Source organism: Chryseobacterium sp. CS2K3, from assembly GCF_059515185.1.
Window position 1 is genome coordinate 57,672 of record NZ_JCAKRW010000001.1, and the last position, 56,174, is coordinate 113,845.

Annotated in this window: 68 protein-coding genes (1 of these 68 only partly in view); 18 read left to right on the plus strand and 50 right to left on the minus strand. The window is 35.5% G+C overall.

The genetic code is table 11. The features are described from left to right. The 28 genes from AC5YGG_RS00255 to AC5YGG_RS00390 form a co-directional block, all read right to left on the minus strand. A protein-coding gene (locus AC5YGG_RS00255; protein ID WP_027371705.1) for a DNA-directed RNA polymerase subunit alpha crosses the window boundary here: on the minus strand, positions 1-421 show its start. It extends 575 nt beyond the left edge of the window; 421 of the gene's 996 nt are visible here — the first part of the coding sequence; it begins with the start codon at positions 419-421; the stop codon falls past the left edge of the window. Between the two features lie 33 nt (positions 422-454). After that, positions 455-1,063 (minus strand): 30S ribosomal protein S4, encoded by a 609-nt coding sequence (gene rpsD / locus AC5YGG_RS00260; RefSeq protein ID WP_045491111.1) that lies wholly within the window; start codon positions 1,061-1,063, stop codon positions 455-457. 19 nt (positions 1,064-1,082) lie between these two features. Then, positions 1,083-1,472, minus strand: coding sequence for a 30S ribosomal protein S11 (gene rpsK, locus AC5YGG_RS00265; RefSeq protein ID WP_034694697.1), 390 nt, complete (start codon positions 1,470-1,472; stop codon positions 1,083-1,085). Positions 1,473-1,484: 12 nt separating this feature from the next. After that, positions 1,485-1,862, minus strand: a complete 378-nt coding sequence (gene rpsM, locus AC5YGG_RS00270; RefSeq protein WP_002983260.1) for a 30S ribosomal protein S13 — start codon at positions 1,860-1,862, stop codon at positions 1,485-1,487. A 9-nt stretch (positions 1,863-1,871) separates the two neighbouring features. After that, entirely contained in the window at positions 1,872-1,988 is a 117-nt protein-coding gene (rpmJ, locus tag AC5YGG_RS00275) for a 50S ribosomal protein L36 (RefSeq protein WP_007839480.1), read from the minus strand. Between the two features lie 62 nt (positions 1,989-2,050). After that, a complete protein-coding gene (infA, locus tag AC5YGG_RS00280) occupies positions 2,051-2,266 on the minus strand; it encodes a translation initiation factor IF-1 (RefSeq protein WP_034684855.1) in 216 nt (71 codons plus the stop codon). Positions 2,267-2,269: 3 nt separating this feature from the next. Next, a complete protein-coding gene (secY, locus tag AC5YGG_RS00285; RefSeq protein WP_065395924.1) occupies positions 2,270-3,649 on the minus strand; it encodes a preprotein translocase subunit SecY in 1,380 nt (459 codons plus the stop codon). A gap of 9 nt (positions 3,650-3,658) precedes the next feature. Beyond that, complete coding sequence (gene rplO / locus AC5YGG_RS00290) at positions 3,659-4,108, minus strand: 50S ribosomal protein L15 (protein WP_103246800.1); 450 nt, start codon at positions 4,106-4,108, stop codon at positions 3,659-3,661. Positions 4,109-4,129: 21 nt separating this feature from the next. Then, positions 4,130-4,306, minus strand: coding sequence for a 50S ribosomal protein L30 (rpmD, locus tag AC5YGG_RS00295; protein ID WP_027371710.1), 177 nt, complete (start codon positions 4,304-4,306; stop codon positions 4,130-4,132). A 10-nt stretch (positions 4,307-4,316) separates the two neighbouring features. Next, positions 4,317-4,838, minus strand: a complete 522-nt coding sequence (rpsE, locus tag AC5YGG_RS00300) for a 30S ribosomal protein S5 (RefSeq protein WP_042721505.1) — start codon at positions 4,836-4,838, stop codon at positions 4,317-4,319. A gap of 19 nt (positions 4,839-4,857) precedes the next feature. Continuing rightward, on the minus strand, positions 4,858-5,211 hold the full coding sequence (rplR, locus tag AC5YGG_RS00305; protein WP_496142449.1) for a 50S ribosomal protein L18: 354 nt from the start codon (positions 5,209-5,211) through the stop codon (positions 4,858-4,860). A gap of 15 nt (positions 5,212-5,226) precedes the next feature. Further along, entirely contained in the window at positions 5,227-5,772 is a 546-nt protein-coding gene (gene rplF, locus AC5YGG_RS00310; RefSeq protein ID WP_438559708.1) for a 50S ribosomal protein L6, read from the minus strand. A gap of 17 nt (positions 5,773-5,789) precedes the next feature. Further along, the gene (gene rpsH, locus AC5YGG_RS00315; protein ID WP_002983236.1) at positions 5,790-6,188 is read right to left on the minus strand and encodes a 30S ribosomal protein S8; all 399 of its coding nucleotides are present in this window, start codon (positions 6,186-6,188) and stop codon (positions 5,790-5,792) included. 146 nt (positions 6,189-6,334) lie between these two features. Continuing rightward, positions 6,335-6,604 carry a 30S ribosomal protein S14 gene (gene rpsN / locus AC5YGG_RS00320; RefSeq protein WP_002983233.1) on the minus strand — a complete coding sequence of 90 codons (270 nt, stop codon included), beginning with the start codon at positions 6,602-6,604 and terminating at the stop codon, positions 6,335-6,337. A 3-nt stretch (positions 6,605-6,607) separates the two neighbouring features. Continuing rightward, positions 6,608-7,159, minus strand: coding sequence for a 50S ribosomal protein L5 (rplE, locus tag AC5YGG_RS00325; RefSeq protein WP_034694682.1), 552 nt, complete (start codon positions 7,157-7,159; stop codon positions 6,608-6,610). 13 nt (positions 7,160-7,172) lie between these two features. After that, complete coding sequence (rplX, locus tag AC5YGG_RS00330; protein WP_496142450.1) at positions 7,173-7,499, minus strand: 50S ribosomal protein L24; 327 nt, start codon at positions 7,497-7,499, stop codon at positions 7,173-7,175. A gap of 20 nt (positions 7,500-7,519) precedes the next feature. After that, positions 7,520-7,888: a 50S ribosomal protein L14 gene (gene rplN, locus AC5YGG_RS00335; protein ID WP_002983226.1), complete on the minus strand. Its 369-nt coding sequence runs from the start codon at positions 7,886-7,888 to the stop codon at positions 7,520-7,522. A 2-nt stretch (positions 7,889-7,890) separates the two neighbouring features. Further along, the gene (rpsQ, locus tag AC5YGG_RS00340; protein ID WP_027387210.1) at positions 7,891-8,145 is read right to left on the minus strand and encodes a 30S ribosomal protein S17; all 255 of its coding nucleotides are present in this window, start codon (positions 8,143-8,145) and stop codon (positions 7,891-7,893) included. Between the two features lie 12 nt (positions 8,146-8,157). After that, positions 8,158-8,343 (minus strand): 50S ribosomal protein L29, encoded by a 186-nt coding sequence (rpmC, locus tag AC5YGG_RS00345; RefSeq protein ID WP_027381309.1) that lies wholly within the window; start codon positions 8,341-8,343, stop codon positions 8,158-8,160. Positions 8,344-8,355: 12 nt separating this feature from the next. After that, positions 8,356-8,781: a 50S ribosomal protein L16 gene (gene rplP / locus AC5YGG_RS00350; protein ID WP_002983219.1), complete on the minus strand. Its 426-nt coding sequence runs from the start codon at positions 8,779-8,781 to the stop codon at positions 8,356-8,358. Positions 8,782-8,879: 98 nt separating this feature from the next. Then, on the minus strand, positions 8,880-9,629 hold the full coding sequence (gene rpsC / locus AC5YGG_RS00355) for a 30S ribosomal protein S3 (protein ID WP_034694675.1): 750 nt from the start codon (positions 9,627-9,629) through the stop codon (positions 8,880-8,882). Between the two features lie 7 nt (positions 9,630-9,636). Beyond that, positions 9,637-10,035 (minus strand): 50S ribosomal protein L22, encoded by a 399-nt coding sequence (rplV, locus tag AC5YGG_RS00360; RefSeq protein WP_029297778.1) that lies wholly within the window; start codon positions 10,033-10,035, stop codon positions 9,637-9,639. Between the two features lie 2 nt (positions 10,036-10,037). Next, the gene (rpsS, locus tag AC5YGG_RS00365; protein WP_002983209.1) at positions 10,038-10,316 is read right to left on the minus strand and encodes a 30S ribosomal protein S19; all 279 of its coding nucleotides are present in this window, start codon (positions 10,314-10,316) and stop codon (positions 10,038-10,040) included. Between the two features lie 2 nt (positions 10,317-10,318). Beyond that, entirely contained in the window at positions 10,319-11,140 is an 822-nt protein-coding gene (rplB, locus tag AC5YGG_RS00370) for a 50S ribosomal protein L2 (protein ID WP_002983208.1), read from the minus strand. Positions 11,141-11,162: 22 nt separating this feature from the next. Beyond that, on the minus strand, positions 11,163-11,453 hold the full coding sequence (gene rplW / locus AC5YGG_RS00375; RefSeq protein ID WP_045491154.1) for a 50S ribosomal protein L23: 291 nt from the start codon (positions 11,451-11,453) through the stop codon (positions 11,163-11,165). 3 nt (positions 11,454-11,456) lie between these two features. After that, positions 11,457-12,086 (minus strand): 50S ribosomal protein L4, encoded by a 630-nt coding sequence (gene rplD, locus AC5YGG_RS00380; protein WP_105683332.1) that lies wholly within the window; start codon positions 12,084-12,086, stop codon positions 11,457-11,459. Next, positions 12,077-12,703, minus strand: a complete 627-nt coding sequence (rplC, locus tag AC5YGG_RS00385) for a 50S ribosomal protein L3 (RefSeq protein ID WP_115973408.1) — start codon at positions 12,701-12,703, stop codon at positions 12,077-12,079. The genes rplD and rplC overlap by 10 nt, the downstream gene beginning before the upstream one ends. Before the next feature lie 439 nt (positions 12,704-13,142). Next, complete coding sequence (locus AC5YGG_RS00390) at positions 13,143-13,904, minus strand: DeoR/GlpR family DNA-binding transcription regulator (RefSeq protein ID WP_496142451.1); 762 nt, start codon at positions 13,902-13,904, stop codon at positions 13,143-13,145. A 116-nt stretch (positions 13,905-14,020) separates the two neighbouring features. On the opposite strand from AC5YGG_RS00390, the gene AC5YGG_RS00395 reads away from it, so the two are divergent. The 6 genes from AC5YGG_RS00395 (at position 14,021) to AC5YGG_RS00420 (ending at position 22,653) form a co-directional block, all read left to right on the plus strand. After that, positions 14,021-15,619 carry a glycerol-3-phosphate dehydrogenase/oxidase gene (locus tag AC5YGG_RS00395; protein ID WP_496142452.1) on the plus strand — a complete coding sequence of 533 codons (1,599 nt, stop codon included), beginning with the start codon at positions 14,021-14,023 and terminating at the stop codon, positions 15,617-15,619. A 10-nt stretch (positions 15,620-15,629) separates the two neighbouring features. Further along, entirely contained in the window at positions 15,630-17,126 is a 1,497-nt protein-coding gene (gene glpK / locus AC5YGG_RS00400; RefSeq protein ID WP_496142453.1) for a glycerol kinase GlpK, read from the plus strand. A gap of 23 nt (positions 17,127-17,149) precedes the next feature. Continuing rightward, entirely contained in the window at positions 17,150-17,881 is a 732-nt protein-coding gene (locus tag AC5YGG_RS00405; protein ID WP_496142454.1) for an MIP/aquaporin family protein, read from the plus strand. Between the two features lie 8 nt (positions 17,882-17,889). After that, positions 17,890-18,696: a hypothetical protein gene (locus AC5YGG_RS00410; RefSeq protein ID WP_496142455.1), complete on the plus strand. Its 807-nt coding sequence runs from the start codon at positions 17,890-17,892 to the stop codon at positions 18,694-18,696. A 140-nt stretch (positions 18,697-18,836) separates the two neighbouring features. Next, complete coding sequence (locus tag AC5YGG_RS00415; RefSeq protein WP_496142456.1) at positions 18,837-19,808, plus strand: hypothetical protein; 972 nt, start codon at positions 18,837-18,839, stop codon at positions 19,806-19,808. 100 nt (positions 19,809-19,908) lie between these two features. Next, on the plus strand, positions 19,909-22,653 hold the full coding sequence (locus AC5YGG_RS00420) for a hypothetical protein (protein ID WP_496142457.1): 2,745 nt from the start codon (positions 19,909-19,911) through the stop codon (positions 22,651-22,653). Positions 22,654-22,682: 29 nt separating this feature from the next. Here the strand turns inward: AC5YGG_RS00420 and AC5YGG_RS00425 are convergent, their stop codons facing one another. The 12 genes from AC5YGG_RS00425 to AC5YGG_RS00480 all read right to left on the minus strand — a co-directional run bounded on the left by AC5YGG_RS00425 (position 22,683) and on the right by AC5YGG_RS00480 (position 35,200). After that, a complete protein-coding gene (locus AC5YGG_RS00425; protein ID WP_496142458.1) occupies positions 22,683-23,186 on the minus strand; it encodes a low affinity iron permease family protein in 504 nt (167 codons plus the stop codon). A gap of 150 nt (positions 23,187-23,336) precedes the next feature. Next, a complete protein-coding gene (locus tag AC5YGG_RS00430; protein ID WP_496142459.1) occupies positions 23,337-24,533 on the minus strand; it encodes a PepSY-associated TM helix domain-containing protein in 1,197 nt (398 codons plus the stop codon). A gap of 155 nt (positions 24,534-24,688) precedes the next feature. After that, positions 24,689-25,306 (minus strand): hypothetical protein, encoded by a 618-nt coding sequence (locus AC5YGG_RS00435; protein WP_496142460.1) that lies wholly within the window; start codon positions 25,304-25,306, stop codon positions 24,689-24,691. Between the two features lie 18 nt (positions 25,307-25,324). After that, the gene (locus AC5YGG_RS00440) at positions 25,325-27,493 is read right to left on the minus strand and encodes a TonB-dependent siderophore receptor (protein ID WP_496142461.1); all 2,169 of its coding nucleotides are present in this window, start codon (positions 27,491-27,493) and stop codon (positions 25,325-25,327) included. A gap of 242 nt (positions 27,494-27,735) precedes the next feature. Continuing rightward, positions 27,736-29,130: a leucine-rich repeat domain-containing protein gene (locus tag AC5YGG_RS00445; protein ID WP_496142462.1), complete on the minus strand. Its 1,395-nt coding sequence runs from the start codon at positions 29,128-29,130 to the stop codon at positions 27,736-27,738. Between the two features lie 88 nt (positions 29,131-29,218). Further along, positions 29,219-29,422, minus strand: a complete 204-nt coding sequence (locus AC5YGG_RS00450; RefSeq protein WP_496142463.1) for a hypothetical protein — start codon at positions 29,420-29,422, stop codon at positions 29,219-29,221. Between the two features lie 26 nt (positions 29,423-29,448). Further along, positions 29,449-30,015, minus strand: coding sequence for a GLPGLI family protein (locus tag AC5YGG_RS00455; RefSeq protein WP_496142464.1), 567 nt, complete (start codon positions 30,013-30,015; stop codon positions 29,449-29,451). Between the two features lie 123 nt (positions 30,016-30,138). After that, entirely contained in the window at positions 30,139-30,444 is a 306-nt protein-coding gene (rpsJ, locus tag AC5YGG_RS00460; RefSeq protein WP_002661363.1) for a 30S ribosomal protein S10, read from the minus strand. Positions 30,445-30,460: 16 nt separating this feature from the next. Beyond that, positions 30,461-32,578: an elongation factor G gene (gene fusA / locus AC5YGG_RS00465; RefSeq protein ID WP_496142465.1), complete on the minus strand. Its 2,118-nt coding sequence runs from the start codon at positions 32,576-32,578 to the stop codon at positions 30,461-30,463. A 6-nt stretch (positions 32,579-32,584) separates the two neighbouring features. Then, positions 32,585-33,061, minus strand: coding sequence for a 30S ribosomal protein S7 (gene rpsG, locus AC5YGG_RS00470; RefSeq protein ID WP_027371737.1), 477 nt, complete (start codon positions 33,059-33,061; stop codon positions 32,585-32,587). A 23-nt stretch (positions 33,062-33,084) separates the two neighbouring features. Next, a complete protein-coding gene (rpsL, locus tag AC5YGG_RS00475) occupies positions 33,085-33,498 on the minus strand; it encodes a 30S ribosomal protein S12 (RefSeq protein WP_002983146.1) in 414 nt (137 codons plus the stop codon). Positions 33,499-33,607: 109 nt separating this feature from the next. Continuing rightward, positions 33,608-35,200 carry a DUF8728 domain-containing protein gene (locus tag AC5YGG_RS00480; protein WP_496142466.1) on the minus strand — a complete coding sequence of 531 codons (1,593 nt, stop codon included), beginning with the start codon at positions 35,198-35,200 and terminating at the stop codon, positions 33,608-33,610. 283 nt (positions 35,201-35,483) lie between these two features. On the opposite strand from AC5YGG_RS00480, the gene AC5YGG_RS00485 reads away from it, so the two are divergent. The 3 genes from AC5YGG_RS00485 to AC5YGG_RS00495 all read left to right on the plus strand — a co-directional run bounded on the left by AC5YGG_RS00485 (position 35,484) and on the right by AC5YGG_RS00495 (position 37,708). Continuing rightward, positions 35,484-35,960 carry a Dps family protein gene (locus tag AC5YGG_RS00485; RefSeq protein WP_496142467.1) on the plus strand — a complete coding sequence of 159 codons (477 nt, stop codon included), beginning with the start codon at positions 35,484-35,486 and terminating at the stop codon, positions 35,958-35,960. Between the two features lie 96 nt (positions 35,961-36,056). Further along, a complete protein-coding gene (gene pncB / locus AC5YGG_RS00490) occupies positions 36,057-37,235 on the plus strand; it encodes a nicotinate phosphoribosyltransferase (protein WP_496142468.1) in 1,179 nt (392 codons plus the stop codon). A gap of 5 nt (positions 37,236-37,240) precedes the next feature. After that, on the plus strand, positions 37,241-37,708 hold the full coding sequence (locus tag AC5YGG_RS00495; protein ID WP_496142469.1) for a YciI family protein: 468 nt from the start codon (positions 37,241-37,243) through the stop codon (positions 37,706-37,708). A gap of 51 nt (positions 37,709-37,759) precedes the next feature. Here the strand turns inward: AC5YGG_RS00495 and AC5YGG_RS00500 are convergent, their stop codons facing one another. Continuing rightward, positions 37,760-37,933 carry a hypothetical protein gene (locus tag AC5YGG_RS00500; RefSeq protein ID WP_496142470.1) on the minus strand — a complete coding sequence of 58 codons (174 nt, stop codon included), beginning with the start codon at positions 37,931-37,933 and terminating at the stop codon, positions 37,760-37,762. 260 nt (positions 37,934-38,193) lie between these two features. Here AC5YGG_RS00500 and AC5YGG_RS00505 point away from each other — a divergent pair, with 260 nt between their 5' ends. Further along, positions 38,194-38,430, plus strand: a complete 237-nt coding sequence (locus tag AC5YGG_RS00505) for a hypothetical protein (protein ID WP_496142471.1) — start codon at positions 38,194-38,196, stop codon at positions 38,428-38,430. Positions 38,431-38,498: 68 nt separating this feature from the next. After that, positions 38,499-39,254: a DUF5995 family protein gene (locus AC5YGG_RS00510; RefSeq protein WP_496142472.1), complete on the plus strand. Its 756-nt coding sequence runs from the start codon at positions 38,499-38,501 to the stop codon at positions 39,252-39,254. Between the two features lie 67 nt (positions 39,255-39,321). Here the strand turns inward: AC5YGG_RS00510 and AC5YGG_RS00515 are convergent, their stop codons facing one another. The 5 genes from AC5YGG_RS00515 to AC5YGG_RS00535 all read right to left on the minus strand — a co-directional run bounded on the left by AC5YGG_RS00515 (position 39,322) and on the right by AC5YGG_RS00535 (position 47,412). After that, a complete protein-coding gene (locus tag AC5YGG_RS00515; RefSeq protein ID WP_496142473.1) occupies positions 39,322-42,420 on the minus strand; it encodes an efflux RND transporter permease subunit in 3,099 nt (1,032 codons plus the stop codon). Next, positions 42,420-43,529, minus strand: a complete 1,110-nt coding sequence (locus tag AC5YGG_RS00520) for an efflux RND transporter periplasmic adaptor subunit (protein ID WP_496142474.1) — start codon at positions 43,527-43,529, stop codon at positions 42,420-42,422. The genes AC5YGG_RS00515 and AC5YGG_RS00520 overlap by 1 nt, the downstream gene beginning before the upstream one ends. A gap of 63 nt (positions 43,530-43,592) precedes the next feature. After that, entirely contained in the window at positions 43,593-44,867 is a 1,275-nt protein-coding gene (locus tag AC5YGG_RS00525) for a TolC family protein (protein WP_496142475.1), read from the minus strand. 332 nt (positions 44,868-45,199) lie between these two features. After that, the gene (locus tag AC5YGG_RS00530) at positions 45,200-46,552 is read right to left on the minus strand and encodes a HAMP domain-containing sensor histidine kinase (RefSeq protein ID WP_496142476.1); all 1,353 of its coding nucleotides are present in this window, start codon (positions 46,550-46,552) and stop codon (positions 45,200-45,202) included. Next, positions 46,552-47,412, minus strand: a complete 861-nt coding sequence (locus AC5YGG_RS00535) for a response regulator transcription factor (protein ID WP_496142477.1) — start codon at positions 47,410-47,412, stop codon at positions 46,552-46,554. The genes AC5YGG_RS00530 and AC5YGG_RS00535 overlap by 1 nt, the downstream gene beginning before the upstream one ends. Here AC5YGG_RS00535 and AC5YGG_RS00540 point away from each other — a divergent pair. Genes AC5YGG_RS00540 through AC5YGG_RS00550 form a run of 3 tightly spaced genes read left to right on the plus strand, consistent with a single transcriptional unit; the run spans position 47,357 to position 50,148 of the window. Beyond that, positions 47,357-48,850, plus strand: a complete 1,494-nt coding sequence (locus AC5YGG_RS00540) for a DNA recombination protein RmuC (protein ID WP_496142478.1) — start codon at positions 47,357-47,359, stop codon at positions 48,848-48,850. The two genes, AC5YGG_RS00535 and AC5YGG_RS00540, sit on opposite strands and share 56 nt — an antisense overlap. Before the next feature lie 13 nt (positions 48,851-48,863). Continuing rightward, entirely contained in the window at positions 48,864-49,268 is a 405-nt protein-coding gene (locus AC5YGG_RS00545) for a hypothetical protein (protein WP_496142479.1), read from the plus strand. A gap of 49 nt (positions 49,269-49,317) precedes the next feature. After that, positions 49,318-50,148 carry a LytR/AlgR family response regulator transcription factor gene (locus tag AC5YGG_RS00550; protein WP_496142480.1) on the plus strand — a complete coding sequence of 277 codons (831 nt, stop codon included), beginning with the start codon at positions 49,318-49,320 and terminating at the stop codon, positions 50,146-50,148. Between the two features lie 200 nt (positions 50,149-50,348). Here the strand turns inward: AC5YGG_RS00550 and AC5YGG_RS00555 are convergent, their stop codons facing one another. After that, entirely contained in the window at positions 50,349-50,612 is a 264-nt protein-coding gene (locus AC5YGG_RS00555; protein ID WP_496142986.1) for a hypothetical protein, read from the minus strand. On the opposite strand from AC5YGG_RS00555, the gene AC5YGG_RS00560 reads away from it, so the two are divergent. Both AC5YGG_RS00560 and AC5YGG_RS00565 read left to right on the plus strand, forming a co-directional pair. Beyond that, positions 50,611-51,030 (plus strand): CPBP family glutamic-type intramembrane protease, encoded by a 420-nt coding sequence (locus AC5YGG_RS00560; protein ID WP_496142980.1) that lies wholly within the window; start codon positions 50,611-50,613, stop codon positions 51,028-51,030. The two genes, AC5YGG_RS00555 and AC5YGG_RS00560, sit on opposite strands and share 2 nt — an antisense overlap. 20 nt (positions 51,031-51,050) lie before the next feature. Further along, positions 51,051-51,818, plus strand: a complete 768-nt coding sequence (locus tag AC5YGG_RS00565; protein ID WP_496142481.1) for a TrmH family RNA methyltransferase — start codon at positions 51,051-51,053, stop codon at positions 51,816-51,818. A gap of 153 nt (positions 51,819-51,971) precedes the next feature. Here the strand turns inward: AC5YGG_RS00565 and AC5YGG_RS00570 are convergent, their stop codons facing one another. Then, positions 51,972-52,301 (minus strand): hypothetical protein, encoded by a 330-nt coding sequence (locus tag AC5YGG_RS00570; protein WP_496142482.1) that lies wholly within the window; start codon positions 52,299-52,301, stop codon positions 51,972-51,974. A gap of 183 nt (positions 52,302-52,484) precedes the next feature. Between AC5YGG_RS00570 and AC5YGG_RS00575 the strand changes: the two genes are divergently transcribed. Both AC5YGG_RS00575 and AC5YGG_RS00580 read left to right on the plus strand, forming a co-directional pair. Further along, positions 52,485-53,660, plus strand: coding sequence for a hypothetical protein (locus AC5YGG_RS00575; RefSeq protein WP_496142483.1), 1,176 nt, complete (start codon positions 52,485-52,487; stop codon positions 53,658-53,660). Next, positions 53,644-54,222: a hypothetical protein gene (locus tag AC5YGG_RS00580; RefSeq protein ID WP_496142484.1), complete on the plus strand. Its 579-nt coding sequence runs from the start codon at positions 53,644-53,646 to the stop codon at positions 54,220-54,222. Before AC5YGG_RS00575 ends, AC5YGG_RS00580 begins: the two co-directional genes overlap by 17 nt. Here the strand turns inward: AC5YGG_RS00580 and AC5YGG_RS00585 are convergent. Further along, on the minus strand, positions 54,171-54,746 hold the full coding sequence (locus tag AC5YGG_RS00585; protein ID WP_496142981.1) for a 5-formyltetrahydrofolate cyclo-ligase: 576 nt from the start codon (positions 54,744-54,746) through the stop codon (positions 54,171-54,173). The two genes, AC5YGG_RS00580 and AC5YGG_RS00585, sit on opposite strands and share 52 nt — an antisense overlap. Before the next feature lie 47 nt (positions 54,747-54,793). Continuing rightward, on the minus strand, positions 54,794-56,164 hold the full coding sequence (gene trhO / locus AC5YGG_RS00590; RefSeq protein ID WP_496142485.1) for an oxygen-dependent tRNA uridine(34) hydroxylase TrhO: 1,371 nt from the start codon (positions 56,162-56,164) through the stop codon (positions 54,794-54,796). Positions 56,165-56,174 lie beyond the last annotated feature (10 nt).

The following is a 56,174-nucleotide window of genomic DNA, read 5'->3' on the forward strand; positions in this document are numbered from 1 at the left end:
CGAAAGTTACATCACTGTTTAGGTTACAAATCACTAAATCCGGGTTTAACACCTCAAATCCGTTGATCGACTTTCCTAAATCTCCAGCAGTAATAATCGTTTGACCTGAAACTTTAGCAACAACCTGCTCATTAGCCTGTCCTTCTGCTGCAGCTTTTAATCTTACCTGCTTTAGGTTAAGAATAATTTCGGTAACGTCTTCGATTACTCCTGGAATAGTTGAAAATTCGTGCTCTACACCTTCTATTTTGATAGATGAAATAGCGTATCCTTCAAGAGAAGAAAGCAACACTCTTCTCAAAGCATTACCGATTGTAAGCCCGAAACCTGGTTCTAAAGGTCTGAATTCGAATTGACCTTTAAATTCATCAGAGTTAAGTAAAATTACTTTATCGGGTTTTATGAATTGTAAAATTGCCATATTATTGGGTTGAGCAAAAATTTGATTAAAAAATTATTTAGAGTAAAGTTCGACGATAAGGTTCTCCTTGATGTCTTCCGGAATTTGGATTCTTTCAGGAGCAGAAATGAAGGTACCTTCTTTCTTCTCATCGTTGAATTGTAACCACTCATAGTTTGACTTAGAAGCCAATGCATTGGTAACAACTTCAAGAGACTTAGACTTTTCTCTTACAGCGATTACATCACCAGCTTTTACCAAGTAAGAAGGGATATTAAGAATTTCTCCGTTCACAGTGATGTGTCTGTGAGAAACTAATTGTCTAGCTCCAGATCTAGTTTTAGCAAAACCTAATCTGTAAACTACGTTATCCAATCTTGATTCACAAAGTTGTAATAGAACTTCACCTGTTACACCTTTACTTCTGTGTGCTTTTTCAAATAAGTTTGCAAACTGTCTTTCTAAAATACCGTAAGTATATTTAGCTTTTTGTTTTTCAGCTAACTGAACTGCGTATTCTGATTTTTTAGCACCTCTTCTTTTGTTAGGACCGTGTTGTCCTGGCGGTTGGTTCTTTCTTTTTTCGAAGTTTTTATCATCTCCGTAGATTGCAGCACCAAACTTTCTAGCAATCTTAGTTTTAGGTCCAATATATCTTGCCATAATGGGTAAATTCTAAAAATTAAACTCTTCTTCTTTTTGGTGGTCTACATCCGTTGTGTGGCATAGGAGTCACGTCAACGATTTCTGAAACTTCAATTCCTGAATTGTGGATAGATCTGATCGCAGATTCTCTACCTGCACCTGGACCTTTCACAAACACCTTTACTCTTCTTAAACCAGCTTCGTGAGCTACAGCAGAGCAATTTTCAGCTGCCATCTGAGCAGCAAATGGAGTATTCTTTTTAGAACCTCTGAATCCCATTTTACCGGCAGAAGCCCAAGAGATAACCTCTCCGTTTTTATTTGTTAAAGAAATGATGATGTTATTGAAAGAAGCCTGAATATGAGCTTCACCAATAGCTTCAACTTTTACTTTTCTTTTCTTAACTACTTTAGTTTGTTTTGCCATAATTCCTAACGATTATTTACTAGCTTTTTTCTTGTTAGCAACAGTTTTTCTCTTCCCTTTACGTGTTCTAGAGTTGTTTTTCGTTCTCTGGCCTCTTAAAGGTAATCCAAGTCTGTGACGTATTCCTCGTTGGCATCCTATGTCCATCAATCTCTTGATGTTCAATTGCACTTCAGATCTCAATTCTCCTTCTACTTTTACGTTTTCAGAGATATATGTTCTGATTGCAGCCAATTCATCGTCATTCCATTCGTTGACTTTCTTGTCTTCGCTGATACCGGCAGCTTTAAGGATTTCAGAAGAAGTACTTCTTCCTACTCCATAGATGTAAGTTAAACCGATAACACCTCTTTTGTTTTTTGGTAAATCAATACCTGCAATTCTCGCCATAATTTAATGTTAACCTTGTCTTTGTTTAAATTTTGGGTTCTTCTTGTTGATTACGAATAGTACACCTTTTCTGCGTACGATTTTGCAATCAGCGCTTCTTTTTTTAATTGATGCTCTTACTTTCATTTTGATAGTATTTATTTTTTACAAATGCCAAATGGAATGAGTATCCCATTTGGCTAATTGTTTTAATATCTAAATGTGATCCTCCCTTTTGTTAAATCATAGGGAGACATTTCTAGTTTTACCTTATCACCAGGTAAAAGTTTAATATAGTGCATTCGCATTTTACCAGAAATATGAGCAATAAGAATATGCCCATTTTCAAGTTCTACGCGGAACTGAGCGTTCGAAAGTGCTTCCGTTATAACGCCGTCTTGTTCAATATGTTTTTGTTTTGCCATAAATTAATATCCAGTCGTTCTAGACAGTTTAGACTGCATTAAGCCATCATAATGATGGTTCAGCAGATATGTATTAATCTGTTGAACTGTATCTAAAATTACACCCACCATAATTAATAGTGACGTTCCCCCGAAAAATAGGGCGAACGCATCTGTCTGAACAAAGCTTCCATGCACAATTGCTGGAAGGACTGCAAAGATAGATAAAAAAATTGCACCTGGCAAGGTAATTTTTGATAAAATATCATCTAAATAATCTGCTGTCTCTTTTCCGGGTCTTACTTTCGGTACTAAACCTCCATTTCTCTTTAAATCATCAGCCATCTGGTTTACCGGAATTGTAATTGCAGTATAGAAAAATGAGAAGATAATAATTAATAGTGCAAACAATACATTGTACTGCCAGCTAAAAACGTTCTTGAAACCTGCAAGAAAAGTGTTAGACTCATCGAATTTTGTTAATAATCCTGGTACGAACATCAATGCTTGAGCAAAGATAATCGGCATTACACCAGCAGCATTTACTTTCAATGGAATCCATTGTCTTGCGCCCTGCATAAGATTTTTGTTTACACCTCCTCTCGCTTGAGCTCTGCTTACATACTGAATTGGAATTTTTCTAACAGCTACCGATAGGATTACTGCTAAAAGAACTACCAACATCCAGAATAATACTTCAATAAGGATCATGATAGATCCCATTCCTCCTTTTCCGTTCTGCACGGCCATCTCCTGTACGAATGCCTCAGGTAATCTTGAAAGGATCCCCACCATAATAAGGATAGAGATACCATTTCCGATTCCTTTATCGGTAATCTTTTCACCAAGCCACATTGCAAATACTGAACCGGCAACAAGAATAACAATACTTGGTAACCAGAACATGATTGAATTTGGCTCTACATAATATGCAGACTGGAACTGAGCATACGGTAAGAATAATTGAGTAATAGAAGTTAAGTAAGAAGGTGCCTGTACCAGACAAACCCCGATCGTTAACCATCTTGTAATTTGGTTCAATGTATTTCTACCTGACTCTCCATCTTTCTGAAGCTTCTGAAGATAAGGAATAGCCATCCCCATCAACTGAACAATAATAGAAGCAGAAATATAAGGCATGATTCCTAACGCCATTACGGAAGCGTGGCTGAAAGCTCCCCCCGTAAACGACGAAAGCAAGCCAAGGAGACCTGCTCCTTGCTTGTTACCGCCTTGATTTTTATAATGCTCTAAGAGATCTCCCACCTCTGCAAGATTAATTGCCGGAAGTGAGATATAAGATGCGAATCTATACACAAGGATAATTCCTAAAGTAAAGAGAATTTTATCTCTAAGCTCTTTAAGACTCCAAATATTTTTAAGTGTTTGTATAAATTCTTTCATTAGTAAGTATTATAAGGTAATTGCTTTTCCACCTGCTTTAGCAATAAGCTCTTCAGCAGATTTAGTGAATTTGTCAGCAGAGATTGAAACCGCAGATTTCAATTCTCCTCTACCCATAATTTTCACTAATTCGTTTTTAGAAACGATACCGTTTGCTACTAAAACTTCTTTCGTGATATCTCCAGTGATGGATTTGTTCTCGATTAAAGTTTGGATAGTATCAAGGTTCACTCCTCTAAACTCTTTTCTGTTTACGTTTTTGAATCCGAATTTAGGTAGTCTTCTTTGTAAAGGCATCTGTCCACCTTCGAAACCGATCTTCTGAGAATAACCAGCTCTAGCTTTCTGACCTTTGTGCCCTTTTGTTGAAGTACCTCCTTTTCCAGTACCTTGACCTCTACCAATTCTCTTTGAGTTGAAAGTAGATCCTGCAGCTGGTTGTATGTTATTTAAATTCATTTTAATTTCTCTTTTATAAAATTATTTTTGAACTTCTAGTAAGTGACCTACAGCAGCTATCATTCCTAAGATGGAAGGAGTAGCTTCGTGTTCTACAACTTGGTGAAGTTTTTTTAATCCTAATGCTTCAAGCGTTCTCTTTTGGGTTTTTGTTCTACCAATAGCGCTTCTTACTTGCTTTACTTTAATTGTTGCCATTGTTTTATTATTAACCGTTAAACACTTTACTTAGAGAAACTCCTCTCATTCTAGCAATCTCTTCAGGTCTTCTGATATCTAATAACGCTTTGAAAGTAGCTTTCACCACGTTGTGAGGGTTAGAAGATCCTTTAGATTTTGAAAGGATATCGTGAATACCAGCTGATTCCAATACTGCTCTTACCGCACCACCTGCGATAAGTCCTGTACCGTGAGAAGCAGGTCTTAAGAAGATATCTGCACCACCGTATCTAGCAGTAGTTTGGTGAGGAATAGTGTGGTTCATTACCGGAACTTTAACAAGGTTTTTCTTAGCGTCTTCAACTGCTTTAGCAATTGCAGAAGCAACCTCTTTAGATTTTCCTAAACCAAAACCGATAACACCTTCTTCGTTACCTACTACAACAATAGCAGAAAATCCGAAAGCTCTACCTCCTTTAGTTACTTTTGTTACTCTGTTAACAGCTACGAGACGATCTTTTAATTCTAATCCTCCCGGTTTTACTCTTTCTATATTATCTAGTCCTAACATATTTTCCGAAATTTAATGATTAGAATTTAAGTCCACCTTCTCTCGCACCATCAGCTAGAGCTTTTACTCTACCGTGATATACGAAACCGTTTCTGTCAAATACAATATTTTCGATTCCTGCAGCAACAGCTTTAGCAGCGATAGCTTTACCAACAGCAGCAGAAATTTCAGTCTTAGTACCTTTAGCGTCTACACCTTTCTCTCTAGAAGAAGCTGATGCTAAAGTTTTACCACTTTTATCGTCGATTAACTGAGCGTAAATTTCCTTATTACTTTTGTATACAGATAATCTTGGCAATTCAGAAGATCCAGAGATTTTCCCTCTTACTCTTCTTTTGATTCTTATTCTTTTTTCTAATTTACTTAATGCCATAATACTTATAATTTATTAAGCAGATTTACCAGCTTTACGTCTAACAATTTCTCCTACGAATCTTACACCTTTTCCTTTGTAAGGCTCAGGTTTTCTGAAAGAACGGATCTTTGCAGCTACCATCCCTAGAAGTTGGTTGTCGTGAGACGTTAAAGTAATAATTGGGTTTTTACCTTTTTCAGTCAATGTATCTACTTTTACTTCGTTTGGAAGTTCTAATACGATACCGTGAGAGAATCCTAAAGCTAACTCAAGTTTTTGACCTGCGTGTGAAGCTCTATATCCTACCCCTACTAGTTCAAGTTTCTTTTCGAAACCTGCACTTACACCAACAATCATGTTGTTGATTAACGCTCTGTATAAACCGTGAAGCGCTTTGTGTTGCTTAGAATCAGATGGTCTGTTTACGTTAAGTTCACCATCTTTTTGTTCTATAGTAATTCCTGCTGTAAGCTCTTGAGAAAGTTCTCCTTTTGCTCCTTTTACAGTTACTACACCTTCGTTTTCAGTGATTGTAACTCCAGCTGGAATTGTTATAATTGCTTTACCAATTCTTGACATTTTCCTCTGATTAAAAATTAATAAACATAGCAGATTACTTCACCGCCTACTTTTTCTTCTCTAGCTTTCTTGTCAGTCATTACTCCTTTAGAAGTAGAGATGATAGAAATACCCAAACCGTTTAGTACTCTTGGAAGCTCAGCTGAACCTTTGTACTGTCTTAAACCTGGTCTTGAAGCTCTTTGAATAGACTTAATAGCAGGTTTGTTAGTTTGCTTATCGTACTTTAAAGCGATTTTGATCACTCCTTGAACAGCGTTATCTTCAAACTTGTAGTTTAAGATATACCCTTGATCAAATAAGATCTTAGTAATCTCCTTTTTGATTTTCGATGCAGGAATTTCCACCACTTTGTGGCCTGCGCTTTGTGCGTTCCTTACTCTTGTTAGGAAATCTGAAATTGGATCTGTTACCATTTTTCTTTTATAAATTATTGGTTAAAGAACAATCAGTTTTGCAAAGACTTGAAGAGTAAAATATCAGACGTCAGAAATCTTCGGTCTGATATTTTTATCTTTAGTATCTGAACAACTTAATTGTTCCGATTTTTAATTAGTAATTATTACCAACTAGCTTTTCTTACACCTGGGATAAGACCGTTGTTAGCCATTTCTCTGAAAGTTACTCTGGAAATACCAAACGTTCTCATGTATCCTCTTGGTCTACCTGTTAGTTTACATCTGTTGTGTAATCTTACAGGAGAAGCATTTTTAGGCAATTTTTGAAGTCCTTCGTAATCACCAGCTTCTTTAAGAGCTTGTCTTTTAGCAGCGTATTTAGCAACTAGTGCTTCTCTTTTGCGCTCACGCGCTTTCATTGATTCTTTAGCCATTTCTTAGTTCTTTTTAAATGGTAAACCGAAGTGAGTTAATAATGCTTTAGCTTCTTTATCTGTCTTCGCAGTTGTAACGAAAGTGATGTCCATCCCTTGGATTTTTTTCACTTTGTCGATTACGATTTCAGGGAAGATAATCTGCTCAGTAATACCTAAGTTATAGTTACCTCTACCGTCGAAACCATCAGCTTTGATTCCAGAGAAATCTCTGATACGTGGTAAAGCAGAAGCAGTAAGTCTGTCTAAGAATTCATACATTTGATTTCCTCTTAAAGTAACTTTAGCACCTACAGGCATACCTTTTCTCAATTTGAAAGCAGCTTCGTCTTTCTTAGAGATCGTACCAACAGCCTTTTGACCAGTGATATTTGTAAGCTCTTCTACAGCATAATCAATGATTTTTTTGTCTGCAGTAGCATCACCTAAACCTTGTGATACAACGATTTTCTCTAATTTAGGTACTTGCATTACTGACTTGTACCCGAATTCTTCCATCATTGCAGGAACAATTGTCTCTTTATATGCTTTTTTGGGTCTTGCTATATATTCCATGTGTTATTTAAAATTATAAAGTTTCACCCGTTTTTTTGTTGATTCTTACTTTCTTATCTCCTTCGATTTTGTAACCGATTTTGATAGCTTTTCCGTCTTTACCAACTAAAGCTACGTTTGAGATATGAATAGAAGCTTCTTTTTCAACGATTCCTCCTTGAGGGTTAGAAGCTGAAGGCTTAACGTGCTTTTTGATGATGTTAAGTCCCGCAACAATTACTCTAGGGTCTCTTCCTTCTTTCTTGATCACTTCAATAACTTCACCAGTCTTACCTTTAATTTCTTTCTTTCCAGTAGTAATGATTACGTTATCTCCTCTTTTTATTTTTAACTTTGACATTTTTTTTAAAATTTTAAATATTAAAGTACTTCAGGAGCTAATGAAATGATTTTCATATATTCTTTGTCTCTCAACTCACGAGCAACTGGTCCGAAAACACGAGTTCCTCTCATTTCTCCCGCTGCGTTTAGTAATACACAAGCATTATCGTCGAATTTGATGTATGAACCATCTTTTCTTCTTACTGCCTTTTTAGTTCTTACTACTACAGCTTTAGATACCTGACCTTTTTTAGCGTTTCCTGATGGTGTAGAATCTTTGATCGTAACAACGATTTTATCACCAACTGAAGCATATCTTCTTCTGGTTCCTCCCAGAACTCTAATAACTAGTACTTCTTTAGCACCTGTGTTATCAGCAACTTTTAATCTTGATTCTGTTTGTAACATTATTACTTAGCTTTTTCAATGATTCTTACTAATCTCCATCTCTTGCTCTTGCTCATAGGTCTAGTTTCTTGGATAAGAACTGTATCACCTTCTGTGCATTCGTTGTTCTCGTCGTGTGCAGTATATTTTTTCGTTTTTAGAACGAATTTACCGTACATCGGGTGCTTTACTCTTGTAGTTTCGCTAACAACAATAGTTTTTTCCATTTTATTGCTGGAAACCACTCCGATTCTTTCTTTTCTTAAATTTCTATCCATTGTAAAATGAAATTATTGTTTGTTAGTTAACTCAGTATTTAGTCTAGCGATTGTTTTTCTCAAATCTCTGATTTGAATCGGGTTTTCAATTGGGCTGATTGCATGAGCCAATTTCAATTTAGAATATTGAGCTTTTGCTTCAGTTAATTGAGCTTGAATATCACCCGCGCTTAAATTTTTAATATCAGCTTTTTTCATTGTATTCAAAGATTAAAGAGGTTTAACAAAATCGTTAGCAACGATGAATTTAGTAACTACTGGTAATTTTTGTGCAGCAAGTCTAAGAGCTTCTTTCGCAACTTCGTAAGGAACTCCACCTACTTCGAACATAATTTTACCTGGCTTTACTACAGCTACCCAGTATTCAACAGCACCTTTACCTTTACCCATACGTACTTCCGCTGGTTTCTTAGTAATTGGCTTATCTGGGAAGATTTTGATCCATAGTTGACCTTCTCTCTTCATATATCTTGTCGCAGCAATACGAGCAGCTTCAATTTGTCTTGCAGTGATCCAAGCACCTTCTGTTGCTTTGATCCCAAAAGTTCCGTAAGCAAGTTGACTACCTCTTTGGGCATTCCCCTTCATCTTCATCTTGTGAACTCTACGGAATTTGGTTCTTTTTGGTTGTAACATAATCTCTAAATTTTAGATTTTAGATTTTAGATTTTAGATTTTTTTTAATTTTAAAAAAGTAACGGTAATTTAAAATTCAAAATTTCTAATCTAAAATTTTAATTATTATTGTTATTGTTGTTGTTTTTTCTAGGTCTTCTGTTGTCTCTGTCTCCTCCTCTGTTTCCTCTGTCTGACTGACCTCCTTTTTTCTGTTGTCCCACTAGTGGAGAAAGTTCTCTTTTACCGTAAACTTCACCTTTCATGATCCAAACTTTTACTCCTAGTCTACCGTAAGTAGTGTGAGCTTCTGCCCAGTGATAATCGATATCAGCTCTGAAAGTTGACAATGGAATTCTTCCTTCTTTGAAAGATTCTGATCTTGCCATTTCAGCTCCGTTCAATCTACCAGAGATTTGAACTTTGATACCTTCAGCACCCATTCTCATAGTACTTGCCATTGCCATTTTAACAGCTCTTCTGTAAGAAATTCTGTTTTCAATTTGCTTAGAAATACTATCAGCAACTAATACAGCATCTAATTCAGGTCTTTTGATTTCGAAGATGTTGATTTGAATATCCTTACCTGTAAGTTTCTTCAATTCTTCTTTCAATTTATCAACTTCCTGACCTCCTTTACCGATGATTAATCCCGGTCTAGCAGTAGTGATTGTAACTGTTACTAATTTAAGTGTTCTTTCAATATAGATTTTTGAAATACCACCTTTAGATAATCTAGCCTCAAGGTATCTTCTGATTTTGTAGTCTTCAGCGATTCTGTCTCCATAATCGTTTCCACCAAACCAGTTAGAATCCCATCCTCTGATGATACCTAATCTATTACCAATTGGATTTGTCTTCTGTCCCATACCTTGATTAATTTTCTTTATTACCTAAGATTAATGTAACGTGGTTAGATCTCTTTCTGATTCTATACCCTCTACCTTGTGGAGCTGGTCTTAGTCTCTTTAATTGTCTTGCACTATCCACGAATATTTCTTTAACGATAAGGTTTGCTTCCTCGATGTCAGCTCCTTCGTTTTTCACTTGCCAGTTAGCAATAGCTGAAAGAAGTAATTTCTCTAACTTGTTAGAAGCTTCTTTCTTAGAATATTTAAGGATGTAAAGTGCTTTGTCTACCTGCTCTCCTCTAATGATATCAGCAACTAATCTCATTTTTCTTGGAGAAGACGGGCAATTATTTAATGAAGCTTTTACAACGTCTTTGTTAGCTTCTTTTCTTGCGATTGAACTATCTTGTTTTCTTGATCCCATGATTATCTGCTTCCTTTGTTTTTGTTACCACCATGACCTCTGAAAGATCTTGTTGGAGAAAATTCGCCTAACTTGTGACCAACCATGTTTTCTGTAACATAAACTGGGATAAAAGATTTCCCATTGTGTACAGCAATAGTTTGTCCTACGAAGTCCGGAGAGATCATAGATGCTCTAGACCAAGTTTTGATAACTGTCTTCTTACCAGACTCTATATTTGCCTGAACCTTCTTATCTAAAGTATGATGAATGAACGGTCCTTTCTTAAGTGATCTTGCCATAATTATTTTCTTTTAGATACGATGTAACGGTTAGACACTTTGTTTTTCTTTCTAGTTTTGTAACCTTTAGCTGGTTTACCGTTTCTAGATCTTGGGTGACCTCCTGAAGAACGTCCTTCACCACCTCCCATTGGGTGATCAACCGGGTTCATTACAACCGCTCTTGTTCTTGGTCTTCTACCTAACCATCTGCTTCTACCAGCCTTACCTGATACAGTTAATTGGTGATCTGAGTTGGAAACTGATCCAATCATTGCCATACATTCAGTAAGGATCATTCTTGATTCTCCTGAAGGTAATTTGATGATTGCATATTTACCATCTCTAGAAGTTAATTGAGCTGAAGAACCAGCACTTCTTGCTAAAATTGCACCTTGACCAGGCTTCATTTCAACACAAGAAATAACAGTACCTAAAGGAATGTTTTTCAACTTCATTGCGTTCCCTACATTTGGTTCAACGCTTTCACCTGAAACTACTTTCTGATCAACTTTGATACCGTTTGGAGCGATGATATATCTCTTCTCTCCGTCTGCGTACTCTAATAAAGCGATAAATGCAGTTCTGTTTGGATCGTATTCTACAGATTTTACAGTTGCTTCAACGTTTGCTTTGTTTCTTTTGAAGTCAATAATTCTGTATTTCTTTTTGTGTCCACCTCCGGTGTAACGCATGGTCATTTTACCTGTATTGTTACGTCCACCTGACTTTTTAATACCAACTACTAGAGATTTCTCTGGCTTGTTAGTAGTAATTTCCTCAAAATTGTTTACAATTCTGAATCTCTGTCCCGGGGTGATAGGTTTTAATTTTCTAACAGACATTACTATTATTTATAATTAATAATTAATTTACAGCAAAAATATCGATAACCTCACCTTCAGCAAGTTTGATTACCGCTTTTTTCAATTTATTTGTCTTTCCTACTTGAAGACCTTTTTTAGTGTATTTTGAAGAAACCTTCGGAGCATAAATCATTGTGTTAACGTCTGCTACTTTTACACCGTAAGCTGCTTCAACAGCCTTTTTGATCTCGATCTTATTCGCCTTAGGGTTAACTAAGAAAGAATAAGTACCTCTTAAATCTGTAAGATAGTTAGCCTTTTCTGAAATAACTGGTTTAATAATAACTGACATGACTTATTTCTTTAAATTTTCCTGGAATTTTTCAACTGCACCTTCGAAGAAAATGATCTCACCAGCGTTCACTAAATCGTAAGAACTGATCTCGTTGAAGTTCATTACTTTAGTTTTAGGTAAGTTTCTTGAAGATAAATACACATTCTTGTTAGCTTCAGGAAGAACGAATAAAGATTTTTTACCGTTAAGTTCCAATGCGTTTAATACATTGATGAAATCTTTAGTCTTAGGAGCGTCAAAGCTCACATCTTCTAAAACTTTAATGCTGTTGTCTCTCATTTTTTGAGATAAAACAGATTTTTTAGCTAATCTCTTAAGAGCTTTGTTCAATTTGAATCTGTAGTCTCTTGGTTTTGGTCCGAATACTCTACCTCCACCTCTGAAAGTTGGAGATTTAATATCACCATATCTAGCAGATCCTGATCCTTTTTGCTTCTTAAGCTTTTTAGTAGAAGCAGTAATTTCGCTTCTTTCTTTTGCTTTATGAGTTCCTTGTCTTTGTGCAGCAAGGTACTGTTTAACTTCTAAGTAAACCGCGTGCTGATTTGGCTCAATTCCGAATACTGTTTCGTCTAGAGTTACTTTTCTTCCGGTCTCTTTTCCTGATGTATTTAATACTACTAGTTCCATTTTCTGATAATTACATAAGAATTTTTAGCTCCCGGAACAGCACCTTTTACTACTAAAAGATTTTGTTCTTGATCAACTTTTAACACTTGAAGGTTTTGAACAGTTACCTGCTTACCTCCCATTCTTCCAGCCATTCTCATCCCTTTGAATACTCTTGAAGGGTCTGAACCAGCACCGATAGAACCTGGAGCTCTAAGTCTGTTGTGCTGACCATGAGTTGCCTGCATTACACCTCCAAATCCGTGTCTCTTAACAACACCCTGGAAGCCTTTACCTTTTGAAGTTCCTGTTACGTCAACATATTCACCTTCTAGGAATAAATCAACTTTTACTTCTTCTCCTACTTTTACTTCATCAACGAATTCTCTGTAGAATTCTACTAATTTAGCTTTAGGAGCAGAACCAGCCTTTTTAAAATGACCAGCTAACGCTTTACCAACGTTCTTCTCACTCTTGTCATCGAAACCTAATTGAACAGCTTTATAACCGTCTTTTTCTAAGGTTCTGACCTGTAAAACCGAGCATGGACCAGCTTGAATAACTGTACAAGGAATGTTTTTCCCTTCTTCGTTAAACAAAGATGTCATACCGATTTTTTTACCAATAATACCTGACATTGTTTATATTATAATAAAATTTATCCTTTATTTTCTCCCATTTTTCGGAAGTCTGAAGTGATTTCTACTTTTGATATAGGCACACTACGCTCCTAAAATGAGTGTGCAAATTTATGAATAATTTTGTAACTGACAAATATTTACACTAAAATATTTTGATTTTTAATCATTTAGATCATTTTCGGAAACAAAATGGGATTTACTAAAATGAATCAATCATAAAAACTGCACTTTTTTCTCCAATCATTAATTTTAATAATTCAGAGCCACCAGCAAGAAGCAAAACAAGTGCCATAACTATACGATAATGAAACATTTCGATGTTTTAACGAGAAAACAGAATCTTCACATAGATGATCAAATGAAAGATGATAACGATTGATCATAAAAAACAAAAACCTATGATCGCTCACAGGTTTTATATTCATACGTAAAAAAATTATTTCATCACATTCACTCCTATTTCTTCAAGTTTAGCTTCATCTTCTGTAGCAATGCCATTATCAGTAATCAAATAATCTACCTGATCGAGAGAAGCAATTTTGCCGAACCCCTTTTTATTTAATTTAGAAGAGTCCGCAAGAACTACTGTTTTGTCTGCACAATCAATCATTACCTGATTAAGATGAGCTTCTGCTGCATTAGAAGTACTGATGCCAAATTCCAGATCAATTCCATCTACTCCCAGAAAAAGCGTATTACATGAAAACTGCTTAAGAATTCCTTCTGAAATGGAGCCTACAATAGAAGTTGAACTCTTCCTTACCTCTCCTCCTAACTGTATGACATTAATGTTCGGATTATTGCAAAGTTCTATAGCAACCCTTAATGAAGATGTCAAAACGGTAAGCGGACCGAAATTCATCAGCATCCTTGCAAGATAATGCATGGTAGTTCCCGACGCCAGAATGATACAATCATTTTCCTGAATTAAAGGGAGTGCAGCTTTGGCAATAGCCTGTTTTGCCTCTACATTGATACTTTCTTTTTCTCCTACATTTTTTTCATAAGCATATCTTACCTGCTTACTTGCCCCTCCATGATTTCTAAAAAGAAGCCCGAGACTTTCGAGATAGTTCAAATCCTTTCGAATCGTAACTGAAGAAACATTCAGTTTTTCGCATAAATCCTGAACAAGAACATGTCCTTTTTCGTCCAGCTCTTTTAATATTTCATCATGCCTTGGTATTAGCTTCTCCATTTTATTCGTTTCTTCAAAATTACCGTTTTTTTTTCAGAAATTAAAATTTCATTTATTTTCTTTTTGCTTTCATTTTTAATTTATATATTTGAAAACGAAACATAAACGAAATATTTATGAAACGAAACGAAGAACTAAGTAAATTAACCAATGTAAAAGAATGGGACTTTATTGTCATAGGAGGAGGAGCCAGTGGTTTAGGTTCAGCATTAGACGCAGTAAGCAGAGGATTCAAGACTTTATTGATTGAATCTCATGATTTTGCGAAAGCTACTTCCAGCAGAAGTACCAAATTGGTACATGGGGGAGTAAGATATTTAGCACAAGGAGATGTAGGATTAGTAAAAGAAGCTTTAAAGGAAAGAGGTTTATTGGCAAAAAATGCCGCACATATAGTGAAAAACCAGTCTTTCATTATTCCTAATTATACCTGGTGGGGAGGAATCTATTATAAAATAGGCTTATCGGTGTATGATTTCCTTGCCGGAAAATTAAGTTTAGGGAAAACAAGATATATCAGCAAAGCAAAAACTATTGAAAAACTACCTACTATTGAACAAAATCATTTAGCAAGTGGTGTTGTTTACCAGGACGGTCAGTTTGACGATTCCAGACTTGCGATCAATTTGACCCAAACGATTATTGAGAAAGGAGGAAGTGCCGTTAACTACGTAAAAGTAGTTAATCTACTAAAGGATGATAAGGATAAAGTAATTGGTGTTGTTGCAGAAGATCAGTTTTCGAAACAACAATATCAGCTTTATGCAAAAGTTGTAATCAATGCAACAGGTGTTTTCACGAATGATATCCTTAATATGAATAATCCTAAGCATGGTAAGCTTGTGGTTCCAAGCCAGGGAATTCACCTTGTATTGGATAAATCATTCCTGAAAAGTGATGATGCCATTATGATTCCTAAAACTTCAGACGGAAGGGTTTTATTCGTTGTGCCTTGGCATGACAGAGCTTTGGTAGGAACTACAGATACTCTTTTAAAAGATGAAAGTTTCGAGCCCCGTGCTTTGGAAGAAGAAATCAATTTTGTTTTAAATACTGCAAGACAATATCTATCTAAAAAACCAACCCGCGAGGATGTAAAATCTGTATTTGCCGGACTTCGTCCTCTTGCCGCTCCAAAAGATGGAAGCAAAAGTACAAAAGAAGTTTCCCGAAGCCACAAAGTAATCGCTTCTAACACAGGATTAATTTCTATCATCGGAGGAAAATGGACTACTTACCGTAAAATGGCTGAAGATACTATTGATAAAGCCATGCAGGTTCATAATCTTGGGAATACAAGTTCTAAAACTGAACATCTTTCTATTCACGGAAATATAAAACCGGAGCAGGTAGACAGAACAAACCATTTATATGTGTACGGATCTGATATTCCTGCTATAAAAGCTTTACAGCAAAGCAACCCACGTTTTGCTCAAAAAATACACCCTGATCATCCGTTTACTGTAGCAGAAGTAGTATGGGCTGTACGAAATGAAATGGCAGAAACCATTGAAGATGTTCTTGCAAGAAGAGCACGTATGTTATTCTTAGATGCAAGGGCTGCTATAGACAGCGCGCACAATGTGGCAAGAATCATTGCTGAAGAAAAGGGACAATCTGAGGAATGGGCTCAACAGCAGGAAAAAGAATTTATAGAATTGGCAAAAGGATATTTATTAACGCCTTATTCACCTAAAGTTATTAACCTAAATTAATACACGATATATGAATGAAAAATTAATACTCGCTTTAGATCAGGGGACAACTTCCTCAAGAGCGATCCTATTCAATCATAGCGGAGAAATAAAATATGTATCTCAAAAAGATTTCAGACAAATATTTCCTACTCCGGGCTGGGTAGAACATGACCCGAACGAAATATGGTCATCACAGATCTCCGTTGCCGCAGAAATTATTGCCAAAGCAGGGATTTCAGGATTAGAAGTGGCAGCTATCGGAATTACCAACCAGCGTGAAACCACTATTGTTTGGGATAAAGAAACCGGAGAACCTATTTATAATGCTATCGTTTGGCAGGACCGCAGAACATCTAAATATTGTGATGAACTGAGAGAACAGGGACATGCTGATATGATCAAAGAAAAAACAGGTCTGATATTGGATGCTTATTTTTCAGCAACTAAATTAAAATGGATTCTTGACAATGTAAATGGTGCCAGAGAAAAAGCAGAGGCTGGAAAACTATGTTTCGGAACCGTGGATACATGGCTTGTATGGAAATTAACCCGTGGAAAAATGTTTATCACAGATGTTTCCAATGCAAGCAGAACCATGTTACTAAACATTCACACATTGGAGTGGGACAATAATCTTCTTGAATTATTTAATATTCCAAAAGCTATTCTTCCTGAAGTGAAGCAAAGCAGTGAGGTATACGGAGAAACAGCTACTACCCTATTCTCTACCAAAATTCCGATTGCTGGAATTGCAGGTGATCAGCAGGCTGCTCTTTTTGGACAAATGTGTATAGAACCGGGAATGGTGAAAAACACTTATGGAACAGGATGTTTCTTATTGATGAATACTGGAAAAGAAGCTGTTTCATCTAAAAACAACCTATTAACTACAGTTGCCTGGAAAATCAACGGAGAGGTTAATTATGCATTGGAAGGAAGTGTTTTCGTAGGAGGCGCAGCAATTCAATGGTTGAGAGACGGGCTTAAACTGATTCATTCTTCTGATGAAGTGAATGATCTTGCAGCATCTGTTGAAGATAATGGCGGAGTGTATTTCGTACCTGCTCTTACAGGGCTGGGAGCTCCTCACTGGGATCAATATGCTCGTGGAACTATTGTAGGAATTACACGCGGAACTACGGATGGACACATTGCAAGAGCTACTCTTGAAGGAATTGCCTTCCAGGTTTATGATATTGTAAAATCTATGGAAGCAGACTCCGGAAGAGCAAGTCTTGAATTAAGAGTAGATGGCGGAGCTTCGGCAAGTGATCTTCTAATGCAGATACAGTCCGATCTATTCGGATTTAAAATTACAAGACCCAAAACACTTGAGACTACAGCATTGGGAGCTGCATATCTTGCAGGACTGGCAGTAGGATACTGGAAAAACATTGATGAGATCCAGGCTCAATGGATTGTAGATAAAGATTTCCACCCTAAACTGGAAAGAGAAAAGGTAGATAGCATGGTTCACTTCTGGAACAAAGCAGTATCTCGTGCTCAAAGCTGGATAGAAGATTAATTACTGACCTTAAAAATACACATATGACTCCATTTATCGCAGAAGTGATCGGAACGATGCTTCTAATTTTGTTAGGCAACGGTGTTGTAGCCAATGTTGTCTTAAAGGATACCAAAGGAAACAATTCCGGATGGATCGTTATTACTACCGCTTGGGCATTAGCCGTATTTGTTGGGGTTACCGTTGCAGGACCAATAAGTGGAGCACATCTGAATCCCGCAGTAACCATAGGTTTAGCTGCTGCAGGAAAATTTTCCTGGGATTTGGTTCCGTCTTATATCGCAGCTCAGATGATTGGAGGAATGTTAGGAGCGTTTTTAGTTTGGTTATTTCATAAAGACCACTTCGCTATTACGGATGATGAAGGAGCAAAGCTTGCCTGTTTCAGTACAACGCCGGCTATCAGGAAAGTTTCTTCAAATCTTATCAGTGAGATTATTGGAACTTTTGTTCTGGTATTCGTCATATTTTATATTTCGGATCCCAGCATCACGTTACAGGCTGACCCTAACGCAAAAGTAGGATTAGGTACTGTAGGAGCTATACCCGTTGCATTTTTGGTCTGGGTAATAGGACTTTCTTTAGGTGGAACTACTGGCTATGCTATTAATCCTGCAAGGGATCTTGCACCAAGAATTATGCACGCTATTCTTCCCATAAAAGGCAGCAGTGACTGGAGCTACGCATGGATTCCTGTGATAGGACCTATTACAGGAGCTGTAATTGCAGCAGGGCTATTCATGATATTAAAATAGAAGCACAAATGATGAAAATACTAAAAGGAATCTTCCTGATCGCTCTGAGCACAGGAAGATTATTTTCTCAGGAAAGCAAAGAAAAGGAATCCAAAGAAAGTCGTCTGGATTTTACAGCCAATATCCAGAACAACCACTTATGGAGAGGATTGATCATTACTGATAAACCTGTTGTCATGGGAAATTTATCTTATGCTCTGGATGCAGAAAAGAAATGGAAAGTAGGAATCTGGGGTGCTTCTGCTCTGGCAGATGACAAAGACAATACACATTATAAGGAGATCAATTATTATGTTCAGTATTCTGACGGACGTCTTTATATTGGGTTATGGGATCTTTATAATTCAAGAAACATCAATACTGCGGTTGCTGCGGATGACATTTTCAGTTATTCACAGAGAAGAACGGCACATATTATCGACTTAAGAACCAATTATACGTTCGGTCCCTCCTTTCCGATCAATATTGAGGCAGATATCATGTTATATGGCGGAGCCAATGCTGGAGAAGTTATTCTGGAACCGGATGGAAGCTATAAGAAAAACAGGTATTCTACTTACGTTCAGGCAAGCTATCCCGTAATCAGCGGACAGAAAGTAAATCTGGATGCTTTTGTAGGTGCCGGCTTTTCATTGAACGGGAATACTTTCCTGTATGGAAACGGAAAAAACAATTTTGATATCGTTAATATAGGAGTAAAAGCGGTAAAAACTATTAAGATTACCGAGCATTACAGTTTACCGGTTTCTATGATGGCAATGTGGAATCCGTCTAATAAGTATGCCAGAATTCAATTGGCTGCAACAGTTTTTTAATTCAAATTCTAAACTAAATTATAGATAAGCCACTTCTTTTGGGAGTGGTTTTTTATTTGTCTAAAATTACCGGGATTCCACCATTTATGAGTTCAAAAGATATCTTTACCTTTGAAGAATCAATTATGCACCACACAGGGATGAAAATACTAAAGATTTTATGGGTTTTGCTTTTTATTATTTCATGCAATAAGAAAGAGAATCATCCTTACTCATTTTATTATTGGAAAACGAATTTAAAGCTTGATCAGAATGAAAAAAAAATATTAGATCAGGCGCCTGTTCCTTATTTGTATACAAGATTTTTTGATGTTGATAAAGCAGGCGGAAAATTTCAGCCTGTTGCCGTAATTACAAAAGATCAGAGCTTTCAAACGGAGAAGCAGATTGTACCTACTGTTTTCATTACCAATCAAACAATGCTTGGCATTTCTCAGAAGGAAATCAGTTTTCTGGCGGAAAGTATTCATCATTTAGTTCAAAAGAAAGCAGAAGAGTATCATTTAAAAATCAATAATGAAATTCAAATTGACTGTGACTGGACAGCGGGAACCCGCGATGATTATTTCAGGTTTTTAAAAGAGCTCAAGAAGGTTTCAGGAAAAAACATCACGTGTACTTTGAGGCTTCATCAGGTAAAAGACAAAAAACAAACCGGAATTCCTCCGGTTGAAAAGGTATATCTGATGTGCTACTCCACTTCTTCTCCTTTGGAAAAATCAGACAAGAATTCTATTCTGGATGTCAATACCCTGAAAAGCTATCTTTCAAAAATGGAAGACTATCCTGTCAAAAAGATTGAGGTTGCTTTGCCAATTTATTCATGGGGAATTATAACGAATCATCTTGGTAAGCACAAACTGATCAATGCTTTATCTAAAAAAGATCTTGAAAACCCTAACTTCAGAAAGCTCTCAGATCACGAAGTTCAGATCCTGAAAGATGGTTTTTATTTTGGAAATTACCTGAATAAAGGATTCAAAATAAAGGTAGAAGAAATCTCCGAAGAACAACTGGAAGATGTAGTACAATTCCTTCAGAAAAAAATACCACATTTTAATATTATTTATTATCAATTAGATAGTAAATTTGTGTTAGATAGAAAATTTTAAAGATAAAAACAGATCATAAAGCATTGGTATACTGAAACCTTGCTATCCACACCCGAATGACAAACTATTATAAAAAAATTAAAAAAACACTACAAACCCTATGAAAAAGTATATTCTTTCACTTGCGGTTGTATCTCTTTTCTATACAAAGTCCGACGCCTGTGCGTGGTCTGACCCGGATTATGAATACTTCAATCTTTTTACGCAGAGCATCATTAAGGATAAATCTTATCTTCCTTTTTTACACACTTATTCTACAAGGTTCTATGACAATTACAATCCGTCATTGATTCCTGATGATAATATTGAAGCATGGAAAAAATATTTCAATAATCAGCTTAACTATTCGGAGACTCAGAATCTGGTGTATAAGCTAAGCATGAATGATCTTAATGCTCTTAAAAACGGAACTCCTACACATCCTCTATTACAAAAGCTGGGTACGGGTTTTTATCAGAAGTATAAGGAAGGAATTGATTACTTAATTGAGGCTAAGTACTTAGAACCTTATATGAGCATCAATTATGTAGAAACTGAGAATTCATTTTATTCCTATGGAAGAGATGAAAACAGAAAAAATGCTACAGCTCTTGATTATAATAAAACTATTGCTGCACTGACGTCTTTATACAATGCTGCCAGAAATCCTGAAATCAAGCAACGTTACGGATATCAGCTTGTGCGTCTGAACCATTATACCAGAAATTATGATGCCGCATTACAGGCTTTCCAAACTTATATTGAACCTGTTAAATTAAAAGGCACCGTATATTATATGGCTCTGGATCAGCTTGCGGGTGCTCAGAGAGGGCTTGAAATGAATGCTGATGCCAACTGGAACTTCTTTCAGGTATTCATGAACAGAAAGGATAAAAAGGAATCTTCTTTTGTTTCCATGAAGCTTTCAGACACGGCGTCTTTCAGTAATATCATGAAAAGAGCCCATACGAATGAGGAAAAGAATATGGCTTATTTCCTTCTGGGATATGAAGAGTTTAATAACCCGATTCCTATTATGGAAAAGATGTTCGACATTAATCCTGATTCTGAAATATTAAAAGTAATGGCGGTAAGAAGTATCAATGAGCTGGAAAGAAGTTATCTTCCGACTTATTATTATACTTCGGATGCATATGGAAAAGTGTCTGTCTACAGAGGAAATACTGAAACCAAAGCTTCAAAGGAAACCACTACAGATAAAAAACCTACAGAAGTAAAAGAAGTAAAGGAGGAAAAAGTTTCTTTCTGGCAAAAAATTGTAAGGTTCTTTAAAAATCTTTTCGGCGGTTCTAAATCTGACGCATCCGGAAACGAGAATAAAGCGGATCAGAGTGATGATGAATTATTAAATAACCCGAACAGAATACCATTCTACACGACGGGATATGCCGGATATGATGATAATACCAAAGATTATCTTGATGCTCTTGAAAAATTCACTTCAAAAACAAAAGAAAAATCTAAAGATGAATATTGGCAGATTGCAGATGCTTATCTTAAATTTTTAAAGAAAGATTATAAGGAAAGTACAGAAATCTTAAATGAGATCAAGACAACCAATCCCGAATATCTGGAAGAAATCAAAAGAATGAAAGTTCTGAATGATATTGTTTCTCAACCGAAAATTGATGCTGCTTTTGAAGATCATATGATGAAAGACTATGCTGAATATTTTGTGGAAAAAGAGGTAAAAAAAGATACGGCAAATGTTAATAGTGAATACGACTATTACGGGGATGCTCCTTCTACAGCAGACTTCCTTAAGGACGTTATGGCAAATCGTTATCTCCTTCAGGGTGAAGATGGGAAATCTTTTCTGATGAACAATGAGCTTTCAGATCTGCAATACAATCCTAACTCAACTCTTGTAAAAAGTGTTGAAGACTTCTACAGAAAACCGAATAAAACTCAGTTTGAACAGCAGATCATTGCTAAAAACATGAAGAGCGTAACTAATATTGAAGCTTTCTTCAATACTATTTACGGAGACAGAGCAATGAGACTTGCAGATTTTGAAAAGGCAAAATTATATTACGAAAAGGCTCAGCAGTTTGGCGGAGTGCCAAGAGAAAATTATGATTGGACTGAAAAAGACGGGCAAGTGGTAACTCCAAAGAATTATACTTCTACCGAATACAATGGATTTAATAATATTCCTGGGCTCATATTCGGGCATAATGTATGGGAAAGCTACCAAAGTCCTGATTCGGAATCTATGAAATCTGAAGGATACACCGACTTCCCTTTCATCAAGGATAAAATGAACAAACTGGAATTGACCAATATTCTGATCCAGCTTAAAAAGATTGGAAATGGCAATGATGAAAAGGCAGCAAGAGCCAATCAGCTGATCGGAAACCTGCTATACAACACTTCTATTCTGGGATATTACCGACATGTTTTTGTGATGGATATTGACAACAGCAACGGTGGAAAATATTACTTCTGGAATAATGATAGGGGCAACCCTTACAAATATTATTATAAGAACTTCCTAGATACTTCTTATATTGAACCTGATAATTTTGATCTCGCAATCAATTATTATCAAAAGGCTCTTAAACTTTCAGCCAATAAGGAGGAAAAAGCAAGAATCCTGTTCCAGATGGCAAGTGCTGAGCAAGGAAAGTATTATCAATACGAAGCAAAAGCGCCAAAAGATTTTGACTATTCTGATCCGAAATGGTCTGAAAAAGAAGATGCCCGCCAAAAGCAGATGGACGATCTGAAAAATCAGAAATACAGAACTTATTTTGCACAACTGAAAAATCAATATTCAGATGCTGAAATCACGAAAAGCCTGATGGGAAGCTGCAGCTACTTTAGCTATTTCATGAAGAGATAATGAATGATATTATATACAATAAAAAGGAATCATAATGATTCCTTTTTTTGTTGTTCCTGTTTTTGCAACCATTCTTCATGCTTTCTTTTGAAGAACTCATATTTATAATCCTGATTTCTCTGAGCGACATCTATAGAGTGGGAAGTATGTATATCTGCATCTTTTTTGGCAAACTGCGCAAGGTTTTCATAATAACAATGAAGTTGATCCAATTCTGCTTCTGTAAGGTCTTCAATATCCACGATTCTGTTGCTTGCCTTCTCATGAGCCGCAATGATTTCGTTAAGCTTGATCTGTATCGCCTTTGAATCTTTATTCTGTGCTTTTTGGATGAGGAAAACCATGAGAAAAGTAATAATGGTTGTACCGGTATTGATAACGAGCTGCCAGGTTTCAGAGTAATTAAAAAAAGGACCGGATACAGCCCAGATGACTACTACTGCCATTGCTCCCAAAAAAGCATGAGGACTTCCTGTAAATTTTACAGCCCAATTTGAAAATTTTTCAAATAGGTTTTTATTCTTATGATCCATAGTTCACGTGATTTGATATAATAAATTTATAAAATTAACATGAACAAAATGTAAGAATATTGAATATAAAGAAAGTAAGATCAAAGACACTGCCTGGAAGGGCGATGAAAGCTTTAGTTATAAACCTCTCTCCTCTTCCTATCTTATTTTCTACTTCATCTTTCTAAACCTGTGCCACCAGATCAGAAAGCCTGTAATGGGCAAGGAACAACCAATAAGCGAAACCATAAAATAAAGGATTATACTGGGTAACCCCATGATTTCTCCCGTATGCAAAGGTTTTGCCAGAGATGTGAATTGCTTGTTCAGCGGTTTATCTGAAAAAAGCTCTTTGGTTTTAAAGATTCCTGTTTTATCAAAAGTTACTTCATCGGGAAGCATCATTCCCAAAAAGTTTTGAGTATTGGTTTTAATGACAACATATCTTGGGTTGTCTTTATTAGGCAGTTCAATGTTTGTAACGGCTCGATAAGGCAGATGTTGGTCTGCTAATTTTAAAATCTTATCAATGGAAGCAGATTCCGAGTCTTTAAGATTTTTCTTTTCGTCCTGTTTCTCCAACATATCTTCTAAAAGTCCGCCAAATGCATCATCTCCGTTATCAGTAACTTTTGAAATATTATCAATAGATGATCCTCCGAGAGTCATGATCAGCCCATTCTTTACCCAGGGATAGGTAACATATAAACCGGTAACCGCAATGAAGAACAGCATGATGAAAGTATAAAAACCAAGGGTGTTGTGAAGATCATAATTCACTCGCTGAAATTTTGCTTTAAGCATCACTGTTAGCCCCTGTTTTAGAAACTTCAGCTTTTTAGGCAACCAAAGAATCAACCCGGAAATCAAAAGTACACAAAACATCAGCACTCCTGCCCCTAGAATCTGGCGTCCTGCAGTCCCCATCATCAGATTTCTGTGAATATCAAGAACAACATCAAAAAATTTACCTGACCTTACATCTGCCTGCCCAAGAACTTGTCCCGTATACTGATTATAATATGTGCTTTGGTCTACATTATTTTCTTTGTAACCGATTACATAGCTTCTTCCTGCATCATCCGGAATTAATAAGGAGGTTACTACTTTATTCTGCTGTAATAATTCTGCCTGAATCTGATCCGGAGTTTTAACATGGTTAGATGCTGAACTGATATAGACTTTATCTCTATTACTAAAATCAATAATCTGATTTTTGAATGAATAAAGACATCCGGAAAGACACATCACGAAAACAACGATGCTTGATAAAAGTCCCAGCCAAAGATGAATAATCCACATTATGTATTTAATGAATGATTCATTCTTTCGTTTTTTTCTGTAAAGGCTTTTAAACAATGTTTTCATTTTTGGGATAAACAGCAAAAAACATTAAGACAGTTTTGCCGTCTTAATGTTTTTAAATTGATATGAATAAATTAAAAAAAGTCAATACGAATTCAGGTAAAAAGTAAGTGTCAATCTGCCACATACTTCTCTGCCTTCACCGGTATTAATATCGATTATTTACGTCCTTTGAACTGAACATCTTTTACAATTTCTTCAAAGATTGTATAATGTTCAGGTGTTAACGCTTTTTGAATAGCAGCTTTTCTTTGGGCATCAAATTTTTCCCAGTATTCTTTTGCAAGATCATTATTCCCGTGATATACATCGTGAGCATCGCTGAATGCTTTTTCGAAGGCATCGTTTGCTGCGTTTACCACTTTGAATTCGTCTTCAGAAAGTTGAGCTTCCGCTTTGATCCTTTCTAACAGCTCGTTATTGTATCTTGGTCTTTTTCTTGAGTTTTCATCAACAAATTTGTTGAATTTCTCCATTTGCGGAGCATCAAGCACTTTAGCCATTTCAAGAGCCTGCTGAGCTCTCAGTTCTTCGCCTTTGATTCCTAAAGCAACACGGTCCATATTCCCACCCTGTGCTTTGGCAGCCTGGTAATTTTGTTCCTGTAACTGCTGATATTTTGCAGTGATCTCATCAAAACTTTTTTCCTGTTCAGGGGTAAGTTTTACTTCGGTTTTAAACTGATTGTAATCTACTCCTTTCTTCTTGTCTCCTGAACATGACATTACAACTGCTCCAAGAGCTAATGCTAAGAATAATGTTTTTACACTTTTCATATCTGATGATTTTGCTGATTAGAATTTATAGTTTACCTGTACGGCAAAGTTTCTTGGTTGGATCTGATCAATGTATCCTCCTCTGAAATAAGAATTATAACCTACAGCATTGAAAATATTATTGAAGAATCCTCTTAGCCCTACTCCATTTTTGAAAGAATATCCAATCTGTGCATCAACAGTAGTATAATCAGGCATCTTAAATGGTTTCTCACCAGGTTGTGTCCCGTTTACGTGTCCGTTGTCTATTATAACATCCAGTTTATGGTCATCTACCGGTCTTGTTCCTACGTGATAAATACCGGCACCCACATCCAATCCTTCCAAAATACCTGAATTAAATTTATAATTCAACCATGCATTTGCTGAATTTTTTGGGGTATTTATCGGAGCAGAACCGTTTACAAATGACGGGCTATCCTGGTATTGAGCATCCACATACGCCCATCCTGTCATCACCTGAAGGTTCGGAAGAATTTTACCGATTAATTCCACTTCCATTCCTTTTCTCTTCAATTCACCGGCTAAAGCATATTTTCCGATTCCCTGACCATTATTACCCAAAACTTCGTATGATAAGTTATCCGTATTGATATCAAAGAATGTAACATTGAATCTCAATCTTTCATTAAGCCAGTCTGACTTGATTCCTGCTTCCCACTGTCTGGTAGTAGATGCTCCTACGGTGCCTCCTGTTACCAACGGATTATTAGCGTTTCTTAATGCAGTTGTGCTGGTATAAGATCCAAAAATGTTCATGTTTTCAATCGGAGAGATCATAATACCTAATGAAGGATTCCAGGCAAAATCTCTTTCCTTATCTGAACCGATTAATCTGCTGTAACGAACTCCTAAATGTGCTTTTACATATTTATTAAAAGTAATAACATCCTGAGCCATTAGTCCCATTGTAGGAGCTACTGCATTCACAGGATTAGCTGTAGATGGGTCTATATTGATTCCATTAGGAAGAATATTATTGATTTCGTTTAAAACGTTGATCTGGTCAACCTCTTTTGCTTTATATGAAGTGGTAGTAACATTAGATTCTTTCCAATCAAAACCAACCTGGAAGGTATGCTTCATAAATCCTGTCATTACATCGCTTCCGATAAAGTCAAATTGGAATACTTTATTTAAATCTTCTCTGTCAGATCTTGTTAATGTTCTGTTACGGAATTCTGTAGGATTATCTCTTTTCAAAGGAGCCAGGGCAGCTCCTACTATTTCAGACTGATATGTAGAGCTCATAAAAGCGGCTCTTAATTTCAGCTTTTCAGTAAGTTTTCTTGTTGCTGTCGTAGAGAAGTTAAATGTTTCAATCTTTGCATTATCTGTAGAAAATCCAAGAAACTTTCTTCCGGGCATATTATAAATAGCTTCTACATTTCCTTTGGCAAGATTCACAGTTCCTCTGTCCGGTGTAGTATTATTATGCATGTAATCCATTTCTACTACGATTTCCGTTTTATCATCCGGACGAATAGCAATAGACGGGTTTACATAAATACGATCTGTATTCACAAACCTTCTGAAGCTATTATTGTTTTGGTAAGCCGCATTTAATCTTACAGCTACTTTTCCCTGTGAATCCAGAACTCTTTGAAAATCTACAGTAGGACGGTAAAAATCCCAGCTACCATATCTGAAACCTACATTGGTCTGATTGATAAACTTAGGAACCTTAGTTACAACGTTAATTACACCTCCTGCAGAACCTAATCCATCTCCGATTCCCTGCGTAACTGCGGCAGAACCTTTAATTACCTGAATACTTTCTACCCCCTGCATATCCGTAAGCATTGCACCTGTACGGAAATCCGAATCCATCTGAACTCCGTTTTTTAAAACAGGAACTCCTCTGTACCCTCTTATAGACATACTTTCTCTAATACCACCATAACTTCCAAACTGAGTAACACCCGGCACGTTCTTAGCAACATCAGTTACAGTAAGCCCTCCCAAATCTTCGATTACCTTATAAGAAATTACAGAAATACTCTGGATTTGGTCTCTGGTTTTCAAGGGAAGTCTTGTTATTGCTTCAAGACCTTCTGGTTGTTTTTTTCTTTCACCAAAAAGTTCTACTTCATCAATTTTTTTATGTTTAATTGAATCATTTGCTTTCTGTGCATTTACAAAAACCCCACCCAATACAAGCAGAGAAAAGGATACTACTTTATTCATCTGATAATTTTTTACAAAATTATTATTTTTAATAATTCTAAATAAATAAAGTAAGGTGACATATGTCACCTTAGTCCTTGTATGAAATACAAAATCATCAATATCAATACAATTATGATTAAAATATTACTAAATATTCATATTAGTATTGAGCATTATCATTTTGTATTAAAAAATAGCTAGTAAAATAAAAAATCAAATTCACAGCTTTGTAAATTTGATTTTCTATTGATTGATGATTATTAAATTCGATCAAGCAGCATTTTAATCATTAGCAGCGCCATGATCAGGAGAAACACAATCAATATTATTCTAATACCCGACACTAAAGGCTGATGATCTTTTTCTAATTTTCTAAATACAAAATCCGGTTCCGTGTTATGAGGCTCGGACTTTAGTTCTCCAGAAGTAAGTTTCCTGTACAAATTGGTAAGTTCTTTAATAGTACCTACTGCACCGGCTTCGGAAGTTTGAATGAACTTCTTATTACCAAACTTATTACCGGAAAGATCTACTACATGAATATTAGGATATGACTCAATGGAAAATGGCTTTTCAATATCATTATTTACCAAAGATAAATGTCTTAGCTCTTTCGTATTTTTAAATGAATTGAATTCTGAAATATGATTATCATTCAGGTACAAAGTACTTAATTGAGTCTGATTATTTAAAAACTGGAGATCCTTAATCCCACAATTACTCAAATAGAGAAACTTCAACTGAGAGCTCAGTTTCACCTGATCGAAATCTTTGACCGAATTGTTATTACAACTTAAAAAAGATAACTTTTTCAAATGATTTAAAGGTGATAAAGAGACAATTTTATTATCTGAAATATCGAGATTGAGAAGATGGGTCAACTTTGGAAGACATGAGATATCTGAGATCACATTATTCCTTACATAAAGTTCTTCTATTCCGCTAAGGTTACCAAGCATATCAATATTCTCAACCTTGTTATCACTTGCTTCAAGTTTCTTTAAGTTTTTCAGATTACTTACGCCATCAAAAGATTTAATCTTATTATCATTTAATGTTATTTCCTTAAGGTCTTTTAGAGCTGTTACATCAGGAATATTGGTAATCTGATTCTTGGATGCATGAAAATATTCCAGTTGATATAATGAGGTAATACATGTTATATCTTCAATCTCATTATCGCTTAAATAAAGTCCTTTTAAAGTACTAGAAAGCTTCTCAAGAGAGCTTATCTCTTTAATCTTACCAGAACCAATATTTAAATATTCAAGTTTATGAAAGATATGTATTTCATCAATCGATTCCATTTTTGATCCCTGAATGTAAAGGGCTTCAAGTTCTTTTAAATGAAGGAATCCGTCAAGGCTTGAGAATTGTGAATTACAATCTAATGACAATTCTTTCAGGTTTATTAAATTCGAAAGAAAACTCAGATCAGAAAGTTCATAATCATAGAATGAAATTTCAAGTCTCTCAAGTTTATTTAATGTTCCTGCAAATTTTAAATGGCTTTCTCTGTCAGCATCGCTAAGCTCATCATATTCCGGCTCATATAATTCTAAGGAAATAACTTCTCCTGAACTATTGGATTCGTAGTAGTAACTGTCTTTGCTGATACCATATGATTCTGCAACTCGCTCAACTTCTCTGCTCATATATATCGTCTTTGTTTTATGTTATTGGCTTTATCACTTTGAAATAAAAAGAGATAAATGATGAAGGGATAAACAGGTATTTATTTAATCAATTTAAAGGATATTTCACCGCTTTATCAATTTCGATAGGATTGTTTTCTTTGAGGATCATTTTTCTTCTTTCATCAGACATTCCTTTCAGCTGGTCTATGCTTTTTACCTGTACTCCTAAAACATAAAATGTATTGTCTGGATTGGTATTGGACTTAAATGCTTCTGCAATATCATGTAGTGGATCATTGTAGAGTTCCAATTGTTTTTTTGCGATGATCTTATCATTTACAGGAATGGTGTTTCATAGGTTTTGGGAAGTTTCATGCTTTTAGCAAGTTTGAAAATATAATTCTTCTGAGTGTCTTCTACCTCAAAGATCAGCCCCGGAAGTCCACGGAACTTATAGGGTCCTTCACTTAAATTAATATCTTTACAAAACCAGGCTTCCCATTTTCTGCCTCCGAAAGTGGTGGTTGCTTTCTGCAAGGTATACTGTCCGTCCACTTTTGTATCATTCAGAAGTTTCCAGTTCATTTTGTCTATTGATTTTAAAGAATAAAGATCATTCAGTAAAATCAATGAAGTATTTTCAAAAGAATCTTTTTTTCTGATAACAGCAGGAAGGTGATCATCCCATCTCGATCTTCTCTGACCACGAATAATATTTAAAGAGTCGGTTTCAGCGTAAGAGTAAGGATAAAACTTAACATTATCAGGATTAATATCCAAAATCATATTGTCTTTACTCAGTTCTTTTGTCAATGAATCTGTTTTATACTGAAACTGGTAAATGAAACGATGGGTCTGTGCACTAAACAGCAAGGGGAATAGCAGTAGTAATAGTTTTTTCATGGTATTAATTTAAATCAAAAGTATCAAGAATGTTTGTAATACTAAAATACAATTGGCTTCAAAAATAAAAAATCCGTTCCTAAAAAGGAACGGATTCTATAATCATTGCAAAGTATGCAGTTATCACACTTTAATTTCAACGTCTACACCTGAAGGAAGTTCTAATTTCATTAGAGCATCAACAGTTTTAGAAGAAGAAGAGTAGATATCCATTAGTCTCTTGTGAGCTGATAATTGGAACTGCTCTCTTGCTTTCTTGTTTACGTGCGGAGATCTCAACACTGTGAAGATTCTCTTATTCGTTGGTAATGGAATTGGACCGTTTACAACAGCACCAGTAGCCTTTACCGTTTTTACGATTTTCTCAGCAGACTTGTCTACCAAGTTGTAATCGTAAGATTTTAGTTTTATTCTGATTCTTTGTGACATTTCTTTAATTTAAAAATTAACCTTTTGCTTTAGCTATGATTTCTTCAGCAACGTTTTGTGGAGTAGCTTGGTACTTCTCTAATTCCATAGAAGAAGTAGCTCTTCCTGATGAAAGTGTTCTTAGAGTAGTTACGTATCCAAACATTTCAGAAAGTGGAACAGAACCTTTGATTACAACAGCTCCATTTTTCTCTTCCTGACCACTGATTGTACCTCTTCTCTTGTTAAGGTCACCAATGATGTTACCCATATATTCTTCTGGAGTTACAACTTCCAGTTTCATAATAGGCTCCATAATTACTGGCTTAGCAGCACGTCCCGCTTCTTTAAATCCTAATTTAGCAGCCATTTCGAAAGAAAGTGCATCAGAATCCACTGCGTGGAAAGATCCATCTTTAAGAGTAACTTTAATACCTTCAACTTCGAAACCAGCCAATGGACCGTTCTTCATTGCAGCTTTAAATCCTTTTTCAATTGCAGGAACGAATTCTCTAGGAACGTTACCACCTTTGATCTCATTGATGAATTCTAAACCAACTTTACCTTCGTCTGCAGGTCCTAGTTCAAATACAATGTCAGCAAATTTACCTTTACCACCAGATTGTTTTTTGTAAACTTCTCTGTGTTGAGCAACTTTTGTTAAGTTTTCTTTGTACTCTACCTGAGGTTGTCCTTGGTTTACTTCAACCTTGAATTCTCTCTTCATACGGTCAACAATGATATCTAAGTGAAGCTCACCCATACCAGAGATGATCGTTTGTCCAGAAGCCTCGTCAGTTCTTACAGTAAACGTTGGATCTTCTTCAGCCAATTTAGCTAAAGCGTTACCCATTTTATCCTGGTCAGCTTTAGTTTTAGGCTCAACAGCGATACCGATTACCGGATCAGGGAAAACCATCGATTCAAGAATGATTGGGTTTTTCTCGTCACACATCGTATCACCAGTTTTGATAGACTTGAATCCTACCGCTGCACCAATATCACCAGCTTCAATATATTCTACTGGGTTTTGCTTGTTAGCGTGCATCTGATAGATTCTAGAGATTCTTTCTTTATCTCCTGAACGAGTGTTCAAGATATAAGAACCAGCATCTAGTCTTCCAGAATATGCTCTGAAGAATGCTAATCTTCCCACGAACGGGTCAGTAGCAATCTTAAATGCCAAAGCAGAGAAAGGCTCATCTACAGATGGCTTTCTTGTAATTTCAGCATCTGTTCTTGGGTCAGTACCTTTGATATCATCTTTATCCAATGGAGAAGGCAAGTATTTACATACTGCATCCAACATAAACTGTACTCCTTTATTCTTGAATGAAGAACCACAAGTCATTGGGATAATAGATAAATCGATAGTAGCAGCTCTCAATGCAGCATTGATTTCTTCTTCTGTAATTGAATCCGGATCTTCAAAGAATTTCTCCATTAAAGTCTCGTCATATTCAGAAACAGCTTCTACTAATTTCTCTCTATATTCAAGAACTTCATCTTTCATGTCTTCAGGAATTGGAACTACCTCGAAAGTAGCACCTTGTCCAGCTTCATCCCAGATGATCGCTCTGTTTTTAATTAAGTCAACTACACCTTTGAAATCTTCTTCAGCACCGATTGGTAAAACGATTGGAACTGCGTTAGATCCTAACATATCTTTAACCTGGTTTACCACGTTAAGGAAGTCAGCACCTTGTCTGTCCATTTTGTTTACGAATCCCATTCTAGCAACTTTGTAGTTGTCAGCAAGTCTCCAGTTTGTTTCAGACTGAGGCTCTACTCCATCTACTGCAGAGAATAAGAATACCAATCCATCTAATACTCTTAAAGATCTGTTTACTTCTACAGTGAAGTCAACGTGTCCCGGTGTATCGATGATGTTGAAGTGATAAGCTTTAGTATCAGCTAAAGGTTTTCCTTGGTCTGTTGGAAAGTTCCAAGAACAAGTAGTTGCAGCAGAAGTAATAGTAATACCTCTTTCTGCTTCCTGCTCCATCCAGTCCATTGTAGAAGCACCGTCGTGAACTTCTCCAATTTTGTGGTTTACACCTGTATAGAATAAAATCCTTTCTGTAGTGGTAGTCTTACCCGCATCAATGTGAGCAGCAATACCAATATTTCTTGTAAATTTAAGATCTCTACCCATTTCAGATTAGAATTTAAAGTGTGAAAACGCTTTGTTAGCTTCCGCCATTTTGTGAGTATCAGTTTTCTTTTTGAAAGCTGCACCTTCTTCTCTTGAAGCAGCTACAACTTCGTTAGCTAATTTCAAAGCCATAGACTTATCATTTCTCTTTTTAGAGTAGCTAATTAACCATTTCATTGCCATAGAAATTTTTCTATCAGCTCTGATTGGCATAGGGATCTGGAAGTTAGCTCCACCTACTCTTCTAGAACGTACTTCTACGTGAGGCATAACGTTAGTTAATGCATCTTTCCAGATTTCAAGTGCAGTTTTTTCAGTTTCTCCTTTTTTAGTTTCTACGATATCTAATGCATCATAGAAAATTTTGAATGCGATAGACTTCTTACCGTCTAGCATTAAGTTGTTTACGAATCTCGTTACCAATTGATCATTAAACTTCGGATCTGGTAACAACGGTCTTTTTTTCGCTTTTGTCTTTCTCATTGCTTCTGTACCTTATTTAATGATTATTTTTTCTTACCTTTTGCAGGAGCTGCAGCAGCTTGTCCTGGTTTAGGTCTCTTAGCTCCGTACTTAGATCTTCTCTGAGTTCTTCCATTTACACCAGCTGTGTCTAATGCACCTCTTACGATGTGGTAACGTACTCCCGGTAGGTCTTTCACCCTTCCGCCTCTAACCAATACTATCGAGTGCTCTTGAAGATTGTGTCCTTCGCCCGGGATATAGGCGTTAACTTCTTTACCGTTTGAAAGTCTTACCCTTGCTACTTTTCTAAGTGCAGAGTTAGGTTTCTTAGGTGTAGTAGTATATACTCTCGTACATACACCACGTCTTTGTGGACAAGAATCAAGGGCAGCCGATTTGCTCTTCTTGGCAAGCGTGGCTCTTCCTTTTCTTACTAATTGTTGAATAGTAGGCATTTAATTGCTTTTTATTTTAGGGTGCAAAAATAATAATTTTTTTTTAATTAACAAGCAGTTATGTGCAAATAATCTTTTTTATTAAAAATTAATTAACAGAGACTTACATTTAATCAACGATTGTGACGGTAACGTTTTTATTCCAATTAAATTTTTTAATATTTTGTTTCAACTGCTCAAGGTTCTTTATATTGATAGCGTAGATGGAAACTTCCAGTCTTGCCACCGTTACTCTTTCTTCAATTTTCAGAACAGCTGCTTTTTTCCATCCTGAAGGAACATATCCCTGAAGCCAGCCTTCATATACAACAGCAATATCATATCTATGATCAGTACTGTATTGAGTAAGAAAGTTTCCGAATTTTGCGTCAAACTTCTTTTTCCCTTCATTAAAGCTGATCGTTTCCACAGAACCTAAACCGGCAATATCAAGCAAATGAATATTGGTATAATAACATACAGCCCCGATATCATTGGCTACAACTTTAGAATCATTATAAAACTGATGTAGAAATTTTGCAGACTGTACCTGCTGCTCATAAATATTCTTCCCTCCACCTATCATAATCCTGTGAGCAACTCCTCCTTTATATATAAGAAGTAATGCATTGACCGCAATCAGTATGGTGATTATCTTTTCTTTTTTAATATAATTATTGAAATCCGAAAACAGTTCTTTACACTTTGGAATCAATGTCATACAAAATCCGGTAAGGATATAAGCTTCATAACGCAAATGCCCTTTCAGATCAGCAAACATGCAGTGACAGATCATCAGTAAGGAAAACACGATCAATAAAAAATTATCCTTCAGGGTGTCCTGTAACTTCTTTACCCCGAAATCTCTATAAACCAAAATGGAACAAAGTAAAACAGGAAAAATACCTACTTTATAAAAACTGATATTCAGCAGAAGATTATCCAGTAGAATTACTTTAAGCTGCTGTATTATATTGGAATCAAAACTCAGTCTGGTGCCTTTCACCACAACAGAATTTGGAAAAAAATAACCATCCTGCTGGTAATTATAAGCACAGAAAGCTATGATAGGTATAAATCCTAGCAACAAAACCAATACTGCATCTTTCCATTTCCTGACAAGAGCAAACATAAATGCCAGAATCACAAAATAGAACATACTTTCAAAGCGCACCAATCCCATCAGCAAAATACTGAGATAGAAACCAAACATTACTGTTTTGCTCTGTTTTAGGTGATAAAAGCAAAAGATATTAATAACAAATAAAAATACCTGGAAAACATGCTCCATTCCTGAAAGAAGATTGATCTGAAGAACAATAAAAAATACCGTGAAAAGAACAGCAAGAACCGTTTCTTTTACTCCCTTGAGAACCTCAGCGTAGTATATAGAAAGGATATATATAATGCCGGCACTGAAAATACTATTGAAATACAATGGAATCTGATCATTATTTCCAAAAGCAGTAATCAGCACACTGAGGATATAAGTAAATAATGGCGATGAGGATGTAGAGGAAAACTGGTATTTCGTCATTCCCCAAATATCATAGAGCGCAAAGTTCTTCGCAATAGCAAGATGAATATAAGCATCATCCAAAAGATAAGTGTAATGTCCATCTGTTTTCATCGCTGAACTGATATAGTAAAACAGACAAACGGAGAAAAAAAGAATTAAAGACCATAAAAAACTGCGTAATCCTACGTTTTGGAGTGCTTTCATGATTAATGATAAATATAAGCTTCAAAGATAAGCATCATCTGCTGTAAACCCACAATCCTAAATAATTATTCATAAAGACACCTTCTTTGAGACTCTACAATACATCCAAACTATTTTAAAAAACTTTATGATAGTTATCTTCTATTGATAAACCTGGTAGTTCGGCACGATATTTCGTAAATTTGGGATAGATGAGAAAAACAATCATTCAGTATCACAATACTTTTCTTACCAATCAATATATTATTGATTAAATACGACTCTAAAAAATAAATATATACATATGAAAAACGCTAGTATTATCGGACTTAAAGAAGCCGACTGCAAAAACATTTCAGAAAAATTAAATATCCTTTTAGCCAACTATTCCGTGTTTTATCAGAATACAAGAGGTTCTCACTGGAACATCAAAGGTGATCAGTTCTTTACTCTTCATCCAAAGTTCGAGGAACTATATAACAGTCTTGTTTTAAAAATTGATGAAATTGCTGAAAGAATCTTAACATTAGGAGCAACTCCGGCTCACAACTATTCGGATTACTTAAAAGTAGCAACGATTAAGGAAAGTAAAGAAGTATCCGATGGCACTAAAAGTGTTGAGCAAATCTTAAGTTCTTTCAAAGTAGTTATTGATCTTCAAAGAGAGCTTTTGGACATAACTGACCAAGCGGGAGATGAAGGAACCAATTCTCAGATGAGCGACTATATTACAGAGCAGGAGAAAGAAGTTTGGATGTACAATTCCTATCTGGGAAAATAAGTTAATGAATATCCTCGAAATATTTCAAAAAAATCGCCTTACATTTAGGCGATTTTTATTTTAATTCTCTATATTTGCGTTAAAATTACACATATTATGAACGACGTAAGACTAAACTCTATCCTAGATAACGATTTCTATAAAATAACCATGCAGAATGCTGTGGTGAAACTATTTCCTAATTCTATTGTAAAATATGAATTTATCAACAGGGGTAAACACCACTTTCCGCCGGGGTTTGATCAAGCTTTAAAAGAAGCAGTGAATAAAATGGCTGAACTGAAGCTTACCAAAGATGAAAAGAAATTCATGGCAAGAACCTGCCCTTATATTGATTTACCTTACCTTGATTTCCTTGAAGGTTATCATTATGACCCATCTGAAGTAAAAATTCATCAGGAAGGAGGTGATCTTTCCGTGATCGTTGAAGGTCTCTGGTACAGAACAATTCTTTGGGAAGTCCCTTTATTGGCTTTAATCAGCGAACTTCATTACGAAATGAATCATATGGAAAGAGATTCTAATGATGTCGTAATGAGCAAAACAATCGAAAAGGCAGATTCTCTGGCAAGATTAGGCGTTACCTTTGCCGAATTCGGGACCAGAAGAAGACATTCTTATAAGGTACAAAATCTGGTTATGGAAGCATTGACCAAGAAAAAAGAGTCTACTTTTATCGGAAGTTCTAATGTACATTTTGCAATGAAATATGGTGTAAAGCCAATCGGAACGCATGCTCATGAATGGTTTATGTTCCACGCTGCGGAATATGGCTTCAAAATGGCGAATGAACTGGCTTTGGAACACTGGGTAGATGTATACAGAGGGGATCTGGGAGTTGCCCTTTCAGATACTTATACTACAGATGTTTTCTTCCAGCAGTTTGATAAAAAATTTGCAAAACTTTTTGATGGTGTACGTCATGATAGCGGCGACGCGTTGGAATTTGCAGATAAAACCATTGCTCATTATCAGAAAAACGGCATCAACCCGATGTTTAAATATATCATCTTCTCTGATGCTTTAAATCTTGAAAAAGTAGAGGAAATCACCAATTACTGCCGTGGAAAAATAGGTATTTCTTTTGGCATAGGAACCAATCTTACGAATGATGTAGGACTGAAACCAATGAATATTGTTATGAAACTTATCGGTGTTCAGGCACCCAACAAGGAATGGATTCCTACGGTAAAACTTTCTGATGAGCATGGTAAATATACGGGAGACCCTAAAATGATTGAACTTGCCAAAGAATTTTTAAGAATAAAAAACTAAAAAATATGAGACTGAGAATATTCCTTTCCTTTTTTATTTTTGTCATAGGCTTCACTTTTGCCCAGCAAAAAAAGGAAAAACCGAAGTTTAATCAGGAACTCGCAACTTCATTAGGTGCTGATAAATATGGTATGAAAGCCTACACGATTGTTATGCTTACCACAGGCACAGCAAAGATTGAGGACAAAGCCAAGATGGGAGAACTGATGAAAGGGCACATGGGGAATATTCAAAAGCTTGCCGGCGAGGGTAAAATAGTAGTTGCAGGACCTTTTTTGGAAATGAATAAAGAAAACTACCGTGGCATGTTTATATTCAATACAAAATCTAAGGAGGAAGCGGAACAATGGGTGAAAACTGACCCGGCAGTTCAGGCTGGTGTTTTCAGTTATGAAATCTTCCCATGGTATGGTTCAGCAGCATTACCTTTATATCTTAAACATCATGATGAAATAACACAGGAAAATCCTTAATATCTCATCCATAAATAATAGAGGCTTTCATTTTTGAAAGCCTCTCATTTTTTAATAATCTATACACATATATGGTCTATTGGGCTGTACACAGCAATATGGATTGCTGCAGAAAGTATACCCAGGTTTACAAACTCCATATTCTAATGGAACCTCGCAGTTGGTATATTCACCACCATTGATAGACTTTAATTCTTTCCTGTTTAAAGCTTTTACGTTTTTCATAGTTATTTAGTTTAGTGTTAATTTCCTACTCTTTAAGATTTTCGGATACCTCTTATTTATTTCTCTTTAAAATGAATTAAATATACAATATAATTATCAAAATACTATATTTCAAATGATTATATTAAATAAAATTAAAATTCCTCATAAATATTTCTTTATCAAATGATTTATTTTTATTAATTTAACATTATTAAAAAAAACATAGACCATTCATTATAAGACTATTACAAAATAAACTCATATTAAAAATGAATCACATGAAAAAATTAAACTTATCTCCGCTTTCGAGAACAGATCTGAAAGAAGTATTCGGTGGTTATTTATATCCGGCACCATGCCCCGGAGGATGTCCTGGAGAAGCCATGATCCAATGTCCTGACGGCTCAACCACTATGACTAATTTTATATGCATGGGAGACCAATGTGTACCAGCTGCAATGTGTAAACCGTTGATTCTTGAACCTTTTCCGGATCCGATTGTAATTATTCCATAACTGATAAACAATATAGGTGAGCTTTCCGGCTCACTTTTTTATTATCTTTAAAGTAAAGAAACCATACCATGAAAACTATTGAAGAGGTCCTGAAAAAGCTCGATGAAATAATCATCTGGTGTAAAGAAAATAAAAGCTCTGCAGGATATTTTGCCTGTACCTACAGAATTATGACAGCTCAGGTTCTGAGGGGAATTCAACAAAAAAAGTTTGAGGATAATCTAAGAATGATCCTGCTTGATATTGCTTTTGCCCAAAGATATCTTGAAGCCTGGGAAAATTACAGCAAAGGAAAAAAATGTAGTAACTCTTGGTATATTGCTTTTGAAGCAACCAAAAATAAAGATTTTCTGATACTGCAACATATCTTCCTAGGGATGAACGCCCATATTAATCTGGATCTGGGAATTTCAGCGGCAACCATTATGCCTTACCGAAAGATCAATCCATTGAAAAAGGATTTCGAAAATATTAATAATGTTATCGCTTCTATCAATCAAAAGGTTCAGGATTCTCTGAATAAGATATGCTATCCGGTTGAACTCATAGATCAGCTTTCTAATGGAAAGGATAATGCCGTACTTGACTTTGCGATTTCAAAAGCAAGAGATACTTCGTGGGCAACAGCTGTTATCACATCAAACACGCCTAATTTTCTGAGAGAATCTGTTATCAATATTGTAGATTATGCGGCGGCAAAAGTAGCCTCACAGATTTTGAATCCGAAAATCCTCACTCCTGCCCTTCTCAAAGAATTAAAAAAATGCGAAAGTAATGATGTGGTAAAAAATATTGAAATCCTGGAATCGACAAAGGCTATCTAGTCTAAAAATAAAAGGTCGGGATCTTCCTCACGGATCCCGACCAAATAATGAACAAATAAAAAAGAAACTATATTGCTTCTTTATGCTTTTTGCGATAAGCATAATAAAATACAATCGGTAATACTGTAAATGACAGCAGCATACAAATGATTAATCCTCCTACAATCATGATTGCTAAGGGTTTTTGGATTTCAGAACCCATTCCGTTGGACATAGCTGCCGGCAGAAGCCCCATAGAACCCATCAGGGCAATCATTACCACCGGACGTATTCTGCTTTTTACTCCTTCGGAGATTGCTTCTTTAAGAGACATTCTGTTCTGAAGATTTTCTTTCATCACTCCAATGAGGACGATACCGTCAATAGTAGCGACTCCGAAAAGAATGATAAAACCAATTCCCGCAGAGATACCAAAAATGGTTCCCGTAAACCAGAGTGATAAAAATCCGCCAATGAAAGCAAATGCCAGTGTAATGGAAGAGATCAATGTGTCTTTTAGATTTCCAAAGTTGAAATACAACAGCATCAGAATCAATACAAGTGAAATAGGGACAACCATTGCCAATTGTTTTGCGGCTCTTTCTTTACTTTCAAATTCTCCTGCCCACGTCATTTTATGATTTTTAGGAAGTTTTACTTCTTTATCTACTTTTTCTTTCGCTTCTTTGATTGTACTTCCCAAATCACGCCCTTCAATATTGAAGCCTACTCCGATATACCGGCTGTTACCTTCACGATAAATAAATGATGGACCGGTATGATAATCAATGGTTGCAATTTCCTTCAATGGTACTTTTTTATTATCCTGGGTTGGAATTAAAATATTTCCCATTTTTTCAGGGGTATCACGATAATCTTTTTCAAATCTCAGCATGACATCAAACATTCTTTCCTGTTCGTAAAACTTGGTAGCTGCCTGTCCGCCAATCGTCATTTCGATTACGGCTTGTGCATCGGCTGTAGAAACTCCGTATTTTGCCATTTTTGAATCATGAAGCTGTATTCTTAATTCAGGAAGTCCGATATTTTTAAAAACATTGACATCTGAAATTCCGGGAACAGTTCTGATAGAGTTTGCTACCTGATTAGCATAGTTTTCCAGTTCAAATAAATCATTCCCAAATATTTTAATTACCAATGGCGCTTTCACTCCTGCTACATATTCTTCCACATTATCCTGAATCGGCTGGCTGAATCCAAAGTTAATTCCCGGATATTTTTCAAGGGAGCTTCTCATTTCCTCAAGAAGTTCTTCTTTGGATATTTTCTTTTTCCACTCTTTTTCAGGTTTCAGCTGGATATTGAATTCAATATTGAAGAATCCTGTAGGGTCTGTTCCATCATTGGGACGCCCGGTTTGGGTCATCACGAATTTCACTTCGTCATACTTCATCAGGATGTCTTTCATTTCTTTAGTCAGTCGTACAGATTCATCCAGATTTACACTATTGGGAAGCGTGGCACGTACATAAATAGCTCCTTCATTCAGTTTGGGTAAAAATTCTGATCCGTAGTTTGAAAATCTCCATCCGCAAATTGCTAACAGGGTGAGAAAACCGATAATAAAGCCTTTCTTATAAAGAATACTGAACTCATAAATTCTATAGATATTCACTCTAAAGAATCTTGAAATAAAGTTTTCCTTCTCTTCAATATTTTTAGTCAATAAAAGCTTACACATTGCCGGAACATATGTTAAACTCAGAATTAATGATCCCAATAAAGCATATCCTAAGGTAAATGCTAATGGTGAGAACATTTTCCCTTCTACTTTCTGGAATGAGAAGATTGGTAACAAGGCAACAATCAGGATCAGCAAGGCAAAGAAAATATAGCTTGCTACACTTCCGGCACTCTTCTTAATAATTCCAAGCTTAGAAATTTTATTGAATCTTCGAAGTCCTATTTTCTTAGCTTTAAGCTCAAGCGCAACAAATACATGTTCTACAATGACGAGCGTTCCTTCCAACAGCAATCCAAAGTCAAGCGCACCCATAGAAATAAGGTTAGCCGGAAGTCCCTGGATTTTCAGCATAATAATTGCAAAAAGGAATGCCAACGGAATCACAGAAGCCACAATAAATGTCGTTCTCCAGTTGTACAGGAATATAAATACAATGATGGAAACCAAAATAACACCTTCAATCAGGTTTTTGGAAACGGTGTTTACAGTAGTATTCACTAGCTCGGTACGATCAATAATCGGAACAATCTGAACATCTCCTGGTAATTCTCCGCCATTCAGTTCTTCTATTCTGTCTTTAAGTCTTGCGATTACTTCACTTGGATTCTCACCACGAAGCATAATTACAATGCCTTCTACGACGTCATTTTCTTTATTATAACCTACCTGTCCTAATCTTGGCTTTGCAGAGATTTTCACTTCAGCCACATGTTTTACCAAAATAGGTGTAGAGCCTTTTACTTCGATCTGAATATTTTCAATATCTTCTTTTTTCTCTAAAAGACCGATCCCCCGCACTACATAAGCCTGATCTCCTTTTGCAACAACATCTCCTCCTACATTAATATTACTCCTCGAAACTGCTTCATACACATCCAGGGGGGAAAGGTCATAATTGTGCAATTCTGTAGGATTAATTTTTATTTCATATGTTTTTTCTTCACCGCCAAAGCTTACAATATCAGCAACTCCGGGAACGGCAAGCAATTCTCTTTCAACCACCCAATCCTGAATCGCTGTCACTTCTTTGATGGGAAGTTTACTTTTAATAATATATCTGTAAATTTCACCGGTTGCTCCAGATGGAGGCTCAATACTATATTCAGCGCCGTTTGGAAGGTCTACATTCCCAAGTTTATTGGATGCATATTGCTGGGCATAAAAATCATTGACATGATCATCAAAAATTACTGTAACCACAGATAATCCGAATAAAGAAATAGAACGCACCGAAGTTTTATTGGGAATGGCATTCATTTCTTTGGAAATCGGAAGGGTAACAAATTTCTCTATTTCCTCGGCACTCCTTCCAGGCCATTGGGTAATTACTCTTACTCTTGTATTCGTAACATCCGGAAATGCTTCAATCGGAGTATGTATATAAGAATAGATTCCTCCAAGCAGCAAAAGAAACGTCCCTAAAAGAACAATCAGTGAGTTCTTTAAAGAAAAGGAAACTATATTCTGTACAAATTTTCGCATTACTTCTTGGAGTTATTTAATTGTGTTTTCAGATTTTCGTAGATCAGTAATCCATTGGATGCGATGACGTTTTCACCTTGGTTTAAGTTTCCTTCCACATAGATGTATTGACTGTTGGAAGCAATCTCTGTTACAGGTCTGATCTCCAATTCACAATCTTTTTTGTATACCACTACATAGCTCTGGTTATTATCAAAAATTAAAGCTTTTGCTGGAATTGCCAGAGCACTTTTGTTCTGGGAATTAACAGGTAAGACAACATCTGCAGACATTCCCGGTCTTAGCTTCATTCCGTTATTATCCATAATAATTTTTGCCTTCAATACTCTTTCATTTTCATTAAAAACCTGAGAGATATTATTGATCTTTCCTGAAAAGCTGTCATCAGGATATGCTAGCGTCTTTACAACAACCGGCTGATCCACATAAACATGTCTCATATTGGTAGCATACACATTTGCCATTACCCAAACCTTATCCAGATTGGAAATAGTAAAAAGCTGATCTCCGCCAGCCGTTACAGGCATTCCTTTGGAAATATTTTTAGTAATAACATATCCGTCTGCTGGAGCTTTAATCTGAATGGTATTGCCTCCCGCTGAATACAGCTGCATATTTTTCTGAGTTTTGGAAATATTAGACTGTAATATGGTAACTTCTGCTTTTGCTTCCTGAAGATCTTTTTGCGAGGCAATATCATCTTTGTACATAGCTTCTACGGATGCCAGTTTTCTTTTTGCTACGGCAAGCTGTGCCTGTAATGTCTGGGTGTCGTCCTGCATTTCATTCACCGCTGTACTTTTTACACTAGCCAGCACCTGCCCTTTTTTCACATAATCTCCCAAAGAGAAATAAGTATCTATGACAACTCCATCTACAAGACTTACAAACGGAACTGTTTTATCAGAATTACTTTCTACTTCCCCGGTAAGCGTTATACTTTCTTCAATGGGAAGCATTTCTGCTTTGGCAAGTTTAATATCTTTTTTAAGCTCTTTACTGATACAGTAGCCTTTCTCTGCTTCAGTATTCTGCTTTTGATCTTTACAACCTGTAAGCGTAATTATGGCAGACAGGTATATTACTGCAATATATTTGGTAGTGTTCATTATCATAGATGTTTATGTTTTTTGATAAGGAATGAGGAGTTTTATTTAAAAAATCAAAATGCCTTATAAATCTTGTCCTACAACATATTGCAGGTTTTCATAGTATTGATTGAGTTCTTTTTTAGTATCAAGAATGATCATCTTATTTCCGATATAAGTATCCAGAAAGTCCATATATTCAAGCATGCTGATGTTCCTTAACCTGAAATTCTTTTCATGACTTACCAGCAAACCATCTAATGTAGATTCGTAAGTATCATCTATTTCTTCAGAAACTTCCTGAGTCCGAATATAATTTCTAAAGACTGAAACAATTTCATTCTCAGATTTCAGCATACTTTTGAGGGTTTCATTCTTACTTTTTTCAATCTCAAGTTTCGCTTCCTGAATATTCCCTTTATTTCTGTCGAAAATAGGGAGGTCAACGGAAAGACCTAACCCAATGAAATCTTTCATAATATTTCCACCGCGATCATATCCTATTGAAACTGCCACATCAGGTGTTTTCATCGCATTCTGAATTTCAAGATTCTTCGCTGCGTGTTTTTCTTTATTTCTAGAGATCAGGATATCCGGACGGTTTTCTTTCGCTTTCTCTAGCCATTGTGTCAATTCAACTTCTGAAAGCTGTTTCTCCGGCATGGTAAAAGCATCCGAAATGACGAGATAATGGTTAGAAGGAATCATTAACAAAGATTTCAATTCTGCCTGCTGGTCCTCAATTTCCTGCTTTAGCGAAACAAGCTTTTTCTTAAACTCAATTTCCTGTGCCTTCAGACGAATATATTCCGCCTTACTGATATTCCCAAGATTTAATTGATTATTATAAGACTTGGTTAATTTTTCGATAGAAGCAATTTGTCCATGATAAATTTTCTGCTGTTCCTGATTATATAAAATCTCAGTAATCGTATTCCTTAACGTCTTCTTGAGCTCACGCAATACTTCCTGCAATTCATACTTCTCACCTTCTACTTCTATTTTCTGTAGCTCAATATTTTTTCTTCGTTTTCCAGCCGTTTGAATGACCTGCTCTATTTCCGCAGAGATCTGAGTATTCTTCCCCCAATTCCCGATAAGCGCAGGCTGTTCTTCGATATCATAAGTTCTCCAAAGATTTACCTCACTAATGCTTAAGGTAGGATTAGGCCAGTATTTAGCCTGTACAGCTCTTGCTTCAGCCTGAGAAATTTCAAGCTTCTGAGCAATAAGATCCAGGTTTTTGGATAGAAAAATTGTTTCAGCTTCCTTTCTGTCAATTTTCAAAGTGTCTGAAATCTGAGCTGAAAAGAAACTGAAACAAGGAATATAAAATAGTGTAAAAAAGATTTTCTTCAAGGTCTTTATTTTAAGACCACAAAGCTATTCGTCTAATATTAGAGGGAATTTCGAGTGAAATTAAAATTCAATTAGTTCAACATTAGAGTTTGATTAGAATGCTTTTCTGAACATGAATTTATGGAGAGATAGGAGATCAATTCTGATGATTAAATTATTGAATACGCCCGCTGATTAAGAAGATTCAGCAATTTTTTTAAAACAAAAATTCATTCACGGATAACACGATATCCACAATATTATTTTTTTACAAAAAATAATAGAAACGGACTTTAGTCCGTTTACTGTGTATTAAAATCCAAATGGCTTTAGCCGGACTTAAAATTTTCAGATCAGGGAAAAACAAGTAAAACATTTGTTCCCACATTTACTGTGGAATCAATTTTCATTATAATATGGTGATGATCAAAAATACTTTTAGACAATGATAGTCCAATACCACTCCCTTTAATATCATTCACATTCTTCCCTCTGTAAAAAGTATCTGTAATTTTTAAAAGATCTTCAGCATCAATTCCTTTTCCCTGATCTTTAACCTCGATATTCAGCTTGTTATCATTTTCAGATAAAGTGATAACTACGGGATGATCCTGAGAATATTTAATAGCGTTTTCTACAATATTATAAAGGGCAAGATATAAAAGAGTCTCATTCCCTGGTAATTCAAGCAAAGTTGGTTTTGCGACAAGAAGTTCTATTTTGAGGGTTGAATGTTTCTCTTTTGCTTTAGGTTCCAGTTTTTCATAAATTTTCCAGATCAGCTCATCTACTCTCACCTGCTTATGAGAAGATTCAAGCTTGGTCATTCCTGACATCAAAAGAAGATTATTGAGTATATTTTCAATCTCATAAACGTTTTCCAAAGATTCTCTGGCTACCTTCTTATACTCTTCAGGAGTTCTATCTTTTTGAGCAAAAACTTCAAGATTACCGGAAATAGCAGCGAGTGGAGTTTTAAATTCATGAGACACATAATTGATGAAATTCTGCTGTAATAAAACGTTTTCAGAAATACGACCTAATAATTTATTGTAAGATTTGATCAGATCTTCAATTTCGTCGTTGGTATTTGTTGAAGTAATGGCTGTAGAAATATTATTGTAATCTACTTTATTAATACGCTCTACAACATTCGAAATTGGTTTATAAACAACCTTTGAAAGATAACGGCTCAAAAAATAAATTGCCAGCAGCCCGATAATAAGCACAGAAACCATAATAATGGAAAGGCGCCAGATCTGCGATTGAAAAGAATCATTCGGTGACTTTACGAAAACAACAAAATCTCCCTGATTATCCGGATAAAAAATTCCATAGTAAAACTGGTTATCAGACATGAACTGCGTTCCTTTATTGTTTCTTGCAGCCTGAAGATGAGAAAGCTTTATATTCCCGTCATTCAGATTCTGACCGAACGTTACTTCATTATTCTGATTATAAACGGCAACTCTGTTATTCTGGATCAGATGGTTGTATTCATTCTTGATCTGCGCATGCCTGTCCTTTGGCAGCTCATCTTTCTCCAGGTAATAAATAGCAGAAATAAGCGCCGTATTCCTTAGCTTTTCAAAATAAAAAATCTTTGTACTGTCATAATAGGCAAAAAATATCACCGCCGATGTGATGATAGAAACAATGCCGAACGAAAGGCTGGAAATAAGGGTAAATCTGCTTCTAAGCGTCATTAATCTTTAATTAAATATCCCGTTCCTTTAACGGTATGAATGATTTTCTGTTCTGTCTCATCAATTTTATTACGGACGTAGGAAATGTAAACATCCACCACATTCGTTGCACTGTCAAAATCTATTCCCCACACATTATGCAGAATCTGAGTTCTGCTCAGGACTTTATTTTTATTCTCCATAAGAAAAGTAAAAAGTTTGTATTCTGTAGGAGAAAATTCAATTTCATTACCATTTTGCGTAACTTTATGAAGATCTGTATCAATCGTAATCGTCCCACAGGACAGAAGATGATCTTCTTTCTGATAACTTAATTTATTACGCCTTGTTAAAGCTTTAATCCTTGAAATCAGCTCTTCAAAGTGAAACGGTTTAGATAAATAATCATCCGCTCCCAAATCCAGCATCTTAATCTTATCATCAGGACTGTTCAGCGCACTTAAAACCAGAATCGGAGTATAATTTCCTTTGAATCTTATAATTTGGGTAAGCTGCATTCCATCCAATCCGGGGAGCATTATATCCATTAAAATAATATCAAAATCATAGGTATGAAGAATTTCACGGGCTTTTTCCCCGGAATCGGCAAGCGTAATATTGTGTCCCGCCTCAGAAAGCCCTTTCAAGAGGAAACTGCTAATTCTCTGATCGTCCTCTACCAATAAAATATTCATAATGTTTCTGAAATTTCCCATAAATATAGGGATTCTGACTGAAGAACGGAAGCCAGAAGAATCTACCACAAAGTTTTCCGAACTGAATGACAGGATACAAACTTCCAGCCTTTTTTCATAATTTTGAAGAATGGAGATGACATATTTACTTATCGGATGTATTGCGGGTGGAGCATTAGGAGCCATTATTTTATACTTTGCCCTGAAATCTTCTATGGTTTCAAGAAGCTCTTATGATGAATTAAATTTCTTACACATCAAAAATAAATCTGATCTGGAAAATTCAAATACAAAGATCCAGGAGCTTGCACAAAACCTTACCAAAGAAAAAGAATTACATATAGAACAACAAGATCTTTTGAACGATCTTAAAAATGAATTTGCTAAAATCTCTGCTCAATATTCTTCATTGAACACTCAATTTCAGGAGCAAAAACAAATAATCACCAAACAGGAATTCCAGATAGAAACTCTCATTGCCGAGAAACAAAATTTCTTTGCTAAAAATTCTGAGCTTTCTGCACAAAATGAAAGTCTCCAGAAATCCCTTAATACTCAAAAAGAAGAAATTACAAAAATTCAGGAAGCATCCAAACTACAGTTTGAAAACCTTGCTAATAAAATTCTGGAAGAAAAAACAGAAAAGTTTACTACTTTAAATCAAAATAACTTAAAAAATATCCTTGAGCCGTTTCAGGAAAAAATCGCTGACCTTAAAAACAGAGTTAATGAAGCATATGAAAAAGAAAACAAAGAACGCTTCTCTCTTGCAGAAAAAGTAAAAGAACTTGCAGAACTGAATCAACAAATCTCGGAAGATGCTAAAAAATTAACCCGCGCATTAAAAGGAGAAAGTAAAACCCAGGGAAATTGGGGCGAAATGATTCTGGAAAGCATCCTTGAAAAATCAGGATTGGTAAAAGGTAGAGAATATTTTTTGGAACACGAACTTCGTGATGAAGATAATAAAGCACTATTTTCAGAATTTTCCGGTAAAAAAATGCGTCCCGATGCTGTTGTAAAATATCCGGATGAAAGAAATGTCATCATAGATTCTAAAGTTTCTCTTACAGCTTTCACAGAATTGGTAGACGAAACCGATCAGGATGTTTATTTGATGAAACTTAATCAGCATTTAGGTTCCATCAAAAACCATATTATGCAGCTTAGCCAGAAAGCTTATGACGATTATGGAAAATCACTGGACTTTGTGATGATGTTTATCCCAAGTGAACCCGCTTATATTGCAGCAATGCAGGCAGATCAAAACCTTTGGAACTACGCCTACGAAAGAAGAATCCTTCTCCTTAATCCAAGTAATCTTATCACTTCTCTGAAACTGATCGCAGATCTTTGGAAACGCGAATACCAGAACAGAAACTCCCTTGAAATTGCAGAAAGAGGAGCAAAATTATACGACAAATTTGTAGGATTCGTGGATAACCTTGAAAAAGTAGGAAGGAATCTTGATCTTGCCAAAAATGTTTACAATGATGCTTATAAGCAACTCTATACCGGAAATGATAATCTTGTGATCCAGACTCAAAAACTGAAATCATTGGGGATTAAAAACAAAAAGGATCTTCCACAAAGCCTTATTGACAATAGTAATTTGATAGAATAAAAATCGAAATGCCATGAAAAAATCCAATCTCATCTTATTAATATGTCTTCTGCTTTATCTTGCTTCCCTTCCCTTCACAGCAGTATATACAAAAGACCATGAAATGAGCGGACTAGCCTGCGCTTTATTTGGATGGACAGAAATGGAGGGCGGCGGAATTGCGTGGCTGGCAAATCCACTTCTCTTTTTTGCCGCTTTTTTTCTTCTATTAAAAAACACTAAAATATCAGCAGTGATCAGCCTGATTGCCTTTGGACTTACCTTTTGCTATTTATCCGTGGGCGAAATTACCGTCAACGAAGCAGGGCACAAATTTCCCATCACAGGATATGGACCTGGATATTTTCTTTGGATGGCAAGCTGCTTCAGTTTATTATTAGGCAGCATTACTCTTATGATTACTTCCAAAAAAGTTTAGGATCAAAGCCTACACAGTATATTGGTTAAAATTTGTAAAAAACTAAGGCATGCTTTCTTTCACACCATATCCTAAATCACAATCTATAAAAGAGATATTATTTTCCTCTATGGCAGCAGGAATTTTAGTATATCTTTTCCTGATAATTTTCCAGCCATTTGGTACGGAAAGCTTCCATCACCCTTACAAATACCTTATTCTATTTCCTTACACTGTTATTTTTGGAGCAGCATTCTTTACTTCAGATCTTTGCACTTCCCGGGTTAAGAATTGGAATATCGTCTCAGAACTTTTAAAAATACTTCTTATTTTATTTCTGGCATCTAGTCTTTCTTATTTTTATAATTCATTATTTATAAGTCATGTAGAGCTTAGTTTTGAAAACTATTGCTACATGTTTTTGTACTCCCTTTCTGTAGGTATTCCTATTTCTGCTATTTATATTTTATCAAGATATATTTATTTAAATTCTCATAAGTATATACCTAAAAATAAAACTATAGAGCAGATTGATCTTCCAAAACATTCAATTAACACTATTCTTAGTATTTCTGTAAATAATACAGTCTTAACTATTGCTGAAAAAGATTTATTATGTATTCAGTCTATGGAAAACTACTGCACTTTATATTATTTGGAAAACAAAACTGTTAAAAAAATATGGCTTAGAATAAGTTTATCCAATATATTGACTCAGGTACAAACTCAAAACATTACAAGATGTCACCGTTCTTATATTATCAATCTGGAAAAAGTAAAGAATCTTAGAGGAAATGCCCAAGGCTATAAATTATTTCTTCAGGAAATAGATTTTGAAATTCCGGTATCGCGAAGTTTTATATCCATAATAATTCCTCAATTACAACACCTTAAAACATAAAGGTTTGCTATTGGTCACTATTTCTTGATGTTCATCACATTCAATTGTTCACTGCCCTAGAAAACTACATTTTTGCTCAAAATAATTAACATGAGTAAAAACATTCGCTTCTTTTTGATCTTTATCCTGGGATTTGTAATCTATTATTTCTTTGACCTGTTTTACTTTAAAAGTATACAACATTTTATAAAAGAGTTATTTCACAGTAAGGCTGCAGCCCATGTATTAGCATATTCCGTTACTTTGATTCCCATAATCATTACTTTGAAAGTTTTATTTCCCAAAAAGAAAATCTTTAATCTGCTTTCTCTAGACCAAAGTATTTTTAAAGGCTTTACCCTAGCTTTCATTGGAACACTTCCCATTTTAATTGGATATATAATACATTTTAAAATAGCAAATACCATTAGCGTTGAATCACTTTTCATTAATACTATTTCATCAGCCTTTTTTGAAGAAATCATATTCAGAGCTTTTCTTATTGGAATATTATATAGATTTACTAAACTCGGATTTCTATCCTCTATTTTATTTGGATCCTTACTATTTGCGCAGGTTCATTTATATCAAAGTCAAAATACTGTAGAGCTTATGGAGATATTCACCATTACATTTTTAGGGTCCGCATTTTTCACCTGGGTATATTTTGAACAAGATTTCAATATTTGGACTGCTATATTTTTACATTGTTTTATGAACCTGTATTGGGAAGTTTTCAATGTATCAGAGAATGTTTCCGGAAACCTTTATGGGAATCTTTATAAATTTTTATCCATAATTCTTATTATAGGAATCGTGGTATACAATAAAAAGAAGAAGAAAAAACCATTTCAGATCACTTGGAAAAGTCTTTTTATAAAAACTAGAGAAGTTCAATCATAAATTTTACATAATTTTGCAAAATGTTGATAGAAAGCTTTCAAAACGAAAAAATAAAAAATGTCACTAAGCTCCTTACTGACAACAGGTTTCGCAAAAAATCAAAAGTATTTGTTGTAGAAGGACAGCAGGAAAATGCAAGAGCCATACAATATGATTTTGAACCCGTAGAATTCTTTATCTGTGAAAATATCTTTAAACGAAAGCTTCCCGAAGGAAGAATCCACTTGGTAAGCGATAAAGTATATGAAAAAATAGCTTACAGAGGAAGTTCCGAAGGAATTATTGGCGTATACCAAACAAAAGAAAGCCCACTTTCATCTTATGTTCCAAAAGATAATGCGACCATTATCATCGTGGAAGGAGTAGAAAAACCAGGAAATTTAGGTGCTATTCTGAGAAGCTGTGAAGCCTTTGGGATTGATGCGTTGATTGTTGCTGATGGAAAAACAGACTTCTATAACCCTAATGTGATCAGATCCAGTGTAGGATGCCTCTTCGGAATGGAAGTTTATCAGGCTGAAAACGAGGAAACATTTGAATTTCTTAAGAAAAACAGTTTCAATATCTATACAACATTGATGGATGAAACTGCTGAAGACCTCTACAAAAGAGATTTCACACAACGTTCTGCTGTTTTATTTGGTACAGAACATTCCGGATTAAGTGATTTCTGGATTGGAAAAGGGAAAAACACTCTGATTCCGATGGCTGGAAGCATAGATTCTTTGAACTTAAGCAATGCCGTAGCGATCACATGCTATGAATCTTTAAGACAAAAGAAAGGATAAACACTAAGGGAATATAGCCACGCTATATTCCTTTATTTATTACAAGTCTTATTCATTTAACAAATAGGGTAAAGGTTGACTATAAAACATAAAAAAACCGTTTCACAGGGAAACGGTTCTTTTATTTTTAAGCTAAGCTAAGCTAAGCTAAAATTATTTTTTAGTAGCATCTTTAGCAGCTTCAGCAGCTCCTTTAGCAGCATCAGCAGCTCCTTTAGCAGCGTCAGCAGCACCTTTAGCAGCATCTTTAGCAACTTCAGCTCCAGCAGCAGTAGTAGCAGCAGCAGCATCTTTAGTAGCTTCTACAGCAGTAGTTGCAGCAGAATCAACAACTTTAGCAGCAGAATCAGATACGTTAGCAGCAGAATCAACTACAGTAGCAGTAGCAGAATCAGTTGTACCTTCAGTAGCAGTAGCGTCAGTTTTTTTACAAGCAACTAAAGAGATTGCAGCGATAGCAGCTACGAATAATGACTTTTTCATAATAAATTAAATTTAATTTTGTTAATATTGTTTTATAAAATTTTCTTCTGTTCTGTTATTTGAACAAGACAAAGGTAGAGCAGTTAGAAAATTTGTCTATGAAAAATAATTGTAATACCTTTGTAAAATAGTTTTACAAAAAAACATAACTGATAATCAACAATTTAATTATTTTAAAAAAAATTGACAGATTTAGATCTATTACACTTTGAACAGCTAAAAAAGGATGTCCAAGGTCAATATTTAAAAGAATATACCCCTTCGCAGGATGACATATCCAAGTGGAAGGGTATAGATATCATATATTTCCAGGAAGACCTTCGAAAAAAAGCGAAAGGTAACATCAGCGAAAAATCATTTTACACCTATTTTAAAACTTCACCGGTTACTAAATTACCAAGAATTGATATGCTCAATTTATTGAGTATTTATGCGGGTTACGACTCTTGGTATGAATTCAAGAAACAACATCTTTTTGCCGGAGAATTATTATTGGAAAATGAAAATCTGGAAGAGGAAGATATTCATGAACTCGAAAAAACAGTTTCTACAGCTCCTGAACTTCCAAAAAATGAATTTCAGCTTAAAAAAGTTGATATTCAGACCCCACAAAACACTGATTTACAAAAAACAAATACTGATTATCAAGAAGTTAATAAAAAACAAACAACAAGCAGCGAGGCTGAAATTTTCACACCTCCAGCGAAGAAAAATTTCTTCAAAAAGAATGCTTGGGCACTTATTACCTCAGTTTTAATTGCAATAACAGGTTTGTTAGGATTCAAAGACGTACTTTTTTCAAAAACTTACACGTATTGCTTCATTGATAAGGACAGAGGAACTTCAGTGATCAATACATTAGAAATAATGGTCATCAAGGAAAACGAATCTCCTTTGATGTATAAAATAAAGCCCGGTGAATGTTTTTCGTATTCTACTAAAGATAAAAATCTTAAAATGAAGATCAGTGCCGCATTCTATGAACCATTAGAAGTCAACAGAAACCTGGAGAATGCTCCTGAAGAAGAAAAAATAGAACTTAAGCCTGATGATTATAAGATGGCTGCTTATTATTTCTCAAGAAAAGACATCACAGGAAACTCAGAAGAACAGGTTGCCCTAATTAAGCAGAAAAGAAATCAGCTTGAAAACCTGATCAGCAACAATGCTGTTATATATCAAGTGTATGACAATAACACTTATGGAATTGAAAAAATAGACAAACAAAAGTATATCACCCTCGTTACTACCCCTACTACATCCCTGAAAAATCTGAATGTAATAGAAATGAAAAAAGACAACGGTAAGATCGTATCCATTAAATTCAAAATTGCGACTACAGATGAAAAAAATAAATAACTTTTTACTACTCTCTATACTTCTGACTTTATTTTTTGCCTGTAATAAAAAAGCAGAAGCTAGTGATCTTGATAAACTAAGAAACAGCAATAACACGAAAAGTTATCCGGCTGTACAAATGGATAGTATGCAAGCTATCAATTCTATTACTAAACAAAAAGTTCAGGAACTCCTTGATCTTTCCACACTTTATGTAAGCGGAAACAGAAACACAGAAGTAGACAGCTTTATTTATTCCCAAATGGAAAGCTACTTCCACAAACCGGATTCTCTTACTTTTAAAAGAATGTTTAAGGAACTGGACAGCATGAAAGTGAAGGCAGCCAAAGTAAATTCATTGAACGTGTATAAGGAATTCTATAAGAAAGATACTCTAGACTATGCCAAATTCAACGTAGAATACTTTGATGATAAGAATAAGTCTTTAGGGAGTTTTGAGAAGAATGCACAGTATATACTGCTATCAACATCCAAGTTGAAAAAAGAATTTAAGTTCTATTTCTTAGATTTTTATTCTAAACCGCTTAAAAAGGATAGTACTTCTGTAGGAGTAACCAAGTAGTCTAAGGGAATATCATTCTCCCAGACATCATCAATAGATTTATCGGGGTCAAAATAGTTGACTCCGATTTTTTTTGTCTTCAAGGAAATACTTTGAAAAAGCCCGTCATAAAAACCTTTTCCATACCCTACCCTGTTTCCATTTTTATCGCAATACAAAAGCGGTGTGATAACGTAATCAAAATGATTTTCTCCCGAATCTTCATTAGAAACAGGTTCAGAAATTCCCCATTGACTGGTTTCAAAAGCCGTATCCTCAAAAATCTCAATATTTATAAGTTCATCTCCTACAATCTTAGGTACAAAAACACGAATATTATGCTCAAAAAAATATTTGATGAAGATTTCTGTATTAACTTCCTTTTTAGATAAAATAGGCAGGAAAACATGAACTTTTTGACTTTCTTTAGGGTTAAAATACCCGATAAAGTTTTCAAAGATCTTTTCAGATAACAAGAAAGCCTCATCAGTAGATAAGGCTTTTCTTTTTTGTGTATATTCTTTTCTAAGTTCAGCTTTTAACATCATTAAATATAATTAAAATAATCTTACCGAACCATTCTATTGCCAGGTTATGCGTTTTCAGCAGGCTGCAATATTTTATATAATTTGTCTGACAAACGGATTCTGAAAGGAATTTCAAAGGTGATCTGATCTCCTTTTTTCGCTGTTTCACATGGACCTCCATTAGCAAAAATTTCAGTAATTGTAAGTTCCTGTTCTCCAGTTGTAGGACCTGAAACTAAAACTTTATCTCCAATTGACAAGTCTTGATTTTCAATTAAAAACTGTCCTATTTTTGATTTTGAATAATAGTGCTCAGCTTTTCCAACCAATACTTTTTTAACGGCAATTTTCTGTCTGATATTCTTTGTTTCAGCCTTTGCTAAAGGTTGAGTAGATAAATCTCCTGAATTTTTAAATTTCAAAGCATCAGATTTACCTTTTCTGAAAACTTTATTTCCAACTTGTAATCCTTTTCTGAGCTTCACCTGCTCTTCCCAAGGCAAATGAATGGTTTCCAGACATTCAGTAGAACAAGTATTTTCCATAGCAGCCTTACATTCATCACACTGGATAAATAGCAGATGACAAGCATCATTTGCACAATTTGTATGGTTATCACAAGGCTTTCCACATTGGTGGCATTGAGAAATAATATCGTCAGTAATTCTTTCGCCTAATCGGTGATCAAATACAAAGTTTTTACCAATGAATTTACTCTCTATTCCTTCTTCTTTGATCTGTCGTGTATATTCAATGATACCACCTTCAAGCTGGTAAACATTTTTAAAGCCCTGATGCTTGAAATAGGCACTCGCTTTTTCACAACGAATTCCCCCTGTACAATACATCAAAAGGTTTTTATCTTCTTTAAAATCCTGTAATTGCTCGTTGATAATTGGTAAACTTTCTCTGAAGTTCTCAACGTCAGGAGTGATGGCTCCTTCAAAGTGCCCTACTTCACTTTCGTAATGGTTTCTGAAATCCACAACAATAGTATTCGGATCATCAAGCATATTATTGAATTCCTGTGCTTTCAAGTGAATTCCCTTGTTGGTAACATCGAAGGTATCATCATTCAGACCATCAGCAACAATTTTATTTCTTACTTTAATGGTAAGTTTTAAAAAGGAATAATTGTCCTGATCTACCGCCACATTTAAGCGGATTCCTTTCATAAAGTCATATACTTCCAGCGTATCACGAAAAGCCTCAAACTGATCTGCAGGAACACTCATCTGAGCATTAATTCCTTCATGGGCAACATAAATACGACCTAATGCATCAAGGGCATTCCAGGCTATAAATAAATCGTCACGAAATTTTTTGGGATCTTCAATTTTGGCATACGCATAGAAAGACAATGTAAGGCGGTCCTTACCAGCTTCATCAATAAGTTTAGCTCTTTCTTCTGCGCTTAAGGTGTTATACAGTTGCATGCTATAAACG

Coding starts and splice junctions, on each gene's coding strand:
- AC5YGG_RS00405 (WP_496142454.1), top strand. CDS start 17,150: ATGACTCCATTTATCGCAGAAGTGATCGGAACGATGCTTCTAATTTTG.
- rpsC (WP_034694675.1), bottom strand. CDS start 9,629: ATGGGACAGAAGACAAATCCAATTGGTAATAGATTAGGTATCATCAGA.
- rplW (WP_045491154.1), bottom strand. CDS start 11,453: ATGTCAGTTATTATTAAACCAGTTATTTCAGAAAAGGCTAACTATCTT.
- rpsE (WP_042721505.1), bottom strand. CDS start 4,838: ATGTTAGGACTAGATAATATAGAAAGAGTAAAACCGGGAGGATTAGAA.
- rplB (WP_002983208.1), bottom strand. CDS start 11,140: ATGTCTGTTAGAAAATTAAAACCTATCACCCCGGGACAGAGATTCAGA.
- AC5YGG_RS00540 (WP_496142478.1), top strand. CDS start 47,357: ATGGAGATGACATATTTACTTATCGGATGTATTGCGGGTGGAGCATTA.
- AC5YGG_RS00455 (WP_496142464.1), bottom strand. CDS start 30,015: ATGAAAAAACTATTACTACTGCTATTCCCCTTGCTGTTTAGTGCACAG.
- AC5YGG_RS00505 (WP_496142471.1), top strand. CDS start 38,194: ATGAAAAAATTAAACTTATCTCCGCTTTCGAGAACAGATCTGAAAGAA.
- infA (WP_034684855.1), bottom strand. CDS start 2,266: ATGGCAAAACAAAAACATATTGAACAAGACGGCGTTATAACGGAAGCA.
- AC5YGG_RS00480 (WP_496142466.1), bottom strand. CDS start 35,200: ATGAAAGCACTCCAAAACGTAGGATTACGCAGTTTTTTATGGTCTTTA.
- trhO (WP_496142485.1), bottom strand. CDS start 56,164: ATGCAACTGTATAACACCTTAAGCGCAGAAGAAAGAGCTAAACTTATT.
- rplP (WP_002983219.1), bottom strand. CDS start 8,781: ATGTTACAACCAAAAAGAACCAAATTCCGTAGAGTTCACAAGATGAAG.
- rplD (WP_105683332.1), bottom strand. CDS start 12,086: ATGGAACTAGTAGTATTAAATACATCAGGAAAAGAGACCGGAAGAAAA.
- AC5YGG_RS00485 (WP_496142467.1), top strand. CDS start 35,484: ATGAAAAACGCTAGTATTATCGGACTTAAAGAAGCCGACTGCAAAAAC.
- AC5YGG_RS00550 (WP_496142480.1), top strand. CDS start 49,318: ATGCTTTCTTTCACACCATATCCTAAATCACAATCTATAAAAGAGATA.
- rplN (WP_002983226.1), bottom strand. CDS start 7,888: ATGTTACAAACAGAATCAAGATTAAAAGTTGCTGATAACACAGGTGCT.
- rpsM (WP_002983260.1), bottom strand. CDS start 1,862: ATGGCGAGAATTGCAGGTATTGATTTACCAAAAAACAAAAGAGGTGTT.
- AC5YGG_RS00545 (WP_496142479.1), top strand. CDS start 48,864: ATGAAAAAATCCAATCTCATCTTATTAATATGTCTTCTGCTTTATCTT.
- rpsL (WP_002983146.1), bottom strand. CDS start 33,498: ATGCCTACTATTCAACAATTAGTAAGAAAAGGAAGAGCCACGCTTGCC.
- rpsS (WP_002983209.1), bottom strand. CDS start 10,316: ATGGCAAGATCACTTAAGAAAGGACCGTTCATTCATCATACTTTAGAT.
- AC5YGG_RS00520 (WP_496142474.1), bottom strand. CDS start 43,529: ATGAACACTACCAAATATATTGCAGTAATATACCTGTCTGCCATAATT.
- AC5YGG_RS00580 (WP_496142484.1), top strand. CDS start 53,644: ATGAAAAAAATAAATAACTTTTTACTACTCTCTATACTTCTGACTTTA.
- AC5YGG_RS00430 (WP_496142459.1), bottom strand. CDS start 24,533: ATGAAAACATTGTTTAAAAGCCTTTACAGAAAAAAACGAAAGAATGAA.
- AC5YGG_RS00410 (WP_496142455.1), top strand. CDS start 17,890: ATGATGAAAATACTAAAAGGAATCTTCCTGATCGCTCTGAGCACAGGA.
- rplO (WP_103246800.1), bottom strand. CDS start 4,108: ATGAATTTAAATAACATACAACCAGCTGCAGGATCTACTTTCAACTCA.
- AC5YGG_RS00515 (WP_496142473.1), bottom strand. CDS start 42,420: ATGCGAAAATTTGTACAGAATATAGTTTCCTTTTCTTTAAAGAACTCA.
- fusA (WP_496142465.1), bottom strand. CDS start 32,578: ATGGGTAGAGATCTTAAATTTACAAGAAATATTGGTATTGCTGCTCAC.
- AC5YGG_RS00445 (WP_496142462.1), bottom strand. CDS start 29,130: ATGAGCAGAGAAGTTGAGCGAGTTGCAGAATCATATGGTATCAGCAAA.
- AC5YGG_RS00420 (WP_496142457.1), top strand. CDS start 19,909: ATGAAAAAGTATATTCTTTCACTTGCGGTTGTATCTCTTTTCTATACA.
- rpsJ (WP_002661363.1), bottom strand. CDS start 30,444: ATGTCACAAAGAATCAGAATAAAACTAAAATCTTACGATTACAACTTG.
- AC5YGG_RS00495 (WP_496142469.1), top strand. CDS start 37,241: ATGAGACTGAGAATATTCCTTTCCTTTTTTATTTTTGTCATAGGCTTC.
- AC5YGG_RS00510 (WP_496142472.1), top strand. CDS start 38,499: ATGAAAACTATTGAAGAGGTCCTGAAAAAGCTCGATGAAATAATCATC.
- rplF (WP_438559708.1), bottom strand. CDS start 5,772: ATGTCAAGAATTGGTAAAGCAATTATAACAATTCCAGCTGGAGTTACA.
- AC5YGG_RS00570 (WP_496142482.1), bottom strand. CDS start 52,301: ATGAAAAAGTCATTATTCGTAGCTGCTATCGCTGCAATCTCTTTAGTT.
- AC5YGG_RS00395 (WP_496142452.1), top strand. CDS start 14,021: ATGAAACGAAACGAAGAACTAAGTAAATTAACCAATGTAAAAGAATGG.
- rpmD (WP_027371710.1), bottom strand. CDS start 4,306: ATGGCAACAATTAAAGTAAAGCAAGTAAGAAGCGCTATTGGTAGAACA.
- AC5YGG_RS00500 (WP_496142470.1), bottom strand. CDS start 37,933: ATGAAAAACGTAAAAGCTTTAAACAGGAAAGAATTAAAGTCTATCAAT.
- rplE (WP_034694682.1), bottom strand. CDS start 7,159: ATGGAATATATAGCAAGACCCAAAAAAGCATATAAAGAGACAATTGTT.
- AC5YGG_RS00425 (WP_496142458.1), bottom strand. CDS start 23,186: ATGGATCATAAGAATAAAAACCTATTTGAAAAATTTTCAAATTGGGCT.
- pncB (WP_496142468.1), top strand. CDS start 36,057: ATGAACGACGTAAGACTAAACTCTATCCTAGATAACGATTTCTATAAA.
- rpsQ (WP_027387210.1), bottom strand. CDS start 8,145: ATGGATAGAAATTTAAGAAAAGAAAGAATCGGAGTGGTTTCCAGCAAT.
- secY (WP_065395924.1), bottom strand. CDS start 3,649: ATGAAAGAATTTATACAAACACTTAAAAATATTTGGAGTCTTAAAGAG.
- AC5YGG_RS00555 (WP_496142986.1), bottom strand. CDS start 50,612: ATGATTTCTTCAAAAAAGGCTGATGAAATAGTATTAATGAAAAGTGAT.
- glpK (WP_496142453.1), top strand. CDS start 15,630: ATGAATGAAAAATTAATACTCGCTTTAGATCAGGGGACAACTTCCTCA.
- rpsN (WP_002983233.1), bottom strand. CDS start 6,604: ATGGCTAAAGAATCAATGAAAGCGCGTGAGCGCAAAAGAGAAGCACTA.
- AC5YGG_RS00415 (WP_496142456.1), top strand. CDS start 18,837: ATGAAAATACTAAAGATTTTATGGGTTTTGCTTTTTATTATTTCATGC.
- rpmC (WP_027381309.1), bottom strand. CDS start 8,343: ATGAAAAAAGCTGATATTAAAAATTTAAGCGCGGGTGATATTCAAGCT.
- AC5YGG_RS00390 (WP_496142451.1), bottom strand. CDS start 13,904: ATGGAGAAGCTAATACCAAGGCATGATGAAATATTAAAAGAGCTGGAC.
- AC5YGG_RS00565 (WP_496142481.1), top strand. CDS start 51,051: ATGTTGATAGAAAGCTTTCAAAACGAAAAAATAAAAAATGTCACTAAG.
- AC5YGG_RS00530 (WP_496142476.1), bottom strand. CDS start 46,552: ATGACGCTTAGAAGCAGATTTACCCTTATTTCCAGCCTTTCGTTCGGC.
- rpsK (WP_034694697.1), bottom strand. CDS start 1,472: ATGGCAAAACAAACTAAAGTAGTTAAGAAAAGAAAAGTAAAAGTTGAA.
- rplC (WP_115973408.1), bottom strand. CDS start 12,703: ATGTCAGGTATTATTGGTAAAAAAATCGGTATGACATCTTTGTTTAAC.
- AC5YGG_RS00440 (WP_496142461.1), bottom strand. CDS start 27,493: ATGAATAAAGTAGTATCCTTTTCTCTGCTTGTATTGGGTGGGGTTTTT.
- rpmJ (WP_007839480.1), bottom strand. CDS start 1,988: ATGAAAGTAAGAGCATCAATTAAAAAAAGAAGCGCTGATTGCAAAATC.
- AC5YGG_RS00585 (WP_496142981.1), bottom strand. CDS start 54,746: ATGTTAAAAGCTGAACTTAGAAAAGAATATACACAAAAAAGAAAAGCC.
- AC5YGG_RS00435 (WP_496142460.1), bottom strand. CDS start 25,306: ATGAAAAGTGTAAAAACATTATTCTTAGCATTAGCTCTTGGAGCAGTT.
- rpsG (WP_027371737.1), bottom strand. CDS start 33,061: ATGAGAAAGACAAAAGCGAAAAAAAGACCGTTGTTACCAGATCCGAAG.
- rpsH (WP_002983236.1), bottom strand. CDS start 6,188: ATGGTAACAGATCCAATTTCAGATTTCCTAACAAGAGTAAGGAACGCA.
- AC5YGG_RS00535 (WP_496142477.1), bottom strand. CDS start 47,412: ATGGCTCCTAATGCTCCACCCGCAATACATCCGATAAGTAAATATGTC.
- rplR (WP_496142449.1), bottom strand. CDS start 5,211: ATGGCATTAAGTAAATTAGAAAAAAGAATAAGAATCAAAAGAAGAGTA.
- rplV (WP_029297778.1), bottom strand. CDS start 10,035: ATGGGATCAAGAAAACAAGATAGTTCAATCGCAAGAAAAGAAGCTAAC.
- rpsD (WP_045491111.1), bottom strand. CDS start 1,063: ATGGCAAGATATATTGGACCTAAAACTAAGATTGCTAGAAAGTTTGGT.
- rplX (WP_496142450.1), bottom strand. CDS start 7,499: ATGTCAAAGTTAAAAATAAAAAGAGGAGATAACGTAATCATTACTACT.